This is a genomic window from Neobacillus sp. Soil_C_43 (assembly GCF_057656715.1).
This window is the reverse complement of record NZ_JBDGJV010000012.1, coordinates 65,485-123,155: the sequence shown is the minus strand read 5'-3', so window position 1 is coordinate 123,155 and position 57,671 is coordinate 65,485. Positions and strand designations below refer to the sequence as shown.

The following is a 57,671-nucleotide window of genomic DNA, read 5'->3' as shown; positions in this document are numbered from 1 at the left end:
TAATGGCTGTCGTATTAATGATTTGTATGCTTGTGTTTTTTGCTTTAAGTGTTCCGATAGCCGTGTCAATCGGACTTGCTTCAGCCATTGCTCTTTGGTGGGAGGGAGGTACTCCATTAATCGTACTTGTTCAACGGTCGTTTACGTCCATTGACTCTTTCCCGCTTATGGCGATCCCGTTCTTTATTCTTGCTGGGACTTTAATGGAATTTGGAGGAATCTCCAAACGATTAATCAATCTTGCTAATGCGTTTACGGGCCATCTTCCAGGGGGGCTAGCCATTGTTACGATTGTAACGGCAATGTTCTTCTCGGCCATTTCCGGCTCTAGTGCTGCCACAACTGCAGCTTTAGGAAGTATGCTAATTCCGGGGATGATTAAACGTGGGTATGATGCAAGATTTGCTGGGGCCACTCAGGCCGTTGCTGGTGAATTAGGTATTATTATTCCTCCAAGTATTCCAATGATTTTGTATGGTGTAACGGCGTCAGTATCGATCGGTGACCTGTTTATGGCAGGATTTGTACCAGGATTGTTTATCGGCCTTGCTCTTATTTTAACTGTTTTAATTATTTCTAAAAAGCATGGGTATACGCGTGAACCAAAGAGAAACTTTAAAGAAAGAATGCTTGCTGTAAAGGAAGCTTTTCTTGCATTATTAATGCCTGTTATCATTCTTGGGGGTATTTATGGTGGTATTTTTACACCAACTGAAGCTGCCGGGGTTGCTGTAGGTTATGCTTTCATAGTGGGTGTTTTCGTTTATAAGGAAATTAAACTAAAACAACTTGCTCAAATCTTTACTCAATCAACTGTCACTACTGCTACAATTATGTTCATCATTGCGAGCGCAGGTTTGTTTGGTTGGATTATTACTCGTGCCAATGTACCGCAAATGGTTGCAGAATTCTTCATGGGCATCTCAGACAATCCGGTCATCTTCTTATTATTAGTTAACTTATTCTTGCTTATCGTCGGAATGTTCATGGAAACAAATGCATCCATTATCATCTTGGCACCATTATTATTACCAGTAGCTACACAACTTGGAATTGATCCAGTTCATTTCGGTATTATTATGATCGTTAACTTGGCTTTAGGTATGTGTACACCGCCATTTGGTGTAAACCTGTTTATCTCTTCGCAGATCGCCAAGATCAGGCTCGATCAGATATCAAAGGGAATGTTACCGTATTATGCGGTACTCCTAGTAACTTTAATGTTGCTTACCTTCATTCCGCAGTTATCAATCGGACTTGGAAGTTTGTTTAAATAAAAAAATAACTTTGGAGTTCCACATTTATCAAGGTGTGGAACTTTTCTTAGTAGTTTAATAGTTTTCTAAAGGAGTGTGGAATTCAATATGCAAAAGGAAGAATTAATTAGACAAGAACTAAGGAAGACTGGAAAATATATGATGGATTATGGACTAGCCTGGGGAACAGCAGGTAATATTAGTGCCCGGATTAGTGCAGATGAATATATGATTACGGCCAGCGGGACCTATCTTGGAGAGTTGGATCATACGGATTTAGTGGTGTGCTCACTTTCTGGTGAAGCGGTAGCTTGGGATGTAAAAAAACAATTTGACACTAGTAAAAAGCCTTCTAAGGAAACGCCCATGCATCGTGCTATTTACGAAAATCGTCCGGATATTGGAGCTGTGCTCCATGCTTCTCCTTTTTATACAACTTTGGTGGCTTGCTCTTCGATTGAGATTCCATCGAATTGGTTTGTTGAAACCATGTATTACTTAGAACGTGTTGAACGAGTAGGGTATTATCATCCAGGGACACTGGAATTAGGAAATGCGGTTGCAGAAAAGTCAAAGTCTGCAAATATTCTATTACTCGAAAATCATGGTGTTTTGGTTTATGATGTTAATATTAAAGAAGCACGAATGGCGTTGCAAACGTTGGAAATGGCCTGCAAAATGTTAATTACTTCAAGGTCAGCGAATGTGGAAATGAACGGACTCTCCAATAAGGTAGAAAGAGATTTTCTTGAGAATGCGGGCTACAAGCCTCGAAGAGATTGGTAGGAACAGGATAAAAGGATGGGAAATTATACCCATCCTTTTTTATGCTATATTTTTCTACTAATCCGTGCCTTCAATTTTATTAGATAAAGGAATCGCAGCTAACGATTGGTTCTTGTTGAATAAAGTTGGCTCTGTTTTCATACAGTTTTGTAAACAGTCATTTTTGTAGGAAACATGGAGGAGATTTGTTTTAAAGGGGGGAGCAGCATGCAATATAAGAAATCTATTATAGGTGGAGTCATTGCGATTATTATTGTAGTCGTTTTTTTCTTTTCGACTACCACTGTTGCATCAGGTTATCGAGGAGTCCTTTTGCAATTAGGGGCCGTTAAGCCAACGATTTTAGCTGAGGGGTTTCATTTTAAGCTTCCGTTTATCCAAACCGTTCAACCGATTGAGGTACGGGTACAAAAAGAAGAAAGCTCCCAGACCGCAGCCTCAAAGGATCTGCAAATCGTTACTACAAATGTGGCCGTAAACTTTTCTGTTAATCCTGAAGCCGCGAATAAATTATATCAAGAAATCGGACTGGATTACCGTTCCAGAATTGTTGATCCAGCGATTGCCGAATCGTTAAAGGCAATTACCGCGCTTTATACAGCAGAAGAATTGATTTCCAAACGCCCAGAGGTATCGGCGAAAGTAAAAGAGATGCTTGCAGCGAAATTAACAAAATATCATATGATACTTGAAGATATTAATATCAAAGAGTTTGCTTTTAGTGAAGAATTCAATAAAGCAATAGAAGCCAAGCAAACGGCTGAACAAAACGCCTTAAGGGCACAAAGAGATTTAGAGAGAATCAAAATTGAAGCGGAGCAGAAGGTCGCTCAAGCAGGGGCAGAAGCAGAAGCCCTACGCTTGAAAAAGCAAGAAGTTACGCCGGAGTTAATCCAATTAAAACAAATTGAAGTTCAAGAGAAGGCTTTGGAGAAATGGGATGGCCGCCTGCCAAGTGTAACAGGTGGAGCCACGCCGTTTATTGATGTAAATGGGCTTGAGAAACAAAAATAGAAAGAGGGGACAGTCCCCCGGCGCTTTAGCGCGGTGGGGGACTGTCCCCGTTTTATTAACTCATTTTCGGTTTAGCCACCAAGCCTTGTTGCTCGGAGGATGTGTCCTTTTGAATCAGGAAGGAGGTGAGTAAGGCTAAGATACTTCCTACAAAACCGAATATAAAGAGATGGTGAATGCCTTGCATGAAGTTGGCTCCGCTTGTTAATAGTGCCCCCATGATGGTTACACCAATCGCGGTCCCCATATTCCGGCAGAACATGAAGAAGGAAGTAGAGATACCTCTTTCATGCGCTCCCACGAGCTGCTGCACGCCGATCATTCCAACCGTTGTGAGGAGACCGAACGCTAAGCCTTGAACAATCATGACTAAGAAAATAAACCAGAAACCATGGCTAGGATCAAGCATTGTTAACAGGGAACCAGACAGGAACAATAATACATTTCCGATGATTAACAAGATGCGGTAGCCATATTTCAGAATCCATTTACCTGCTGGCACGGCAGCCACCATCCAGCCGATGGCCGTTCCGAGTAAGGCCACACCGCTAAGGAACAGCGAAAGCCCAGCGATATTTTGCAAGAACAAGGGAACAAAACTGGAAGCCCCAAATAAAGCGGTCGTTCCAATAAAGGCATTGATGTTAATTCTTGATATCATCTTATTTTTAAACATAGAAAGCGGAACGATAGGTGACTCTTGTTTCTTTTCAAAAAAGTAAAAGACCACTAAGAATACGATCCCAATCAGCGCATAAAGGACGCGGTTCTCCTTCACGATTGTATCTAATAGAAGGAATGTGACACCGACAGCGAATAGAATAGCGCCGATGTAATCGACCTTCGCTTTTTTCGGCTGGTAATTTTCTTTGTATGGCAGCAGGGTGATAAACGAAATGATACACACCGGCAGATTGACGAAGAAAATCCAGCGCCACGTCATAAACTCTACAAAGAAAGACCCTAGCAATGGTGCAAGTACGGCGGACAAGCCCCACATCGCCGTAAATAACGCTTGAATTTTGCCTCGTTTTTCAACAGAAAACAAATCTCCGGCAATGATGGCAGGGAACGGCATCATGAATCCAGCGCCAATCCCTTGCACGGCTCGGAAAATGACCAATTGAACCATATTGGCGGACAGCCCGCAAAGCAGTGAGCCTACCAAAAATAGGAGGATTCCTGTACCAAATACTTTTTTCCGTCCGAATAAATCGGATAATCTACCAGCCACAGGTGAAAGAATGGTGCTGGTGATCATGTAGGACGCGAATGACCATGCATAGAGGTCAAATCGGCCTAACTCTTTTGCAATGATGGGCATCGTCGTATTCATAATAGTCGAATCAATGGACGCAACCAGCATCGCAAGAACAATACTAACCATCACAGTTGTTCTGCTTTTCATCTATATAACCCCTTTTATTGTTGTAAAATTGTTCGCACTGTAAAAATCTTGAACTTGAGATATATTAAAGCAATTTTAGGTGGCTGTCAAGAAGAATGCGATGATGTTCTTAGCCACTGTGATAGGCCTAATGAATAGATATGTAGATATCCTTATAAAATGTGTAGATATCATTGGGATTTGTGTTGATAAACAAGAAAAGTGTGTAGATATCTGGGGAATTTGTGTAGATAAATAGGTAAAGTGTGTAGTTATTTTCTAAAAACGTGTAGAAAATTAGTTAACAATACTAGTTTCCTGTAGAATAGGGGTATTCATTTTTATGAAAGAAGGAAGGTTTTGCACATGGGAAAAAGAAAATGGTGGATCATAGCGGCTATCATATGGATGATGGGGATCTTTTGTGCGACCCAGCTTCCTTACTTTACGGGGGAAAGTACGTCAAAGACCATTGAAAAGGTAGTTGATACGGAACATAAAAGCATCGATACACCAAGTGCGGACCATGGAGTGATAAAGGTGCTGAACTTCCTGATCCGAAAGGCGACACATTTTACGGCATTTGGTATCCTTTCCTTGTTACTGTTCAAATCACTGGAAACCACTCGTTTTCCATACATACTCGCATGGTGCCTAACGTCCCTATACGCGATGAGCGATGAATATCATCAATCCTTTATGCCTGGCAGGACGGCTACTTATAAGGATGTCTTAATTGATGCCTGTGGGGCATTGGTGGTTTTGACGTTGGCTTATCTTTTAGGAAAAAGGAAGAAGAAAGCCTATTAGAAAAAGAAGGAAAGAGCATCCAGCGATGCTCTTTCCTTCTTTTTTTAATATATTAAGAAAGTATAAATTTCGACTTCGAGAATTGTCTAGCTCCAGCGCCTAGCCCTTCTGGTCAAATAACCTTCGGCAATAAAAGTCAAAAGGCGGACTTTTCTTGCCAAAGAACATTTGCCTGTCGGGGCTGGCCAAGGCGCTTGCGCATTTTCTTAGTTATCCTGTACGATTGGCTGGTCCAGCACATCTGTATCAACTGTATTAGTTGAACTTGCTCCATTAATCGTTACGATATTTACACCAGTGTTGCTAATACCCGAACCACTGAAACTTTTCGAAGCACTCTTCGGCGATACAAATACAGCCCCGCCAAACTGTACAATACCGCCACTCACCGTATCAATCTTCACTTGCCTAGGTCCAAAAGACATACAACAACATCCTTTATGAGTTAATACTTGTAATCTAATCTATGCTAAAGACCAACCAGTTGTTCATTCGGGGACAGTCCCCCGCTGCGTTAAAGCGCCGGGGGACTGTCCCCAAAAAACTACTAGAACCATCTCAGGCTTCTCCCGAAGTAGGCCCAGAAGACAAAGGTGATGATGGAGAGTGAGATGATAGTGATGAGCCAGGCGCGATCGAACAAGTTCCAGCCCTGTCTATCTGCAAACCATTCCCCCAGCAAGATGCATAGATAAAAGATGATAAATTCTTTTACCTTCAAGAAGATAAAGCTTAAAAGTCCATGGATATCCACTCACCGTTCCCCCTCGCTTGTACATCTTATTCCTTCACGAAGAGTAATATGTGTATAGTCACGGCTCGACATGTTTTTTGCGGAAAAATGATAAGAAATTCAGTAACGGAGAAGGTTTGTAGGGTTTTTAATCAAACGTTTAGGTAATGTGGAAAAAGAGGAGCCTTTGTCGAAAGAGAGGTTTTCCGAGGAAATACTTCACTTTATAGGAAATGCTGTCGAATTCTTCACTATAAAACTGACAATTTTCTTCGTTCAATTAAGAACGAAACACTATAATAGAAAGGTTTCTGATCAATCTAATCAAGCGTTTAATTAGTATAGCACAAATCGAAATAAGGCGAATGAAAACTAATATGCATGAAAAATAAAATGGCCTGATCTTCGCCCTTACTTATACAAAAACCAGTATTGGCTGTCAATTTGTTTTATATCCAATCGTTTATCCATGATATTACTTTCGTTTACCTAAAAGGAAAAAGAGCAAGTTACAAAATGCACTCGCTCTCAACAATCTGAATTAGCTGCTTTAATTGCGCCACACTCTGCTCGAGTGAAAGGGAATAATAGCGCTGGGTTCCTTTTTGTTCACTGACGACGAGTTGGGTGTCGCGCATGATTTTTAAGTGATGGGAGATGGCTGGGCGCGACAGGTTCGACTGCTCGGCAATCTCATTGACACTTAACGGTTCTTTTTCCGCAAGCAACAGGATAATGTCCTGCCTTGCCGGGTCCGCGAGAGCGGTGAATAATGGAATACATGAACGAAATACATCGATAGCTTGTTGAGCCATTTTTAACAAAACCCCTTTGTTTTAAAAAAGTTACTTTTCTCCCGCTACATATTTGGAAATTTTCGCCGCTACGCTTCTTGGCATAAATTTTGCCCCAAGCACCCCTGCTTTATTTAAGCCTCCAGTCACAATTACGCGTTTCCCACGCATCAATGCCTCATACCCCTGTTTTGCCACCACATCCGAGGACATCGCTTGATTAAACATTTTAGAGTTCTCGACACTCGCCACCGCACCGAAGTTCGTTTTTGTAGCACCGGGGCAAAGGGTGGTAACAGTTACGCCGGTACCGGCAAGCTCCTCCACAAGTGCTTCCGAAAAAGAGAGGACATAGGCTTTGCTCGCAAAATAAACCGCCATCAATGGACCTGGCTGGAATGCGGCTGTACTTGCGACATTCAGAATTCTGCCGCTGCCCTGTTGCTTCATTTTTGGCAGGAAGTAGTAGGCGAGTTCCGTTAGGGCAGTTATGTTTAATTGAATCATATTGGTCTGCTTCTGGATGTCGAGCTCATCAAAGTGGCCCATTAATCCGAAACCAGCATTGTTTACGAGTACATCGATTGAGATTCCCTTTTGTTCGACTTCTTGAAAAATTTCTTTCGCTGCGCCAGGTGTACTTAAGTCCATAGGTATGACGGTTACTTCAATATTAGAGTAGGTTTGTTTCATTTCATTTAAAGTGTTTTCGCTTCTCGCTACTAAAACAAGATTATAGCCATCCTTCGCAAAAAGTTTAGCAAACTCATAGCCTAAGCCGCTGGTTGCACCGGTAATTAATGCCGTTTTTTTCATAAAATGTACCTCCATAAGTTGGATATATGTTTAAGTGTTTAAATGTTTAAACATATAATAATTGAACGACAAACAAAAGTCAACGGACGGCAAAATGGTAAAAATATGAAACCTAATAACCTACTAATCGTATGACTAAGTAATAATGTAAATTTAGGAGTGATTACATATGTACGAGCATGAATTTGTGAGAGTAGAATTAACAACGTTTGGAGGCAAACCAAAAGAAAGTTACCACGACATGATAAGGGACTATGAAAAAGAGGGATGGGAATTAGTGCAGATTTTTGCTCCAGGAACAGCAGCCTATGGGTCTGCAGCTTATTTTGAAATCATCTTAAAGAGACGAGTGGAGTAGAGAGAATCTACATCGATTTTAACGGGATTTATTTTAGAATAAAGTAGAAGTAGAGTCCGTCTACATCGACGTTAACGGACTTTTTATTGGGAAAAGTAGAAGTAGAGCCCGTCTACATCGAAGATAACGGACTTTTTATTGAAAAAAGTAGAAGTAAGCCCGTCTACATCGACGTTAACGGATTTTTTATTGAAAAAAGTAGAAGTAGAGCCCGGCTACATCGACGTTAAAGGACATTTTATTGAAAAAAGTAGAAGTAGAATCCGTCTACATCGACGTTAAAGGACTTTTTATTGAAAAAAGTAGAAGTAGAGTCCGTCTACATCGATGATAACGGATTTTTTATTGAAAAAAATAGAAGTAGAGCCCGTCTACATCGAAGATAACGGACTTTTTATTGGGAAAAGTAGAAGTAGAGCCCGTCTACATCGAAGATAACGGACTTTTTATTGAAAAAAGTAGAAGTAAGCCCGTCTACATCGACGTTAACGGATTTTTTATTGAAAAAAGTAAAAGTAGAGCCCGGCTACATCGACGTTAAAGGACATTTTATTGAAAAAAGTAGAAGTAGAGTCCGTCTACATCGACGTTAAAGGACATTTTATTGAAAAAAGTAGAAGTAGAATCCGTCTACATCGACGTTAACGGACTTTTTATTGAAAAAAGTAGAAGTAGAGTCCGTCTACATCGATGATAACGGATTTTTTATTGAAAAAAATAGAAGTAGAGCCCGTCTACATCGACGTTAAAGGACTTTTTATTGAAAAAAATAGAAGTAGAGCCCGTCTACATCGACGTTAAAGGACTTTTTATTGAAAAAAGTAGAAGTAGAGTTCGTCTACATCGAAGATAACGGATTTTTTATTGAAAAAAATAGAAGTAGAGCCCGTCTACATCGACGTTAACGGACTTTTTATTGAAAAAAGTAGAAGTAGAGTTCGTCTACATCGACGTTAAAGGACTTTTTATTGGGAAAAGTAGAAGTAGAGTGCGTCTACATTAGCCATTCCCATATTTATTTTAAAAAAACAAAAAAGAAGAGCCCACATCAGGACTCTTCTTCCAAAACAAACCCTACTCAATCTGCCCCAACAACTCATAAGCTTGCTCTTTCGTTTCAATCGCTAGCAACTTCTCTCTGTACTCGTCGTTCATCAGCTTACGAGAAAGCATTTGCAGAATCTTAAGATGTTCATTACCCGCTGCTTCTTCCGGCACCGCAATCATGAAAATTAACTTGGCAGGTGTGCCATCATACACTTTCCAGTCCACGCCATCGAGCTTCAGACCGAACACCACCGTTGGCTTTACAACCGCCTTCGATTATCCATGAGGAATCGGAATCGACATGCCGATTCCCGTAGTACTTTCTTTTTCACGATTTGAGATGGCCTTTTTAAATTTACGCTTGGATTTGATGCCCCCAAACTCATCAAATTTCTCAATCATTTCATCGATTACAGATTCTTTCGTGTTCCCTTTGACGTCTGTTTCAATAAGCTCTAAACTGATTAAATCTGTTAATTTCATCTATAATCACTCCACATTCTTTTTCAATGCATTTACCATAAGTGCTGTAACAACTACCCCAACAACAATCGCGACTAAGAACATGACGACATTATCCACTGCACCAAGTACGGCAACAATCAGTCCGCCGTGTGGAACGTGGTCGCTTACGTGGCTTAACATCGCAATAACTGCACCAGCCATAGAACCAACCATGATACTTGGAATAACGCGAAGTGGGTCTTTGGCTGCGAATGGAATCGCACCTTCCGTGATACCGAATAGACCCATGAAGAAGGCTGCTTTCCCTGCTTCTTTTTCTGCATCTTTATATTTTTTCTTGTTCATTAATGTAGCAAGACCCATACCAATTGGAGGGATACAGATCGCTGCTGCGATAGAACCCATAATCGCGTAGTTACCAGAAGCGATCATCGCTGAACCGAATAAGAAAGCTACTTTATTGACTGGACCACCCATGTCAAAGGAAATCATGGCCCCTAATAATAATGCTAATAAAATCGAACTTGTACCTTGCATTCCATTTAAGAAATCCGTTAATGCTGTAAACACGCCTGCAACTGGTTTACCAAGGATAAAGATAAAGACGGCTGATACAACAACACTTGCTAGAATTGGGATAATCAAGATTGGCATAATTGGCTGCACCATTTTTGGTACTATCCAGCTCTTGATCCATTTTGCTACATAACCTGCGATAAAACCGGCAATAATTCCTCCAAGGAATCCTGCGCCAGCTTCACTGCTATAAAATTCCCCGTGAGCTGCAATATATCCACCGACCATACCAGGGACTAATCCCGGACGGTCTGCAATACTCATCGCGATGAATCCGGCTAAAATGGGAACCATGAATCCGAATGATGCGGCACCAACGTTTAAGACAGAGTTCCAAATCGAATCTGGATCCACGACCATCCCTTTAGCAGTTGGATGACCGCCAAGACCTAACGCTAATGCGATTAAAATCCCGCCGACCACAACGAATGGAATCATGTACGATACACCGTTCATTAAGTGGCGGTAAAACGGGTTTTGTTTCTCTTTTCTTTCACTTTTGATTTGATCGACGGACTTCATGCTTTCTTGATGAACAGGAACGTCACCTGTTAACACCTGGTTGATCAATTCTTCGGGCTTGCGGATACCATCCTGTACACCCGTTACAAGCAGTTTTTTACCAACAAATCTTGCTGTATCAACGGTTTTATCTGCTGCGATGATAATGCCATCTGCTTCTTGAATTTCTTGTTCCGTTAGTTCATTTTCGACCCCGATGGACCCTTGAGTTTCGACCTTTATTTGATGTCCGAGCTTTTCGGCTGCCTTTTGTAAGTTTTCAGCTGCCATATACGTATGGGCAATGCCGTTTGGACATGAGGTAATCGCTACTAACTTCATGTATGCTTTCATCTCCTGTATGTAAGATTTTTTTAGAAAAATAATTTAAATAATGTCTATGTATTAGTTATACTACTGAAATCGTTCGCAAAAAGAATGAATGTTTACCGCAATATGCGGAAAAACCTGTTTTAATACGACAAAAACCGTCAAATTCTAAGGATTTGACGGTTTTTTTTATAGGTATTTGATAAACTCTTACAGAGTAAATAACGGACTGATTTTGTTTTGCTTCTATTTTAGAAATAGAGTATTCTTGTGAATGAGTTCAATTTTTTGTTTTTGCAAGAACTATTTATTTATCATAGGAGGATGGTTCGAATGCAATGGGGACAGACCCCTTTCGACAAAGCCTCCACATACGTGACTACATAGAGCAGGAGGAATTGATTACATGCAGCCGTTATTTTTGAAGCCTGTCTTTAAAGAGAGAATTTGGGGAGGAACAGCTCTAAAGCAAGAGTTTGGATATGAGATTCCATCCGAACATACAGGGGAGTGCTGGGCGATCTCCGCTCATCCGAATGGCCCTTCCGTTATTGAAAATGGAACATATGCAGGGATGACTCTTGATGAGCTATGGACGAAGCATCCGGAGCTTTTTGGAAATCCAAAGGAAGAAGTGTTTCCACTATTAACAAAGATTTTAGATGCAAATATGGATTTATCCGTACAGGTGCACCCAGATGATGCCTATGCCAAGATCAATGAAAATGGGGAGCTTGGAAAGACAGAATGCTGGTACATCATTGATTGTAAAGAAGATGCGGACATGATCTTCGGCCACAATGCGAAAACACGGGAAGAATTAGTAGAACAGATCAACGAAGGAAAATGGAATGATCTCCTTCGCCGTGTAAAAATCAAGCCAGGGGACTTTTTCTATGTACCGAGCGGCACGATTCACGCGTTGTGTGAAGGCACACTTGTGCTAGAAACACAGCAAAGTTCTGATACAACTTACCGAGTATACGATTATGACCGCCGTGATGCGGAAGGCAATTTACGTGAGCTTCATTTGGAAAAAGCGATTGAAGTAACGACTGTTCCGCACCAAGATGCAGAAACCGCACCTCGAGTGAAAGAGGAAGAGAACGCAACGGTAACTACTTTTGTCGAATCAGAGTTTTTCTCTGTTTACAAATTGGATGTCCACGGAAGAGCAAGCTTCTCCTTTGCAGATAAATACGTATTATTCAGCGTGATTAAAGGCGAAGGATCCCTTGTCCATCAAGGTGAGACGTATGCTTTGAAAAAAGGTACGCATTTTATCCACCCAGTAGGAGCAGGAGAAATCCAATTCGACGGCAACTGCCAACTCATCGTTTCACATACGTAAAAAAGAAAAGGGGACAGTCCCTCAGCGCTTTAAAGCGGCGGGGGACTGTCCCCTTTGTTATCTTAAAATAAAATTGACTTTTTAAAATATTCAGAATAAACTTTACCTATCGGATAGGTGGACAGTCGTATAGTAGAAAATGAGAGAGAAGGTGACCGTCTCATGAAAACTATCAAAAAAGTATCTATGCACGAAATGATAGCGGAAGAAATCAAGAAATACATAAATGATCATCAATTGAAAAAGGGGGATAAACTGCCGTCTGTAGCCGAGCTTACCAGCATTCTCGGTGTGAGCCGTTCGAGCATCCGAGAGGGCTTACGCTACCTTGAAGGGTTCGATTCCATTGAGGTACAAAACGGAAAAGGCATCTTCGTGAAAGAAGGAGACGCCTTAAAAATTGAAGCCATAATAGATGTTGAGCAGGAAAAGAACTATCTGCTCCACATAAGTGAGCTGCGGAGAGCACTAGAAGGAAAAGCCGTAGAGCTGGCGACACAAAGAGCAACCGATGAAGAAATCGAGGAAATGGACCAACTGATCACAGAAGTCATCCGCCTTCGAGATGAGGGAATCGATTCATCGGAGGTAGACTGGGAATTTCATAAGGCCATATATCGAGCCTCCCATAACCCCTTGCTAGAAAGTGTCGCCGAATCGGTGTCCGACACCTTTAATAAGCTTTGGAGCAGACCTTTTGGCATCGAGCATATTTTTAGTGATACCCTGCCATTCCACAGCACGATGCTCGACGGCATTAAACAGCGCGACCCTAATTATGCGCTGCAAGAGTTTAATAAAATCATAGATGCAGTCGAACACACCGTCCGCCGCATCTAGGCAGCCACCATACTAGGCCAACACGGTTCGGCACAAAACTAACGAAAGAAGGAATGAGAATGCCCAACAAATTTTTATCAGATGAACATATTGTCACGCATCTCGGTGACGAATATGACCGCTTCCACGGAGCCGTTGTTCCGCCCATCTATCAAAATTCTCTCTTTGTCTTTAAGGATTTTGACCAGCTCGCTGAAGCCATGAAGGACGAGCAAAATAGCTATCTCTACTGGCGGGGCACCAATCCAACCGTCCAAATCGTCGAGCAAAAAATCGCTGCTCTCGAAAAAGGCGAGAAGTGTAAGCTATTCTCCTCCGGGATGGCCGCCATTTCATCCGCCATCCTCACGTTTCTAAAAGCAGGCGATCACGTACTAAGCATCAGCAATATTTACGGTCCCACCACGAAGTTCTTCACCTATGCTGAAAAATTTGGTATCACTCACACTAACACACTTCAAACCGATCAAGACACCATCGAATCTCTCATCCAGCCCAACACCAAAGTCATCTACCTAGAAAGTCCAACCACTATGACCTTTAAGCTCGTTGACCTGAAGGCCATTGCCGACCTTGCCAAACAGCGCGGAATCAAAACGATTATTGATAATACTTGGGCCACTCCCATTTTTCAGAACCCTATTACTCTAGGAATCGATATCGTAGTCCATTCCGTTTCCAAATACTTAGGGGGTCATAGCGATCTCGTTGGCGGGGCGCTCATCACTAGCAAAGAAATCATGGACCATCTTTTCTATCACGAATATCAGCTGCTAGGTGGAGTCATGCCACCCTATGAAGCCTGGCTATTAATGCGCGGACTGCGCACCCTGCCACTACGAATGAAGTCCCATCAAGAAAGCGGGTTGAAAATTGCCACCTTTTTAGAAAATCATCCTTCTGTTAAAAAAGTAAACTATCCAGGCTTAAAGAGCTCTCCAGATTATGAACTCGGCACCAAGCAATTAAAAGGATATTCCGGTTTACTAAGCTTTGAACTCGCGAACAATTCCTTCGAGTCCGTTCGCAAGGTCATTAACAACCTGAAACAGTTTCAAATCGGAGTTTCCTGGGGTGGCTTTGAGAGTCTCGTTATCTCACCGAATTACGGCTATAACACGGAGCAACTGGTTGCCAGTGGCATGGATCCAGGCTTAATTCGACTATCTGTCGGGTTAGAAAACGTCAATGAACTGATGGAGGATCTCGACGTGGCATTTACTGCTACAATCACAAACGGTATAAAAGGCTGACCTTTTATATAAAAAAGAAAAACATTTCAGAGGGGGATAAAATTTGATGCTTCATCTCAAAAAAGGATTTTTGATGTTGGTGCTAGCCATGGTTTTCCTAGGTCTGCTTGCAGGCTGCAGCGGCTCCAAAGAAACAAGCTCTGAAGAAGGCGACGCAAAAGTCACACTACGAATGGTTGAGAGTATTACAAGCCCAGCAAGAACCAAGCTGTTGAAGAAGATGATCTCCAAGTTTGAAAAGGAAAATCCAGACATCAAAGTCGAGCTAATCTCCCCGCCATTAAAGAGCGCGGATGAAAAAATCACCCAAATGTTAATGGCAAAAGAGGATATCGATGTATTAGAGGTTCGCGAACAAACCGTTAAAAACTTCGCAAATAACAAGTTTATTGAAGACCTTTCCCGCTATACAAGCCAGTGGAAGGATTGGGACACGTTAACGGAAACCATCAAACATGGTGCAACAGCGGTTGACCACAATCCTTACTACATACCATATGGTGTGTATGAAAAAACGTTATTTTACAGAAAAGACTGGTTTGAAGAGGCTGGCATTAAAGTTCCAGAAACTTGGGATGAGCTAGTGGACGCAGCCATTAAATTGACGGACAAATCGAAGAATCGCTACGGCTACAGCTTTAGAGGCGGTGCCGGTGCAGCGGATTATATTGAATTTATGACATGGTCCTATCTTGGAAAAAATATCGTCCAGAATGATGCCTATTTTACACAAGAAGGAAAAACAATGTTTGAAACGCCTGAAGCGAAGCAAGTATTAGATACTTATTTAAAATTATACAAAGAAGCATCACCGCCGGATTCCGTAAGCTGGAGCTACCCGGAAATGGTTCAAGGCTTCACATCTGGCATGACAGCAATGTTAATTCAGGATCCCGAGGTTATTGTAACGGCTGAAGAGAATATGAAAAAAGGGACGTGGGCAACCGCTCCACTTCCAAAAGGTACGCCATCAGGTGTCGCTCAACAACCTGCCGGAACAGCTGGTTGGGGGATTGGAGCTTACTCGAAGCATAAGGATGAAGCTTGGAAGCTAGTTTCTTTCCTATCAAGCCCAGAGCAAAACCTATACTTTGCTAAAAATAATTCGTTAATTCCGATTCATTTAAGTGCAGGGGATGATCCATATTTCAAGGAAGGCTACTTCAGCTCGTATATCCAAATGAATGCAAAGCCAGAAGAGTTCTTGATTGCTGACCGCCCTGTTGAGTACAAGGGTTATGCAGAATACAGAGCGATGGCTGATAAAGATATTCAGGCTCTTCTTTTAGGAAAGCTATCGAAGGACGACGCATTAGCCAAGTGGTCTGATTTTTGGAAAAAGGAAAAAGCCAATAAAAAATAGCACCGGTTGGGGCAGTGGAGTTCTGCTGCCCCCTTATGTTTTAGAGAGGAGCGTATGACACTTGAAGACGCAAACTGAACCAGTTACCAATCGAAGCTTGCCAACGTTTTCGATCTCCAAGCATGGATTATTTATTTTCCTTAGCTTACTTCCTGCCTTATTGCTTGTCGCCGTTTTCATCTATTATCCATTATTCAAAGGGGTCATTATGGCCTTTCAAAATTACTCACTATTTGACTTAACGAACATCAAGTTCATCGGACTCGATAACTTTAAGACCGTCATGGCTGAGCCTGGATTTAAAGAGTCATTAGTGAATAGCTTCTATTGGGTGTTTTTTTCACTCATTCCCCAATTTGTGATTGGGTTTGTGGTTGCCTTGTTATTACGAAGAAAATTTCGAGGCAGAGGCGTGTACCAAGCGTTTATCTTCTTTCCATGGGCGATGTCCGGCTTCTTAATCGGGTTGATTTGGCGCTGGATGTTAAATGGGCAAAGCGGCGTGATTAATGATTTGTTGCTGAAGGCAGGTATCATTGATACCGCGATTCCTTTTTTAGCGGATCCCACCTGGGCGATGGTATCCGTCATTGTGGCCAACGTCTGGTACGGGATTACCTTCTTTGCCATCATGATTTTAGCGGCCTTGCAGTCGATTCCAGACGAGTTGTTTGAAGCGGCCAAGATTGACGGGGCTAACTATTTCCAGCAGCTGTTTAAGATTACTGTTCCGTATATTTTACCGACGCTAATTGTCACGACTTTATTGCGCGTGATTTGGATTTTAAACTTCCCTGATTTGATTTATTCGTTAACGAACGGCGGGCCTGCAGGATCCACTCATATTCTTTCGACTTTCATGCTGGAAAAATTAATCATGGGACAGAACTATGGACAGGCAGCTTCGATTGGTGTCATTATGATTTTCCTTTTATTGTGCTTTTCTATTTTTTATTTACTGGCAACGAAATTCAATAAAGCGGGTGATTTTTAATGACGAGGCTCATCAATTGGAAGCAGCTGTTTAAGGTGGTTTTTCTCTCCTTGTTCCTTGTCTTTACGGTGTTTCCGCTTTACTGGATTTTCATTACATCGCTAAAACCGGGAAAGGACATGTTTACCTTCCCGATTCATTATTGGCCGGAAACGATTACGTTTGAAAATTATATTGATATCTTTAAAATCTCTAATTTTGGTATTTATATCACAAATAGCTTGATTTTGTCCGTGGTTGCTGGGGTGTTCTCGCTTCTCATTGCGATGCTGAGCGGGTATGTGTTAGCCCGTTTTGAGTTTAAGGGGAAATCGCAAGTGATTTTTGCTTTTTTTATTACGCAAATGATCCCATTATTTATTGGGTTAGCGCCATTATATTTACTGATGTCCAAGCTTCAACTGCTCAATCGGTTACCAGCCCTTATGCTAATGTATACGGTCATGATGGTTCCTTTTTGTACGGTGATTATGAAGGGGTTTTTCGAGCGGATTCCATCCACTCTTGAGGAAGCGGCTATGATCGACGGGTGCTCGAGATTGACCGCGTTATTTAAAGTTATCATCCCCGTGATGCTGCCGGGGATTGCAGCGACTTTTATTTTCGCATTTGTGCAGTGCTGGAATGAGTTGTTCCTGGCGATTATGTTTATCGATAAGGAGGAAGCGAAGACGATTCCGGTTGCGATGAATTCTTTTATTACAAAGTATGATATCGACTGGGGATCCATGTCCGCCGCGACCGTCCTATCCGTCATCCCAACTCTCATCCTTTTCGCCTTTGCGCAAAAATACATCGTTGAAGGCATGACACAAGGTTCGGTCAAAGGGTGATGAATGCGGCCATCCGCTGATTGGAAGGTGTCATCCGCCAATTGGGAGAGGTTATGCGCTGATTGGAAGAGGTTATCCGCCAATTGGGCGGGTAGGCGCTGATTGGAAGGTGCCATCCGCCAATTGAGAGAGGTTATGCGCTAATTGGAAGTGGTTATCCGCTAATGGATGAGGTTATCCACTGATTGAGTGAGGCACTCTACATGCTTATCGCAAATAAAAGTGACTTATCCGCAAATAAAAACAGGTTATCCGCAAATAAATGTGGATTATTCGCAAATAAAAGCGAGTTATCCGCAAATAAAAGATGTTGCATCCACTTTTCAATGTGGATTATCCACAAATATCATGGGTTTCTCCACATAAAAAAGTGGATGACTCATAAGAAAACCGATTCATCCACAAGAAAGATCTACTATATCCCCAAAAAGGAGATAAAAATGGCTGAAAAAGGACGATATCCACTATTTATCACCAAGAAGGGAGACCACTTCATTAAGCGGCTGGGAACAGTCCCCCTGCGCTTTAACGCACTGGGGGACTGTCCCCACGCAATCTTTTAATGGCTTTTACCACCAAAACAGTATACCCAATGAGTAGTCCGTATCCAATCACAATAATCAGACCTGGTACATAGCCCGGTGTGGTCCCTGAATCGGTAGACATGCCTGCTAAAAAGAGTGGGGCGATTGGCAGCATGAGGACACCTGGTCCTGAACTCACCAATAGTAAAGCGCCTGGTGCAAGAGCAATCCAAGGCCAAATCGGCTTTTTCTTTTTCTCTGATCCAACGTCTAATTGCTCGGCTGTTTCCTCTCCATTTCCACCTATTAGTTCAGCTGATTTCTCCACGGCAGCTATTGGTTCAACGGTTCTCCCGCCCGAGCCAGCTACTGGCCCCGACGTTTTATTCCATACTTTATAGGTTTTTATGGCAACAAACGCTCTTTTCATTCCCCAACCAACCACAATGATGATACATAGCCCAATGACCATAAATAAAATCGAAAAGAAACTGATCTCATCCGGTTTCCATAATGGAATCGTCATCATTAAGAGCATCCCTGGTAAGGTAGTTAAAGCAAATATTCCTCCCCCAATTAAGACAAAATAAGCCCAAACTGGGTTTGTGATCTCTGTCTGTTTCATTACATATTCCCCTTAGAAATAATAGAAGGCCCATCTCGTATTATAAAATACTTAGATGGGAAAAAATAGTATATATATAAAATGATGGATGGAGGATCTCTACTATTATTATTAAAAGTGAATGATAAAGCATTCATAGTTCAAACTAACAAAAAGTACGTTGAACTGAGGAGAGATTTACATGCCTGAAGTACCAGCTTTAGCGTCATCCGAGATCGGAACATTATGGATGACCTATCAACAAAAGACGATGATTAAACATATGTTAGAGTACTTTATTGAAAAAGTAGATGACCATGAAGCTAAGAAAATCATGGCGGACTTATATGAGGAGATTAGTCCTTATATCGAACAGATCGTCCGTATTTTTCAAAGTGAAGGAATCCCTGTTCCAATCGGATTTACGGACAAAGATGTAAATAAAGAAGTCCCGAAGCTCTATGATAATGGTTTTGATATCATGTTTGTCCGAATGATTAAAGAAATCAGCATGGCGATGCACACCTTAAATATCACAATGTCCTATCGCGATGATATGATTCAACTCTATAAGAACCTCACAAGTATGACACAAAAATATTATCATCAATGTACTAAATACCTACTGGAAAAAGGGTTAATTCCCCGTTCGCCGTATGTTTCAACCACTAAGGAAGTGGAGTTTGTCAAAGATACCAACTATCTAGGTGGATTTAACCTATTTAGCGGGAAACGCTCTCTCAACACGGTGGAGCTGGCAAATATTTATCATGCCATCGAATCCAATGTGACGGGGATGCAATTGATTTACGGATTTGCCCAATGTGCGGAAAAAAAGGATGTGCGTAAATTTTTCACAAAGGGTGGAGAGATGGCAGCAGCCATCATAAAAGAGATGAGTGAGGTCCTATTAGAAAATAATATTCCTGTTCCGGCTACTGCTGGTGGGAATATCACTACTTCAACCCTTACGCCTTTCTCAGATAAAATCATGATGTACTGCGTCAGCCTGTTCTGTAGCTTTTCTTTAGGCGGTAACTCTGTCGGAACGGCATTTAGCTTACGAAATGACCTGCCGGCGAAGCTATCAATCTTCATGAAGGATATTTTCGAATATGCGCATGAAGGCGCGAAAATTATGATTAAGCACGGATGGATGGAGGAGCCGCCACAAACGGTGAAACCGAAATAAATGCAAGAGCCGGGAGAAGTGTGAATGCACTTCTCTTTTTTGTATAAAAAAATTAAATATTTTGTTAAAATTGCAACTTTTTGGTAATGTGAAACGTGGATTAGGTGAAAGGGGGATGGTTCGTGCAGCTTGAAGATGTATTTAAACAGAATCTAAATGATTTGTATCGATATTTATATTCCCTTTCGAAAGATCACTTTGTAGCGGAAGACCTCGTTCAGGAAGCTTTTTATAGAGCCTATGTGTCACTAGAAGATTATGAAATTAGGAATATTAGAGCTTGGCTATTTAAGGTTGCCTATCATGCATTCATCGATTTCCAAAGGAAAAATAAACGAGTCATTATTGAAGATGAAATGGATAAGCACGGTGGTGTCAGTCTGGCAACACCAGAGAAGACAATACTAGAAAAAGAATCGTTAAACCAATTGTTATGGGACATTAATAGCTTACAGGAAAATGAAAAGCACGCGGTACTCCTATGCGATCTGCATGATCTTCCGTATCAGGAAGCCGCAGATATTCTTGATTTAAAGTTAAATACATTAAAAAGCCACTTATTTAGAGGACGAAAAAAATTGGTAGACAAAGTGAAAAGAAGGGAATGTACAGATGAGCGATAACATGAATCCAAACGATGATGAACTCTATCAAAATTATATTAAAAATTCGAAACAGCAATATAAGACGAGTCAATTTCTTACTGAAGAAGATCAACGAACCATTTTTAACATGGGCAAAAATCACGCAAGACTAACGAATATTTTCATAAGTCTTGCCGTCCTGTTACTGATCATCCCAGTCATGACACTAATCACCTATTTTTATTACGCAATCGGAGGAAGGGCTGACAAGCTTATTGAGGTTGCTTCTAATACGATTTACTTAACGGAGCCTAATATCAATTTGGAAAAAATCAAAATTGAAGACGAGATTGGGTTATTTTCCATGCACATCCTGTTCGATGTTAATAAACGTATAGGAAAAGAGGATTATAAAGTAGGGGACTATGATATTTACTTCGCACTTGATCATCCAAATTTCCCTAAAAAGACGACCCTTTTAGACCGTCCGTTGCCTGAAATCCCGAGTGTAGAAACGGAAACATTGCTTCATCCAGAAGCGAAGATTCCTTATGATACGGGGGGAGAATGGGATATATTAAAAGGCCTTCCAGATGGAACGGTCGCAGAAGTGTATGTGTCGTTTTCCACATTGCATAAGCCGGAGGAGATCGAACAAATCATGCCAAAGGCAACAGAAGTACGCTGGTTAGCAGTGGATACGGGGCTAGAAGCTAAACAAGTTGACAAGGAGGGTGTACCAATCACTGCACTGGGCTATCCTGCCCAAGTTGATTCAACCATTTGGTCCCCTTTCAACGGTAGAGAACAAACCAATGAAGAAGTGTTCCTGGATATTCTTACACAACTTTCAAAGAATGAAGAAGTGGCAACAAAAGTAGCACGAGCCAAGTCGCTGGAATTAAAAGAACGGATTGCTTATTTAAAGAAACAGGGGATTCACGTATATGGCGCTGTAGTGACCGGACCAACGCCAGAACTTAGAAAATTAGAGCAGATGAAAGAGGTTAGGTCCGTTAAGGTAGGGGAGGTAAAGCTATGGAACTGGAAATAAAAAAGAAGTCCACACTCAGTAAATTGGTTGGGCTGGCTGGCATTCTTTCGTTCGTATGGGGGCTATTTTCACTTGCGATTCTTAATGCAGCCTTATTGTTAAAAACAGAAACCTTTCCTGATTTCTTTTTAGTGAAAAATCCAATGTTTGGCATCATTTTTGGTGTAATCGGACTATTTACGAGAAGGCGGCCAAGGCTGTATGCGTGGTGGGGATTGGGGATCAACGTATTTATTCTCCTATTTACATTTCTCATGTTTATGCTTGCCTGGACGATCAATGCGAAACCATAATTTACTGTAGGGTTAAAAGAAGAAGTAAGCTCCGCTATGGCTGCGAGCTTACTTCTTTTGCGATGTCATCACCAAAATTATTCAGGATAAAGGTTTCTTCCTCTGCTTTACTTAAGATTCCATAGGCCTGCCCGACGGTGCCGCCTTGGTATTGCCAGAAGTAGTTGTGAGCGTCATCGACTGCCGCAAAATTACCCGCCTTCCATTTTTCAAGAAGGGCCAGCAATTGGTCTTTTCGGTCAAAATCACGGTTGCTCACGATTTCATACACGCGATTAATGGTGTCAGGCACCATAGGAATGGCCCCCCATTTTTCTTCTGCCTTCACTTTTTGGTGCGTCATCTTATGCATCACTTCAATGACCTTATATTCGGAGCTGGTGTTGTCAATGCCGATATCGTATTGAACGCCGCCAATTTTATCTGTTTGTTCGCTGTCCTCATCCACAGTTTCATCCACAAGAGTTGGAGAATCATCCACAGCTTCCGCCTCTACTTTCTCTTGTTTACTTCCGGAAACGGCCTCGCTGTTGATTACTTTATTGGCTCCATAGATGCCGGCCAGTAATACCAGAAAAATAATGGACGGAATAATCCATACTTTCTTCACAACCATCCCCCTATGCCTGTTTTTCATATAATAAGAATGTAAAAAATGCGACTTCGAGAATTGTCCAGCTCCAGCGCCTAGCCCCTCGGGTCAAATAACCTTCAGCAATAAAAGTTAAAGAGCGACTTTTCTTGCTGAAGAACATTTGCCTGTCGGGGCTGACCAAGGAGCTTCCGCTTTTCTTACTTAATTTCCTTTTATTTTACATGTTTATAGTAAAAAAAGCTTGTAGGAAGTCTACAAGCTTTTTAAAAAACCGCTCTATTAAATAGTTTGTTGATTTCCGTTCCAGGCGCGAGCGGTCCGTGGGTGTTTCGGCGAGCCTCCTCGGCGCTTGCGCCTGCGGGGTCTCCCCTGAACCATACTCCCACAGGAGTCTTCGCGCCTTCCACTCCAATCAACAAGTGCTTTAAAATAGCTATTTGTTTAATACTTTCTGAATCACAAGGTTGGTTAGGTTTGGAACAACTTCTAGTGAGTAGGTCATTTCCATTCGTTCGAGCTTTTTGTGTGCATCTAAGCCGTATGGTCCGATGTTGATTACAGGTACATTGATGTCGCGGATGTCTTGGTAGTCAACAAAGAGCTTCGTGCCCCATCCAGGATTATTGCTGGTTTCGGCCTTAATGCCTGCTTCATCATCACTCAGCGCGACAAAACTCATATCCGAGATATACGGGAAGAAATTTCGCGTCACAATCGGATGTGGATAATGTGGCTGTATTTCCTCTACCGCTTCATCCAACGCATGGATCAAGTTCAATTCATCCTCTGTTTTTCCAGTCAATTCGATCCTAGGAGAATATAAGGATGAGTAAAATAGAATAATCGCAGGGCTCTTATCCTTCATCCAATTCCACGCTTCCTCCACCACTCTCGCAGCAAACATGCGCGTATCTAATTCCGTATTATTTAAAAGCTTCTCTTTAAACTTATCCATATGTGCCGTGAACGTTTCGCCGTTCTCAGAAACTAATAATTGCTCCATTTCCTCGTACGTCATGACCCTCGACTTCCAAGGGTGCTGGACATAAGGTTCACCGCTCAATGTACTGTACTGCTTATATCTATCTTCAAAAGAAGTCAGGGCATTGGTAAATGCAATATGGGCCTGTTCTCTTAATTTTTCAAGTACGTCCTTTGGAGACCAGGAATGGATAAAGAAATTGTAATACACATAAGCAGACAAAGCCGTTTGAACCGTATAGGATGGCTTTAAATCCATTTGCTTTAACGAAACAGGAGGCACGGTCGTCTCGCCAAACGCTTCGTTACAAAGCTCTGGATTGTAGTTGATTTGTCGAGTCAGTTCAGCCGTGATAAAGTTAGGATCGAGGCCTTCAAACGCTGAGCCTACATGCGTTTCTGCACCTGTAATAAAAAACGATGGCAACAGTTTTCCGACCGTTCCCTTATAGATATACCGATTGTCATCGCCTTCATAGCGCGGCGCCACGAAGTCAGCATTAATCGCAGCGGAATAGGAGAAACCATGTTCATTTTTCCAGCGTTTCAATGTTTTTAACGCAGAAAGAACACCGTGTGAGCTGTCTTCCTCATCACATTCTGCTAAAAGAACCAGGTTTCCGTCTAATTCCTCAGGGTGTTCCGAGTAATATTTTAAGAGATAAAGATGACTAGCAACTCCGCTTTTCATGTCAAGGACGCCACGACCAAACATCCAATCTCCCGACTGTAAATGTTTTTGTGCAGAAGCGGGCAGATCCTCTTTTTTCAAGGATTCCATTAGCTCCTCGGGATAGCAGGCCTGATCTTTTAAGTGAGTAAAATCATCAATTCCGACTGTGTCCGTATGACCCATTAGGATGACGGTTCGATTGCTCGTGCCCTTTGTTCCTTTGACAAACGCCAGCACATTATACCGCTCTTGATTGTCATTGTGGGTCTGTTCTAAAACCAGTTGGCCTGGATTTTCTGAAAAATAGGGCCATGAGGAAATCATTGCATATAAAGCCTGGGCAATGGCTTTTTCGCCATAAGTATTTACGACACTTTCAATGTTTACGAGCTGTTTCGTGAATGCCAATACATCTTCTCGACAGTGCAACATACGCCTAACCTTCTTTTCTAGTAATTTGGAAGTTTGGTATTTTAGAAAAATGTATCTCAAGAAAGAAAACCCGTCAAGGTTTTTCATTTGGATGTAAATTCCACTAAAAATATTATTGCATTTGTTAGAATACTTTTATATACTAAAAAAAGTTTCGTCAAACTAAATATAAAAATCCTCGTCTTTAAGCATTAGATGGGGTAGAGGTCGCGATTTTTATTAGTATCCTATGGGAGATTCAGTGAAATCTATGAAAATAGGAAAAAGGATTAATCGCCGAAGCTTCTGAAATCACTTTTTTCAGAAAGCTGGGTCTGCACTCGAATAGGGGCAGAACTGTCACAGTTCCTTGGAATTGTGGAGAACTATCTTCGCCAATGCTAATTGATGAGGGTGTATCGAACACCGTCATGCGCATATGTGACGGTGTTTTTTTATCAACTAGGGAGGTATATTTATGAAAAAGTTTGCAATTTTATTAGCTGCGGCGATGATGTTACTTTTATCAGCTTGTGGTACAGAGAAGGCTGACGGAGAAAAAGCAGCAAAAGCTAGCAGTGGCAAGAATGAATTAGTGAAAAAAGGTGCCTTAACGTTCTCTATGACTGGGCAATATCCGCCTTTAAACTTTAAGAAAGACGGTAAATTAACTGGATTTGACGTTGAAATCGGAACAGAAATTGCGAAGAGGATCGGCCTAGAAGCAAATCCTGTAACAAATCCATGGGAAACGATTATTCAAGGGTTAAAAGCGAAGAAATATGATGCAATCATCGGAAGTATGACGGCTACACCTGAGCGTGATAAGCAGGTTGACTTCACGAATCCATATTATCTATCTGGTGCACAGATTTTTGTTGCGGAAGGCAACACAGCTATTCAATCAAAGGATGACCTTAAGGGTAAGTCAATAGGCGTTATTCAAGCGAGCACATGGAAGGATATGGCCGAGGATCTATCTGATCAAGTGAAAGGCTATCCAACAGACGTCAACGCTCTTCAAGACTTGGCACTTGGGCGCTTGGATGCGGTGATCACTGACAAAATTGTTGGGGTAAGTGCGAAAAATGAAAAAGGTCTAAAAATCAAAGCAATCGGTGAATTGTTGAACGAAGACCGTGTAAGCGTAGCGGTTGCTGAAGGAAACAAAGAACTCGCTGACAAAATAAACGAGGCGATCCAGTCTATGATTGACGATGGTACGTATGAAAAAATCAGTATGAAATGGTTCAACACCAACGTAATGGAAAAGTAAGAAATTGTGTCGAAGGGGGACTGTCCCCCTTTGACAAATTAAGGAGGTAAGCCTCGTGGTTTTTTTAGATAATATTATTAGTATTTTTAGTGAGCATGGAATTGCTTTTTTGAAAGCTTCTTGGATGACGATCTCTATTACAGCAATCTCTTTATTATTTGCGATGGTGATTGGTATCATTTTTGCCGCCTTCAAAATCTCCACTAGTAAACTATTAAATCGCATTGCCGACATCTATATTGGGATTATTCGCGGAACCCCACTGATTGTTCAGATCATGTTCTTATATTATGGACTTGCCAACATCGTGAACTTGGATAGCTTCACGGCGGGGGCATTAGCACTGGGTGTTCATGCGGGCGCGTATATCGCAGAAATTTTTAGAGGAGCGGTTCAATCAATTGACCGCGGTCAGTTGGAAGCGGCCAGGTCGCTTGGAATGACCTATTCACTCGCGATGAGAAGGATTATTTTCCCACAGGCTTTCAAAAGATCAATTCCATCCCTTGCCAATCAGTTCATTATTGGCTTAAAGGATTCTTCGCTCGTTGCCTATATTGCGGTAACAGACCTTTACAACACGGCTCTTAGTGTACAAGGTGAAAACTATATGCCGTTTGAAACGTATTTTGTGGTTGGAATCTATTACCTAATTATCGTTCTTCTTTTCACATGGATTGCCAGCCGTTTGGAAAAGAAATTGGATGTTAGTAAGCCGAAGGAGGTACGTGTCGCATGATTGATGTTCGTAATCTATCAAAATCCTTTGGAAAGCTTGACGTGTTAAAAAATATTGATTTGCAAGTAAATGAACAAGAAGTGGTTGTACTGATTGGTGCCAGTGGTTCTGGAAAAAGTACATTGCTTCGCTGTTTAAACTTTTTAGAGGTGGCTGAGCAGGGAGAGGTTACGATTGATTCTGAAAAAATTGACCTCACCAAATCAAACTTGAATAAAGTGAGAGAAAAGGTAGGAATGGTGTTTCAGCATTTCAATCTTTTCCCGCATAAAACCGTGTTAGAAAACATAATTGAAGCCCCAATTTTTGTTAGAAAAGAAACGAAAGAAGCGGCTAGCGCAAAAGCGATGACCCTTTTGAAAAAGGTTGGCCTCGCCGAAAAGGCAAACTACTATCCGGAGCAGCTGTCTGGTGGACAAAAGCAGCGGGTGGCGATTGCAAGAGCGTTGGCAATGGAACCAAAAGTAATGCTGTTTGATGAGCCAACTTCGGCATTGGATCCTGAGCTAGTAGGGGAAGTGCTTCAGGTTATGAAGGACCTTGCTCGCGAAGGGATGACCATGGTTATCGTTACCCATGAAATGGGCTTTGCCCGAGAAGTGGCTGACCGTGTGATCATGCTGGCGGACGGCAATATAATAGAAGAAGGACATCCAAGCGAGATATTTGTGAACCCTCAGCATGAGCGGACACAGCGGTTCTTGAATCAAATCTTATAGGATCCCATTCAAAAATGACGTGTGAATTGCCACACGTCATTTTTCTGCTTATTAAAGTAAATGGTGCATTTCTTCAAGAAGGAGAAATGCACTTTAGTATTGAAGTAATGTTGTAGGTTGGTTCAACAAGATAAAAGAGGGAGTTGAAAAATGAAATTTAATAAAGAAGTAGTTAAAAACTTAGATCATGGATATGAAGATATAATAGAGTTATCCAGGAGTTGTAAATTTTCTGACTGTACTCATATAAACGAGATTGACTGTGAAGTTAAAAAGGCTATTTCTGAAGGTACTCTTCCAGAAGAAAGATTTAATAACTATTATAGTGATAAAAACGAAGCAGAATATGTTTCTAAACAAAAGAATAAAACTAAGGCTATCGATTACATGAAACAAAGGAAACTTTTTAAAAAGGTAAATAAATAGGAAGCTAGTCTTTTTAAGATTAGCTTCCTATTTTTCTTTAAAATTTATTTTTTTCAGCCGAATCCACCGTATGTTTCAAGAGCATGGAAATGGTAACAGGACCTACACCACCTGGGACAGGTGTGATGGCACTTGCAACCTCTAAACATGCCTCATAATCGATATCTCCAATATTCCCTTTGTTATATCCAGCATCTAGGACAACAGCACCTTCCTTCAGCCAGGACCCTTGAATAAACTTAGGCTTTCCTACCGCTGCCACAACAATATCCGCTTGTTTTATCAGATCAGGTAAGTTGGTCGTTTTGGAATGGCACGTTGTCACCGTCGCATTTTCATTAAGAAGTAAAGCCGAGACAGGCTTACCTAAGATCGGGCTTCTCCCTACAACAACTGCATGTTTCCCCTCGACTGGAATCTTATAATAGTTGATGATTTCCATAATCGCTGCTGGTGTACAGGAAGGGTACTTTCCAAACCCTAATGCAGTCTGGCCGTAACCTGCACTTGTCACCCCATCTACATCTTTTCGGATATCAATGGCTTCGAAAGCCAGGCGCTCATCGATGTGCGATGGAACCGGATGCTGCAGGAGAATCCCATGTACAGTTTCATCTTCGTTTAATTTTTGAATGGCTGCTAACAATTCTTCTGTCGTTGTTTCTTCAGGCAAATGAGCCCGAATCGAATGGATGCCTAATTTTTTACAAGCATTTCCTTTCATTCTTACGTATGTTTCTGAGGAAGGATCATTTCCTACTAAAATGGTGGCAAGGCACGGGATGATCCCAAATTCCTTAAGCGTTTCAATTCGTCCTTTTAATTTTTCTTTGATTTCTTTAGCTACAACAGTTCCATCTAAAATGATTTTTTCCATATTATCGCCTCCGAAAGAAAATAAAAAAGAGATAAGGAAATACATCCTTATCTCTGCCCAGACGACCCGACCATATAAGTACACAGCTTCCTTGTGGTTGTTTCCACAGATGTCGTCAGTTACTGTGACTGCTTTTGTTATATGAAAAAGATATCATATTAAGGATAAATGTCAACCGAAATAATAAACTAGAAAACATCATTCGATTTTGTATCAGAGTAGACGGAGATCAGTACTATCGCTTTTTCCTCACCCACATTTTTAACAAAGTGTGGGACGCTAGCGTTCCAACTAAAGGTATCCCCTTCCTCCAAGATGAACGAATCTTCCCCTTGTTCGGCAAGGACCTTCCCTTCTAACACTAAGTGGCTTTCCAAGCCTTCATGGGCATTAGCTTCACCCATGGATGCACCCGGAGGAAACTCGACCAACATCATGCGTAAGCCGCCTTGTGACGTTAAATGTTCAATTTTTAAGTTGTTATAGGTCGAATTTGTTCGTTCGGCCTTTTTGATGACGCGCATATGTTGCTTTTTTTCCAATAGTAAATAGGGTAACGGCACTCCAAGAAAAGTCGCTATTGTTTGCAGGGTGTTAATGGAAGGAGAGGTATTATTGTTTTCGACATTGCTGATAAAGCCCTTCGATAGTCCCGTTCCTTCACACATTTGCGCAATTGTTATTTTTTTTCTGTTTCGTATCGCGCGAATCTTTGATCCGATATCCACGTAAATCACCTCGAATGTTTCCTAATATAAAACTTAATTCTATCTTAGCAAAAAAACAGTTGACAATCCATAGTGTTTGGAGTTATCTTATAGATAATAATTATTCCTAATAGGAAACTAAATTTCGTCTAGTAGTTTTCTAATATGAATATATTATCTTTATAAAAAGTCACAAACCCCTTTATATAAAACTTTAAGGAGAGGATCGTATGCTTCCATCATTATTTATCGCTCACGGAGCACCGTTACTTGCAATTGAAAACAATGAGTACACTCAGTTTTTAAATCAGTTAGGCCGTACTCTGCCAAGACCAAAGGCAATTGTCTTATTTTCTGCCCACTGGGAGTCGAAAATGCAACAGGTGAGCAGTGTTGAAGATTACCGAACGATTTATGACTTTGGCGGATTTCCTGAAGCCTTGTACAAAATAGAATATCCAGCAAAGGGAAATCATGACATCACTAAAGAAATAACCGAACTATTCACTAGTCAAGGCGTTTCATATGAAGTTGATGCTTCGCGCGGGTTGGATCACGGTGCATGGGTTGTATTGAGAATGTTGTATCCAAATGCGGATATACCAGTGATTTCAATGTCGGTCAATCCAAATCTTTCACCTGCAGAACAGTATCAGATTGGAAAGTCCTTAGCAGATTTAAGAAAAAAAGATGTTTTAATCATTGCCAGTGGAGGAACGGTGCATAATCTCCGAGCGTTAAATTGGGATAAGGATCGCACCGGCGGAATTGATGACTGGGCACTCGCGTTTGATGAGTGGTTAGCCCGTCATCTGAAGAATTGGGATATAGAATCACTTTTCAACTATCAGTCGTTGGCTCCCACAGCAAACCTAGCAGTGCCACCATATGGAACAGAGCACTTCATTCCAATTTTTTATGCGCTTGGTGCAGCGGACAATGGAAAAAAAGCAGAATTACTGCACCGCAGCTACCGATATGGAAGCTTAAGCCATAGTGTATGGCAGTTTAATTAATTTTACAAAATACAGGAGGGATTTTTTATGAATAATAAATTTGAAGTCAGTACATTCATTTTACGAGTGGTTTTAGGGATTAGTTTTTTGATCCACGGGCTTACTAAGTTCCAAGGCGGAATAGAAAATATTGTTGGCTGGTTTGACAGTATCGGTTTACCAGGTGGACTGGCATATGTAGTGGCAGTGATTGAGTTGGTTGGTGGATTAGCATTAGTGCTTGGGTTAGGTTCAAGAGTCGTGTCTATTCTTTTATCCCTCGTCATGATTGGTGCCATAATTAAAGTAAAATTAGCTGTCGGATTTTTAGGAAATGGCCAAATGGCAGGTTATGAACTAGATTTAGCTTTCCTAGTGATGGCTGTAGTGATTGCAATTAATGACAGCCAATTGTTTGCCCTTGACCAAGTAATTTTTAATAAGCAATCAAATAAAAGTGGAAATCATAAAGCGGCATAAATAAAAAACCTGCTAGAAAAGTACTTATTCTAGCAGGTTTTTTTGATTAACTTAATTTGTAAAGCATTATTTTAATACTTTAACTTGATTATTGACCTCGCTAATAGCGCCTGCTACATCTTTCAATTCTTTAGTTTGCATTTCAATACTCGAATCTAACTCTTCCGTTTGTCTCAGTACATTTTCAACCTCTAATGCAATTTCTTGACCGTATTTTGCTTGTTCATTTATGGCTGTAGTCATTTGTTTAACGGTTTCTTTAATAGTTATGATATTCTGAACAATTTCATCTGAAGTTAGAGCTTGTTCACTCGTCGCATTCGTCACCGAGCTTGATTGTTTTGCGACATTTTCCACTGCCTCTACGATTGCTCGACCACCTTTTGCTTGTTCTGCTGTAGCAATAGATATTTGTATCACCTGATCCTTTGTATTTATGATTCCCTTTACAATTTCTTCAGCTGTGGTCACTTGTTCTTTTGTTGAATTAGTCATTTGAATGGTTTGCATTGTAACATTCTCAACAGCTTGGGTAATTAATTCACTATCTTTCTTTTGTTCTTCCGTTGCTTTAGCAATTTGGTTCATTTCCTCAGTTACTTGTGCTATACCCTCTGTGATTTTCTTGATTGCTCGATTTGTTTTATCCGCTAGCTCATTTCCGAGAGTTACTTTGTGAGCCCCTTCCTTTATTGAGGTCAGAGCAGAAGCAGTCTCCGACTGAATTCCATTTATTAAAAGTGCAATCTCTTTTGTTGCTTGAGCAGATCGTTCTGCTAATTTTTGCACTTCTAAAGCAACCACAGAAAATCCTTTACCATGTTCACCAGCTCGTGCAGCCTCAATTTCGGCATTCAGTGCTAATAGATTAGTTTGGTCAGCAATCTCATCAATAACTTCAATAATACTTCCTATTTCCTCTGAACTTTTTCCGAGCTTTTGCATTACATCACTTGCTTGGTTGATCACTCGCGAAATTTCTTTCAATCCATTCAATGTTTCGTTCAAGGATTTTGTCCCTTCAATTGCATCAGACTTAACTGAATGGCTCAACTTGTTTACTGTTTGGGCACTGGCAGCAACTTGTTTAATTGAATCAATCATTTCCTCAACCGTTTCAGAAGTTTGCTCCGCGGTATTTGTCAATCCAACTGCATTTTCGCTAACTCCTCTAATGGATCTGCTCATTTCTTCGATAGCTTCAGAAATATGTTCTACGTTCGCATTTACATTCTCGGCATTTCCAGCTACTTGCTCAATAGAAACCATCATTTCTTGTATGGCAGAAGAAGTTTCTTCGGCCGAAGATGAAAGTGTGTTTGCGCTTCCAGCTACCAAATTTATTGAAGCACTCATTTGTTCTATTGCTGCTGAGATTTCATCTACACCAGAGGCGGTTGTAGTGGTGTTTCCAGCAACCTGTTTAATAGAATCGACCAGTTCGCTTACAGAGTTATTTGCTTTGTTCATTGAGGCGTCTAATTCTTGAGCACTAATGGCTGTCTTATCAATTGACTTTTTAATTTCAGTAACGGAGGTAGTTGTAACCTCCACATTTTTCACGAGCCCTTTAACGGTTCGCGAAATGAGTTTTGTCGTAAGCAGGGCGATTAATGAGCTAAAAAGTGAAGCAATAACTGAAAGAACAAGGATCTCATAATTGAATCTATTAGAATCTTTATAGGCGTTATCAATAGTAACATTGGCATCCTCTTGAGCTGACTGATAGAGCTTTTCAAGTAGAGTATTATTCTTTTCGCTTATAAGACTCAATTTATTTACGTGTTTATGTACACTCTCATAATTATTTTGCCTTGATTCTTTATAGAATATAGGCAAGTTTCCGATATACTGTTCAAAATTTTTATTGAAATCGGCAATTAATTTTTCAGTTTGACTATTATAATTAAATTTCTTCATTTTTTCTAAATTCATTTTAGTATTTGCTATATCTTCATTAATAAGTTTTTCTATCTTTTCTTTTTCTTGGGCTTCATGGACAAATGCGTGCTTATTGGTATTTTGTACAATGCGGTTAAATTCTTCCTTTACGTTTGCTACTAAAATAATCTTAGGTACATCTGTTTTTCCAATTGTAATGGTTTGATCTCTAAGATGGTTTACATTGTTATAGGAAACATCTGTTATAACAATAAAAAATAAGATAATAATGATATAACTTCCCATTTGTTTTACATTCATTGACACTTTTCGAAACATACATTACTCTCCCTTTTAGTTGTTAATTTTTAGATTAATATATCTGTTCTAATATAGAAATTTCCAAATAAAGAAAATAGTTACTATATCAATATATTAGCTAAGAGGAGCAGGTTGTTATGATAAATGTCACACTTTATCTAAGGCTATAGTCACTTTTCTTTAAAGGAACATAGAAAATAAACAAAAAAAATAACCTACTAGACATGAAGAGTTTAGCGGGTTATTTTTCCTTTCTGACATATTAAGAATGTATAAAGTTCGACTTAGAGAATTGTCCAGCTCCAGCGCCTAGCCCCTCGGGTCAAATAACCTTCGGCAAGTAAAGTCAAAGAGCGACTTTTCTTGCCGAAGAACATTTGCCTGTCGGGGCTGATCAAGGCGCTTGCGCTTTTCTTAGTTCCTATTGAAATGTCTCTTTTTCAACCACTTGTGGAAGTGGTTTTTGCTTCTGAGTCATAAAGAAAAAGACGCCCACCAGCACGAGTACCCCTCCAGCAATTTGCCAAGGAACTAGCCTTTCATGTAATAAAATATAGGCTAAAATAGTTGACCCGACTGGCTCTCCTAAAATACTCATAGAAATCGTGGTGGCATTGACGTATTTTAACAGCCAGTTATTTATGACGTGACTTACGGTAGGTACGGTCGCAAGTAAAAGGAAGATTCCCCATTCCTTAGCTGGATAACCGCCGAAGTCCACACCTGTTGAAAAGTTATAAATCATTAAAACTACAGCCGCAGAGAAAAACACACAAAAGCTATAAAGCCAGTGGGATATTTTTTTCACGATAGTTTGGCCGATTAAGAGGTAGCCTACAACGGAGATGACACTTAAAAAGGAAAGAACATCCCCCATAATGGCATCCTCGCTCAACCCGAAATCTCCCCAGCCAATCATAATGGCGCCAATAATCGCAATTCCCATTGTCATTAAGGCGGATAAGGTCGTTCGCTCTCTAAAAAGTAAAAAGCCCCCGACTAACGATACAATTGGCTGCAAGGCAAGAATAATCGTTGAACTGGCAACAGTTGTTAACTTAAGAGATCCAAACCAAAGGACAAAATGTAAGGCTAAAAATGAGCCTGAAAAAAATAAAAAGAACCAATCTTTCTTTTCTATTTTATTAAATTCATGCCGGTGTTTCCAAACGATTGGGAGCATTAAAATACTCGCAAATAACATCCGATACATACTCAAAACTGAGGCTGGTGCGTCTGACCATTTGACAAAGATAGCTGAAAACGAGATGGCTATAATGGAAATGGTAAGCGGCAAGGCAATGGACCTTGAAGCTTCTTCCTGTTTCATGTTCTCCCCCTAATACGATGCCTGCTATCAGGTCATTTACTCTTTATTTATGCTTTAGCAAACTAAACTATTTTATATTATACTAGCGTTTCACCATGGGCTCAACTAGGGGATATTCCCAACGGCATATCCTCTCTTTTTCCCAAAATAAAAAAAGGATTCTAGCTTGGGCTAGAATCCTTAATCTTATATTTGGTTTGCAAGAATAGTTACTAATGCACTGAGTAGGATTGTACCGAGCATGAAGGATACATATATAAGGCCCTTTTTCCTCTTCTTTCTTACAATCACTTCTTCGGGTGTAAGCCAATTAGTCTTAGACATCAACTTTTTCTCCTTTTACAGTTTGATGGTAGCTGGCTGACCTAGTCTAAAAGTCTGAGGTCCCTATAGCTTTGCGTCATCACTTTTCAGTAATTTTGCCCTAAATTTTTTCACTGTTTCTATTATAATCATAAATAAGTTAATTACCATAAAAATTCTATTTTTTTTTTGACTGATTAGATATTAAGTAAACTATAAAATTTTCCCAATTATCAATAATTATTTATATTTCGACAAAATATATGTTTATTAAAGAAAAGTCAGTATAATTGAACTAGTTGATAGGTGGGTGAGAAATTTGTTGAACGTTTCTTCTAAATTAGTAAGGAGTATAGATCGAAAAATATGGATTATATTGTTGGTTAATTATAACTTTCCTCCTTTTCTCTATCTAGTTTTTATATCATTGAAGCCTGGTGAAATGGGAGAGTATGATGTTATTTCACTAGTGGCACTTATGTTAATAAATCTGTTGATTTCCGTACTTATTGGGATTCTTATTAAGAAGAATAAAAAGAAGCAACTGGAACCAATAAAAACAAAAGATCTCTTGGAAAGTATTTTTAATAATCTTGATATTGCTATTTGGTCAATTAATAAGGAGAAAAATATGCTTCTCTCTAAAGGGGTAGAAAATATTTACGGTCAGACCCGCGAAGAAGGATTAAATAATACTGATTTTTGGAGAAATTCTATTCATCCCGAGGATTTTTCTGTTGTCAAAAAAATTGATGAAAAATGGAATGATGTTGAGAAGTATGAATTTGAGTATCGTATTACTCAGCCAAACGGTGAGGTTCGCTGGATACGTGATCGAGGGTTACCTGTTATCAATGAGGATGGAAGTCTAGAAAGATATGATGGTTCCAACATTGATATTACTAGACAAAAAGAATTAGAATTCCATCTGAAGGAGTCTGAAGAGAGATATAAAATCTTGGTTGAAAATGCACTTGTGGGAGTTTTTTTAATTCAGAATTTCAAAATGGTCTTTGTAAACCAATGGTTTACAAACATTCTTGGAATAAGTAAAGAGGAATTACTTGGTACCAATTTTATTAACTATATTAGGGATGACAATAAACGTTTATTTAAGCAATTTCGAAAGCTAAAAGACGGAAAAGTGTCCTTTGTTATAGATAAGATCCAGATTAAGGCACATGACGGAACAACAAGATATCTTGAAATCCAAGCCAACTTAACCACTATTAACGGGGAATCAGCAATTATCGGTATTGTTTTAAATGTCACTGATAGAAAGAAAGCGCAAGCAGAATTACATTATAGGGAAAATCATGATATTTTAACTGGTCTCCCTAATATGAATTATTTAAATACCTTTATTAAAGAGGAGTTTCAAAGGTTTAAAAAAGAAGGAATACCCATTAGCATGATGTTTTTTAATCTTGATCGCTTTAAATTAATTAATGACACCTTTGGACATCGTGTTGGTGATCAATTGCTTAAAATAATTTCAAATAGATTAGTAGATTCTATTCAAGATGTTGGTGCTGTTACTCGTGCCGGAGGGGATGAATTCATTCTTTATTTGCCCTATACAATTAAGAGTCAGGCAACAGATTTAGCAAATTATTTATTGAAGTACTTTTCTGAACCATTAATATTGGAGGACCAGGAAATTCGGATAACTGCAAGCATTGGGCTTGCCTTTTTAGAAAAAGAGGACTCCTTGGAGGACGTGATTCAGAAGGCTAGTTCCGCCTTGCATGTTGCAAAAGAATATGGAAGAAACCAATATCAAATTTATACTTCTGAGTTTAGCAAAAAGTCAAGTAGAAGGTTACAGCTAGAACAGAGATTACGTAAAGCGATAGAGAAAAATGAATTAGAGGTCTTTTACCAGCCTAAAATTAATCTATACACCAACAAAGTCACTGGTTTAGAAGCCCTTGCAAGGTGGAACGATCCTCTCCTAGGTGCTGTATCTCCTACTGAATTTATTCCTCTAGCTGAGGAAACGGGGATAATTATTTCTATAGGGAAATGGGTTTTAGAAACAGTTTGTAAACAGAACAGTGAATGGCAAAAGAAAGGGTTACCTCCAGTTCATGTGTGTGTGAATATTTCTAGTAGGCAATTTTTACAAGATGATTTTGTGAAAATGGTCGAGCAAGTATTAAATGAGAGTGATCTTTCTCCAGCCTATCTAAATATAGAAATTACTGAAGGGGTCGCATTATACAATGTGGAGGATGCGATTGAAAAACTAATGCAACTAAAGCAGCTAGGGGTTAGTATTTCCTTGGATGACTTTGGGACTGGGTATTCATCTTTAAGCTACCTTAAATCACTACCTATAGATTACCTGAAGATTGATCGTTCATTTATTAATGGTATCTTCAATAATAAACAAGATGCAGCAATTATTCATTCAATTATTTCCTTATCTCATACACTTGGATTAAGGGTTGTTGCGGAAGGTGTAGAGGAAAAAAATCAAATAGAAATATTGGAACAACTTAACTGTGATGAAATCCAGGGATACTACTATGCAAAACCGATGTCCAAGATCAATATAGAAGAGTTTATGAGTGCCTAGTTGAGCGGTGTAATAAAGTAATTAATATGTTGTTAGCTTGAGGGGGGATGAATCTTCATCCTCCTTTTGTGTGCTGTTCTGTTATATTTTAAGTTGTTGACGTACACTAATGGGAGTTATCAGGTTTTCGGTTTGAAAAAAAATACTGTTTGAAATGTAAGAGTAAGGAGTGGGATCGAATGACTGGAAAAATGGAATTAGCCACGTTTGCAGGTGGTTGCTTTTGGTGCATGGTAGCACCGTTCGATGAGCAGCCGGGAATTAAGGAAGTGTTATCAGGCTACACTGGCGGTTATAAGGAAAATCCTACCTATGAAGAAGTGTGCTCCAATACCACCGGTCATTTGGAGGCCGTTCAAATTACCTTTGACCCACAGGTGTTTCCATATGAAAAATTACTTCAGTTGTTTTGGCAGCAAATTAATCCAACCGATGCAGGCGGGCAGTTTAACGACCGCGGGCATTCCTATAAGACGGCAATTTTTTATCATAATGAAGAGCAAAAAAAACAGGCGGAAGCATCTAAAGCAGTGCTTGCGAATAGTGGCCGCTTTCAACAGCCGATTGTGACGGAAATCTTTCAGGCAGGTCCTTTTTACAGAGCTGAAGAAAAGCATCAGGATTATTATAAAAAATTCCCTTTCCACTATAACCATTATCGAGAGGGCTCCGGACGCGCACGGTTCATTCGTGAAAATTGGAAGAAACGAAAAAGCGATGAAGAGTTAAGGCAGGAGTTAACGCCAATCCAGTATGAAGTGACTAGGAAGAATGCAACAGAGCCATCCTTCCGTAATGAATTTTGGAATCATACGGAGGAGGGAATATACGTGGATATTATTTCTGGGGAACCGCTGTTTAGTTCTCAGGATAAATATGATGCAGGCTGCGGTTGGCCAAGTTTTACCAAACCGCTCCGCCGGAATGAGTTGGAGGAAAGGTTTGATACGTCACATGGAATGAGGCGAATTGAAGTTCGGAGTAAAACGGCGGATTCTCATCTCGGCCATGTGTTTGATGACGGACCTGGACCTGACCGTGCTCGTTATTGCATTAATTCGGCTGCTCTCAGGTTCGTTCCGAAGAGTAAGCTCATAGAAGAAGGGTATGGACAGTTTTTACGGTTGTTTGAATAGTTTGGATTAGAAAGCCCTGCCTGGGTGGCAGGGCTTGAATTTTTTATATAGATTTAACTTTCCATTTTTATCTTCTTTCATAATAGAAAAGTGGACGTAGAACCCATCTACTTCGACTTTTGTCTTCTTTCTTAACAGAAAAGTAGACGTAGAACCTTTCTCCTTCGACTTTCTCCTTCATTCTGAACAGAGAAGTGGACGTAGAACCTATATACTTCGACTTTTATCTTCTTTCTTAACAGAAAAGTGGACGTAGAACCCATCTACTTCGACTTTTTCCTTCATTCTGAACAGAGAAGTGGACGTAGAACCTTTATACTTCGACTTTTATCTTCATTCTGAACAGAAAAGTGGACGTAGAACCCGTCTACTTCGACTTTCTCCTTCATTCTGAACAGAAAATTGGACGTAGACCCCATCTACTTCGACTTTTATCTTCTTTCTTAACAGAAAATTGGACGTAGACCCCATCTACTTCGGCTTTTTCCTTCATTCTTAACAGAAAAGTAGACGTAGAACTTTTCTACTTCCATTCCTTTTCAATGACTTCAACTGGTTGTTCTTGCGGCTTGGAAAAAAAGTAGCCTTGGAATAGGTCGTAGCCCATGTCTTTTAAGAAGTGTAAATCTTCTTCGCATTCAACACCTTCGGCAAGAGCTAATGCATTCATCTTGTGGGCTATGGTCAAAACGGATTGCGCTACTTCTTGCTTCGCTGGATCCCCGCTAACGCCGTTTGTAAATTCAAAGGCTAGCTTCACAATATCCGGTTCCATTTGTGCAAGCTTCTCCAAGTTATTGAAGCCGACACCCACATCATCCAGGGCGTACTTAAAGCCATGTGCCCGGTAATAATTTAAGATTGATTTTAAGTGCTCCAGATCCTCTACTTCGTCTGTTTCGACCACTTCGAACACCACTTGTTCTGGTTTAATATTCAATTGCTGGATTAAGGCAAAGGTGGTCGAGAGACAGTGCTCTGGGACATAGATAGCCGTTGGGATAAAATTGATAAATATTAATTTATCCTGGACGACGGAGGCATTTCGAATCGATTGCATTCTACAGACGCGGTCTAATGCAAATGTACGATTTCTGATTCTCGCTGCTTCAAACATTTTAAAAGGCGGAATGATTTCTCCATTATCATCGAGTCCACGAGACAAAAGTTCGTGACCGATAACATGAATAGTATCATTATCAACCCTTACTATTGGTTGATAATGGGTTATGATGGAGCTGTTTTCTATTAATCTATCAATCCAGCTGGCATTGCGTTCTTCTTTATAGGAAAGAATGGGTCGCAACTCATGTAGACTTTTTAATGGATCCACTGAGCTAGATAATACGGCGAAAATATGATGATGGTCCATATGGACTTCGAGATAATCAAGTACAGCAAAAAATACCGGCTCTTGTAGCCAAAACATCCGCTCGTTAATATATTTCCAAGACTGTTCAGAGAACTTTTGGAAATAAGTTGTTAATTTTGAAATCCTTTCATTCTCTGCAAAATAGACAGTATAGCCCCTTGCAGTTGGCAGACAAACTTCACATCCCATTCACTTTCTCCCCTTAACAAATCGTATTCATCCATTATACGACAAAAAAGGACTATTTTCTTACTTTTCTGGAAGTGGGAGTGTCTTTTTGTAGTGCCTTACACCCGCAGGTTTTTTGTGGGCATATTTGGGAAAAATGTTGTTGTGCCTATAAGAAATTTATGGTAACATAAACACGAACACAAGTTCTATTTCGGTATAGTGAAACTATGTAGAAGAGGTGTCTTACATGATTTTAGGAGTTTTCCCTTATTTAGTTTTAAACGGTAATGGACAAGAAGCAGTGAAATTTTATGAGCATGCGTTAGATGCAAAGGTCATTTCAGTTCAGACGTTCGGTGATATGCCTGGGAAATCCGACATGCCTGAGGAAGCAAAAAATCGTGTATTAAATGCCCAATTAAAAGTTGGAGATGTACACCTTATGCTGTCTGATAACTTTCCAGGGAATCCCTATCAACTAGGAGATCAAGTAACGATTGCCATTTCTATTAGTGATGTTGAAAAGGCAAAAGAAGTATTCGGAAAATTAGAAGATGGCGGTAAAGTAATTATGCCAGTGCAAGAAACATTTTGGAGTCCAGCCTATGGACAAGTTACCGATAAGTTTGGAATTACCTGGCAGGTTTCGACGGAACCCAAATAATTGAATGAAAAAGGAAAGCCGCATTCTTGCTGCTTTCCTAGTTACTTTTGGTGAATTGACTTTGTTTTATGAGCAAGTGGGATTTTAAGAGAAAATAAACACTGTAAATCCCCATTGTATCAATCACTAAATCATACATCCGGCCGTCTCGCCCGAAATATAGCTGGAGAATCTCCGTCATTAACGCAAAAGAAATTGAGAGTATCATTGAATGCTTATGATTTTTCAGCCATTTAAAAAGCAGGTAATCAAATATGGCAAAACCGACAAAATGCCCTGTTTTTACGATTATAAAATAATGATGTATTGTACCGATGTCCTGTAGATAAAAGAACGATAAAAAATTTGGAGACGCAACCCACGTAAAACTCACTTCTTGATCCCGTAAGAGCGCTCCTAAATTACTGGTCCACGTATGCAGCAATAATATGAAACCCCAGATGATCACCGGAACTAATTTGAATTGCCGCTCTTTAACCCCTTTTGCAAACATGTTGTCCAACTTCCTTATTTTTGTTATGTCACTACTTTTTCTATTCATTTCCATAAGTGATAGAAAAACATACGTAAATGAATACAAAAAAATATCCCAAGCTAGCGGGGCCGCCGGGATATAAGAAGAGACATTTTAAGGTGGGAAAGTAGTGGGATTACTCCTTCCGACCCTTCAATTTGTTGGATAAAACATGTAATTGCTGCATGAGTTGTTTGTATTCATCGAGTTCAATTTTACAGGATTGAATTTCCTTCCCGACCATTGTGGTAATAGGTTGTTTTTCTCCATAGGCTTTCTGCTCTAAATGAATATAAACTTTACGCTCATCTGTTTTGGATCTCTGTTTACGAAGCCAGCCATTGGCTTCCATCCGAGAAATCATCGGTGTCAGTGTTCCAGTACCTAGATTTAACCGCTCTCCTAATTCTTTCACGAGAAGTCCGTCTTGTTCCCATAAAACCAAAAGAACCAAGTATTGAGGATAGGTCAATCCAAATGGCTGCAGTACACTTGTATAAAGTTTGTTAAATTCACTGGCCGTTTCATACACGGCAAAACATAGTTGTTTTTCCAGTGTTAAAAAGTCTTTCATGATGATCTCACCTTAGTTATCAATTGAACTCAGTCATTTTTAAAGTGATGCGGAAGTGGACAATAATTTAACTACATCCGCTTCGATTTTGTCTGGTGTCGTGGTTGGAGCATACCGTTCAATTACCTGACCATTGCTGTCGACAAGGAATTTAGTAAAGTTCCATTTAATCATGCCACCTAATAAACCTTTTTTCTGATCTTTTAAATACTTGAACAGTGGATCAGCATAGACCCCATTTACATCAATTTTGGCAAAGATGGGGAAGGTGACTCCATAATTTAATTGACAAAACTGAGTGGTCTCATCGATGTTATCAAATTCCTGATTGTTGAATTGATCGCATGGAAAGCCCAGTATTTCCAATCCATTGTCCTTGTATTTATCATATAGTTCCTGAAGGCCGGTAAATTGTGGTGTTAACCCGCACTTACTCGCTGTATTGACAATTAGTAAGGGCTTGCCCTCATAATCTTGTAATGATTTTTTCTCACCATTTGTCTTGTTAACTGTGAAATCATAGACTGTCTTCATTGTTCATTCCTCCAATCACATTCATTTGGGTGTAGTTTTAATTGTAATAATAATAAATCGTTTACGATTTAATCTTACACGATTTAAATAATCGTTTCAAGAATAACGATTAAAATAGAAAAGCCCAGATTCTGTGTAGTTAGAATTGGGCTGTTTCTTCAAGCTTGGGTTTGACATTCTTCAGATTCTATTTTTGGACTCACGCCCCGGGATTCAATAAATCGTTTGATTCGTTTAAGGGCTTCTTGTAGTTGCGACATGGAGCTAGCGTAGCTGCAACGGATATACCCTTCGCCGCTGTCACCAAATACATTCCCGGGAACAACAGCGACTTTTTCCTGCATCAACAATTCTTCGGCAAATTGCTCGGAGGTTAAGCCGGTTGCACGGATCGATGGAAATACATAGAAGGCGCCACCGGGGGTATGGCAATCGAGGCCCATTTGATTCAAAGCTTGGACCACGTAGTTGCGTCTTCTTCTATAGCTATTGCGCATCGATTCCACTTCATGATAGGTATTCCTTAATGCTTCAATGGCACCGTGCTGAAGCATATTTGGGGCGCACATGGTTGTATATTGAAAAATCTTTAGCATGACCTCGACAAATTCCTTTGGGGCTGCTAAGAAGCCTAATCTCCACCCTGTCATCGCGAATCCTTTTGAAAAACCGTTGATTAAAATGGTTCGTTCATACATGCCTTCGATAGAGGAAAAGCTCGTAAAGCTTTCATCATAGGTTAATTCAGCGTAAATTTCATCTGAAACGACAAGGAGGTCATGTTTTTGAATAATCTTTGCGATTTCTATGAGCTCATCCTTGCTTAGCGTGCTGCCTGTCGGATTGTTCGGTGAACATAGTAGGATCGCTTTTGTTTTATTTGTAATTGCTGCTTCGATTTGATCAGCTGTAACATTAAATCCATTCTCAGGTGATGTAGCGACGGCAACCGGATTTCCTCCTGCGATGGAAACCAATGGGGCATAGGAGACGAAGGCAGGTTCGACAATCAGTACTTCATCGCCTTGATTTAAAATTGCCCGAAAGGCAAGATCAATCGCCTGGCTAGCTCCAATCGTTACAATGATTTGGTTCGTTGGGTCATAATCGACTCCAAATCGTGAGCCAAGATAGGAAGTAATCTCCTGCCTTAATTCTAGCAATCCAGGGTTTGCCGTGTAGGAGGTAAAGCCCTGTTCGATGGAAAGAATTGCTGCTTCACGAATGCTCCAAGGCGTGACGAAGTCAGGTTCCCCCACTCCTAAGGAAATGACACCTTCCATACTTGCAGCTAGGTCAAAAAATTTGCGTATCCCAGAGGGCTGCAGCTCTTTAGCCGTATGTGAAAGGTAGCGATTATACTCGAGACTCATGGTGTAACCACCATTCTTCTATCTTTGTCCTCATTTTCGCTACTAAACAACACGCCATCATGCTTGTATTTTTTTAACATGAAATGGGTCGTGGTCGAAACGACATTTTCAATCGTCGATAATTTTTCTGAGACAAAGGTGGCGATTTGGTTCATGGTCTTACCTTCAACTGTAATGGAGAGGTCGTAGGCACCTGACATGAGATATAAAGAGGATACTTCCGGAAAACGGGAAATCCTGCCGGCCACCTCATCAAAACCAACACCTCGCTTAGGTGTAACCTTCACATCAATCATGGCGACAACATTTTCCTGGCCTTCGACTTTGCTCCAGTCAATTAAGGTTGGGTAGCTCATAATGATTTTCGCTTGTTCCAGCTTTTCAATGGTTTTTTTAACGGTTTCTTCGCTGCATAATGCCATCGACGCAATGGTTTCTACAGAGATTTTGTGGTTTTCTTCTATGATTTTTAAGATTTCAATTTCCTCACTGCTAAGTCGCATGTGTGGTCCACCTCAACTTTCGGTTTTTCGCTTATTGATGATTTTAATCTCTTTTCTGGTGGATGTCACGCTCATTTCGAAGAAAGACGTAGCAAAATTTGAAAGATTATTATTATTGAAAAATCTGGTAAAATTTTTTTGAAGAATGAAGGGGGAGTTAGAAATGATGGACAACCTACCACATGTAACTCTAAGAGAACTCAGACTGTCTGAAGTGGAGGACCGGTATCAATGGTGCCTGGATGAATGGATAATGAAAAAGCAATAAGGTCGTATATACGAATTGGGTACGTGGAGGAAGGGATTCTTCGACAGGACCGCTTGCGCAAAGGTGTATTTGTAGACCGACTACGGATGAGTATATTAAAAGAGGAGTTTAGTAACATGAAAAAAGGTATGGAGAAATAGTTGCCATACCTTTTGCTTTGTCTATGAAGTGTAACTTTTCCAAAATGGTAATGGGGGAACTAGTCCCCGTTAAGCTGAAACTGTCCCAGGAACGGTAACTGGTCGTCGGCACTAGTGCCCGAAGAGCTCGATTTTAATAGAGAACGGTAACTAGTCGTCGGGACAAGTGCCCGAAGAGCTCAAATTTTACCGAAAACGGTAACTAGTCCCCAAAACAATGCTTGTCTAACCCAAAATATCCAACGAAATGTCAGTAGTCACAAAAATGAACGACCATCCCCATTCATTCTCCTAGTAAACTATTTCACCCAAGCCCCGCTCGCACCAAGTTTATACCCTTGAATCGTTGTATTGAAGGCCATGCGGCCGTCAGAATAGAAGTAGTACCAGCTTGACCCGACTTTTACCCAGCCCATCATCATTGCGCCACTGCCGTTTAAGAAATACCAGGACGAACCGGACTTAAGCCAGCCTGTCTTCATGACACCGCTGCTCTCAAGGAAATACCAGGATGAACCAGACTTAAGCCAGCCTGTCTTCATAACACCGCTGCTCTCTAAGAAATACCAGGAAGAACCGGACTTAAGCCAGCCCGTCTTCATCGCCCCACTGCTCTGGAGATAATACCAAGTGGATCCTAATTGCATCCACCCCGTTATCATCACATTGTTACGGTCAAAGTAATACCACTTGCCACCAATGTTTTGCCAGCCTGTAACTAAATATCCTTTATCATCAAAGTAGTACCAATGCTGATTGGTAAAAATCCAACCTTTTTCTGGCACTGTGGTCACAACCGGCTTTTCAGTAGCAGTCCCTTTGACCACTACGATCGCTGCCTCGCTCAACAGTCCTGCTTTGTCTGTAGCGGTAATCACCAATTCTACTCCTGCTTTCTGTGCAGGAATCGCGATAGCAAATCGGCTATCCGTATCGGAAACACCACTTCCAACAACAGCTCCGTTCGCTTTTACTTCCACCGTTGAACCGGCTTCCGCCTGCCCTGTCACCATGGTATCCTTATCCCATACCTCACTTACCACGGGCTTAGAGTTATAGGTTAAAGCTTTCCAAGCATTCACCACTTTGCCGGTTTGAATTTTCCCAGACAAGGAGCCAAGACTGTCACCGGATGATAGAATAATCGCTCGTAATTTTTCTGGTCCTACATCAGGATATTTCCCTGCCACTAGTGCAGCTACTCCCGTAACATGCGGGGCAGCCATTGAAGTACCATCAGCAAACGCGTAGGCACTTGCATAGGAGGTTTCCCCTGGAAAAACCAAATTTACCTTTGTCACCGAAGAATTGTTGCTGGCAATATAGTCTGCGTAAGGAGCATAACCCACTGTGTACGAGGCTCCGTCATAAGCGGTCCCCGTTACACCTGTAACCCGGGCTCTTGTTTCACCCTCCGCCTTAATCGTAAGCGCAAGCGTATCCGTAACGAAGGAAGCATCCTCGTTTTGATATAAAATATCTTGGCCACTTAATATCAGCGTTTTATTGCCACTTTTTAAAAAACGTTCTAATGAATTAAGGTCAGTTGATGTTAGATTTGGCAGAACATCGCCAATGGCGTTTCCGGTAAACCAAATAACCGAATCGTAGCCGGAAAGCGTCGTAAAATCAGGACCATTCACTCCGGTCGCCACTGTTTTAAGGCTATAAGTCAATCCCGCATTTTTTAATAGAGTCATATAGACATCCGCAAAACTATCTCCTCCACTCGTGGATTCATCATCTTGTACCAATAATATTTTAGAAGAAGAAGTTAAACCAAGATAACTGACTGCCTTATGAAAGGCCGCTTGTCTATCGGTACTAGAGACATTTTCAAAGCCAAATCCGTTAAAAATGGCTTTGTATGGATAGGAACTATTGTAAATTTGCGCCGCTGCCCCTTCTTCTATCTTTCTTGGTATTGTACTTAAGATGCCCGTCCCAGGTGCGGCAATATCTACACTGTTTACACCGTAGTTTGAAAAGTCTGCTAGATTGCCAGAAGAATCAATTGCTGCAACAGAAATCACTTTGGGACTGTCGTAGTTAGCAGGATAGCTAGGCACTTGGTCATTGTTTACCCCTTCGTTCCCAGCCGCCGCGACAAAAAGCATAGAAGATTTGTCGATGGCATCCTTTAGAGCCTGGTCATATTCAGGACCCGCCCAGCTGTTATTGGTCACTCGGACGCCCATCTTATTGGCATACTCAATCGCTAGGATGGCACCCGCTGTGGTACCGGAGCCATCTGGTCCAATAAACTTCATCGGCATAATTTTTACATTAGGGGCAATCCCCGTGATACCAATGCCATTATTCGCTTTCGCCGCAATCGTTCCGGCCACATGTGTGCCGTGGTCATCCCCGTCCTCCGGATCATAGGTGCTAGCATCATTATGGTAGAAATCCCAACCATGAACATCATCGATATAGCCATTTTGGTCATCGTCAATGCCATTACCAGCGATTTCAGCAGGATTCGTCCAAATGCTGTCCTTCAAATCTGGATGGTTTAAGTCGATACCTGTGTCAATCACGCCAACAATCACCTGCTGTTGATTGACGCTTTTCGCGAACTCCTCCATTGCTTCAGGATAGTCGATATCAATATCGTTTACCTCGGAAGTGTCGTTAATGCTCTGTCCAGTATTATTTAATCCCCATAGTTTACTAAATCCAGGGTCATTGGGGAGAGATGCAATTGTATATTTATAGTTTGGTTGAACGTAGGCAACGGAGGGATCTGTCTTTAATGTTTTTACTAGACTATCAACATTTGCTCCATCGTCCACTTTCACAATATCCGCACCAATGGAATGGAGTTTCTTTTTAATTTTGAAGGGATGTTTCTTTTTAAAAGCAGCAGCAGCGGATGTATTTTTATATTTAATAATGAGTTCATCTGTTTGATAGCTTACATGTTTCTTTTGGGGAAGAGGTTCTTTTTCATCAGCTGAAGCAATAGTCGAAAAAGTGGAGGAGAATAGTAATAAGGAAAGAGACGTAACCAGCCATTTGCTCGGTTTCATTTGCGAACCCCTTTTCTAGTAAGTTAGTCATGTTGATTTATTAAATTTATAACAAATATCAGCAATTTAAAATGGTAAAATTTTAACAGAGTGGGGGACTGTCCCCGTTAGACACAATTAGGGTCAGACTCCATGTCTGACCCTAAAATGTTTATAGTGCTTCTTTAATAACTTTCTTATAGTAGTTAACAGAGAGTACGCCGAAAATGGAGTACAGAACGGTGTACAAAACCATGACGATAATCATTGGTGTCCATAACTCTGTTCCGAATAAGAACCAGCCGGACTGAACGGCAAAGTAGCTATGAACCAGCCCTATCACTAACGGAATGCCGAAACTGAACAATTGCTTCATTGTAATCCCTTTTGCTAGATCACCCTGTGTAAATCCAAGCTTTCTTAAGATCGTATAATTTGGCTGTTCTTCTTCACTTTCACCCATTTGTTTAAAATACAGGATACAACCGGAAGTAACCAAGAATGTTAATCCTAAGAAACCGACGATAAACATGATAAGTCCCATCGTTTGTTTCTGAGTATTGCTCATTTCAAGACGAGAGTCAAAGCCCGGATTCTCGGTAAACTTCATGTCTTTAAAGATCATGTTCGCCGCTTCTAATTGGTTTTCGTCTTTTAAAGTAAATCCAATAAACACAGATGATTCTTTTTGTAGTGAAAGATCGGCATCTTTCTGTAACCTCTCGAAAATAGTTTCATCCACAATGGCCACAGGTTGCCCGCCATTCGTGTAATACCATGAGATAAGATGAAGATCCTTTAATCCTAAATAGTCTTGTGGAATGACTTCTGTTTTCCCTTTTAGCTCAATTTTGCCGGAGTCCTTTAATGTCATAAATTTTTGCAGTAAATCGTTATAGCCAGTAAAGACGGTATCCTCTGGCCCTACATCCAGACCCGCTACCTCTTGATCGCTAATGACTGAAATCGGCATACTCTTCGGATCCAGTTTCATACCTTCAAGATTGGAATCCATGATTGATTTTAAGTTGGCGTTGATTTGGACAACATCAATCTCATTCTCACTAACCTTGATATTTTTTGTTTCAAGTGCGTCCTTAAATTGTGCCGCCGCATCTGGAACGGTAAAAGAAAAGTCTGCTGCCACTTGATCTTTTGCTGTTTTTTCCGCTGAATAATAGGAGATGTAACTTAGACACAATAAAGCAATGGCAAGGGCAGAAACGGTCGTAATGATGGTTAACAAAAGAGCGTTCGATTTCATCCGGAACATGATAGACGAAAGGGAAAGCACCTCGTGAATCTTAAGGTAGCCGTCTTTCTTTTTCCGAATGAGATGAAAAAGGAAACTAACAGTTCCTTTGTAAAACAGGTATGTTCCGATAATAACCGATGCCAAAATGCCTGTCATCGCCAAGAATAGCTCCATCATGGCAGTAAAGTCGCCGGAAAACAACTTTGACGATAGATAGTAACCGTACCCAATCAAGAGGATGCCAACCGTCCCCATAATCATTTCCAACACTGATAGCTTTTTCGCTTTCCCTTCTGTCGATGAAAGGACCCTAAATAAGGCTAAAATCGTTTGTCTTTTAATGAAGACAAAATTCATCAACAAGATGAACAGATAAATCACACCAAACACAAAAAGGGATTGCATCAATGCCTGGCTGGAAAAATGAAGGGTCGCAATCGCATCAACCTTCGTAATTTTAAATAAAATCATAATGATTAATTTAGAAATCGAAAAACCAATAAAAATCCCGATGATGAGGGAACCAAAGTAAAGAATAAAATTCTCAGCACTGAGAATGCGGAAAATCCTGTTCTTGGTCATTCCGATTAATTGAAACAATCCAATTTCTTTACTGCGCCGTTTAAGAAAAATATTGTTGGCGTATAAAACAAAGATGCTCACAATCCCGACAAGCAGGATGGAGCCCGCTCGAATCGCTGCCGCCCCTTTAATCGTCCCTTTGGTATGATCTAATGCGGGGTCATACTGCAGTGTGACGAACGAGAAATAAAGAGCAACGCTAAAGATTAACGCAAACACATAGAGAAAATAATTGGTAAGGTTCTTCTTCAGGTTACGAAGGATGAGTTGATTAATGCTCATATTGCACCCCGCCCAAGACCCCTTGGGTTTTCATAATATCCTTGAAGAACGCCTGCCGTGACTGCTCTCCTTTATTCAACTGTGTAAACATCTGCCCGTCTTTAATAAAAATCACCCGGGAGCAATAACTGGCTGCCACAGGATCATGGGTGACCATCACAATGGTGGCTTGGCGTTTTTGGTTTAATTGGTTTAGCTTGTTTAACAGATCGGACGCAGATTTGGAATCGAGAGCTCCTGTGGGTTCATCCGCGAATATAATGCTTGGTTCGTGGATGAACGCTCGGGCGGCAGAGGTCCGTTGTTTCTGCCCGCCGGAAATTTCATTGGGGTATTTATCCTTAAGATCATAAATGCCGAGTTCGTTGGCGACTTCTGAAAATTTTAGCTCTGCTTCTTGTTTGGATACTTTCGCAATCGATAGGGGTAACAGGATGTTTTCTTTTACTGTCAAGGTATCAAGTAGGTTATATTCCTGAAAAATAAATCCTAAATGATGTTTCCGGAATTCGGCCAGTTGCTTTTCCTTTAAGGTTGTCATTTCTTTGCCTTCGATTTGGATGGATCCTTGACTGACTTGATCAATGGAGGAAAGAACGTTGAGCAGGGTGGTTTTTCCTGAACCAGACGCACCCATAATACTCACGAATTCGCCTTTCTCAATAGTTAAATCGATGCCTTTAAGCACTTCTTGTTTATTGAATTTATTACCGTAGTTTTTATAAATTTTGCTTGCGTGTAGAATTGTCATTCCGATACACACTCCTTTATTCGATACCCTTATTATAAAAGGAGAGGCGGTTCTCTTCCTTCGATTGGTCTAACAAAATAAGAGAAGCATGTGACAATGTTGTCACATGCCGATGATGTTGTTGAAGTCGTTTCTTTTTGGAAAACGTAAGGTAAAGGTTGACCCTTTTCCTAGTGTGGACTGAACCGCCATCGTGATCAGCAGGGGTTTTGCCGCTTTTTTAGCGAGATAGAGTCCCATGCCTGTCGCTTTGTTATCATGATGATTGATTGTAGAGGTAAAGCCTTTTTCAAATATGCGCGGTAGATCTTTTGGGTCAATCCCGCGGCCAAAGTCCTGAATTTCGAGAATGGTTTGTCCCATCTTTTCGAAACTCGTGATGACAATATCGGAAGCCTCGCTGTATTTCACCGCATTAGTTAACAGCTGTCTTATGATAAAAGCGAGCCATTTACTGTCACTTAGAACAGAAGGGACCTGTAAATCAACGTCAAAGCCAATCCTTTTTTGCATACACCAGGATTGCAGTCCACGAATCTCTGTAAAAATAATCAATTTTAATTCGGTCTGCTCGATATATAAATCGTTTTCCATAAAGGGAATGCGTCTTTGGTGCAGCTGTTGGTCTAGAAGGTGATGAATTCGTATCCACTCATAGGTTAATTTTGTTTTTAATGGTTCATCGTTCATGTGTTCAAGCATTAAATGCATCGCTGTTAATGGAGTTTTCACTTCATGTATCCAGGCAAGAAGGTCATCCTTCTCCTCTTCTAACGTCATCTGGTTTTGCGAGGCTTCCTGCTTTAACCGCTTGGTCTGGTTCGTCAGCGTTTCTTCGATCATTTTTTCAAAAGGGCTGTTAGCTGAAGTCAATAAATCTAAGTCATTCTCCCATTCCTCCAGACCTTTGAAAAACTTCGTTTCTCTTTGGTAACGAAGGAACAAAAACAGAATAAAAATAATACTTGATAAAAACACCATATAGAGGATGGGTGTGAACGGAATGGCAGAATCAATCGAGGCAACAAATAGGAAAAGCCCTTGGAATACAATAAAAAGGGAAATCCAGCTGCGCCTTTCAATTAAGAACTGTTTTATCATAAAAAGGATTCCTCTTCGACAGCTTTGTATCCCTGGCCGACCTTTGTTTCAATATACTGTCCGAGGCCAAGCTCCTCTAACTTTTTTCGTAAGCGATTCACGTTAACGGTTAAGGTATTGTCGCTAACAAAGCGCTCATCATCCCATAGGCTTTTGATTAAATCATCCCGGCTGACGATTTTATTTTTTTGCTCAATGAGCAATTTTAAAATAAAAATTTCATTCTTTGTCAGTTCAACCGTTCCCGTTTCATTACTGACAGTATTGCGCGGATAATCGATCGTGGCCCCGCACCAGGTTTTGAGCTCCGTTTGGTCCGTATTGTAATTGTACACACGGCGAAGAATCGCTTGTATTTTGGCAATGAGCACCTCAAAATGGAACGGCTTTTGAATGAAATCATCTGCACCAAGCTGCATGGACATCACCATATCGGTGGGATGGTCACGTGAGGATAGAAATAGAATCGGCACATTAGAATGGGCTCTAATCATTCGGCACCAATGAAACCCATCAAATTTAGGCAATTGGATATCAATAATGACTAAGTCTGGATTGTGCTGGATAAATTCCTGAAGCACCTTACTAAAGTCAGAAATCCCCACCACGTCGTAGGACCAGCCGATTAACCGCTCCTTTATTTCTTGGAATAGCGTTGTATCGTCTTCTATTAATAAGAGTTTAAACATATTACTCACCAACTTTTTTCAAACATAGGTAAATTGTATAGCAAATATTTCCTGTAGGCTAGAGGTTTCCGTTGGCCATCCATTTGGAAAAATTAGTGTATAATAGGTTGAATATCGCAAATGGGAGACGAGAATATTGGAAAAACAGAATAGTAAATATAGATGGGTAGTTTTTGCCACGGTGTTATTTGCTTACTTTATCATTGTGAGCCAACGAACTGCCCCGGGATTGATTTCCGATCAATTAATGAAGGATTTCAACCTGACCGCATCCACCATCGGATTATTAGCAAGTATTCAATTTTTGGCTTACACAGGGCTGCAGATTCCGATTGGAATCCTGTCCGACCGTTTTGGGCCTAACTTTTTTCTAGTATTTGGAGCGCTGCTTAATGGTATTGGAACGCTGATTTATAGTTTAGCGCCGAATGAATTTGTCCTTCTATTTGCTCGCTTTTTAGCGGGGATTGGGGATGCGACCATATGGGTCAATTTGGTGTTGATTTTGAGCCAGTGGTTTAAGGTAAATGAGTTTGTCAAGTTGCTCGGCTTTGCGGGGATGGCGGGGAGCTTTGGGTTCCTGTTAGCGACCGTTCCGTATTCGGCCTGGATTGCTGAAGCCGGCTGGCGCCCCCCGTTTTTCACAACAGGTATTGTGTTATGTCTTGTCGGGATTCTTTTATATTATGTGTTGGAGAGAAAACCAAAGCAATTGTTCAAGAATGACCGTCAGTCTGCTGGAAAAGTAAAGAAAGAACGCGAAAAAACGCTCGTTCTGTTACGACGTATTTTTTCAGAACGGCAGGCATGGGCCACTTTTCTCTGTCACTTTGGAGTGGTTGGTACGTATGTCGGTTTCATCGGCTCGTGGGCAGTGCCTTACGGGATGCATGTCTATGGAATGACGCGTTCCGGTGCCAGTCAGCTCATAATGATTGGGCTGTTTGGTGCTTTATTGGGTGCTCCGCTGACAAGCTGGATTTCAAGCCGCGTCGGATCGATCAAACGCCCATATATTGTGGTTCATTTGATTGTCCTGTTATGTTGGGCTTCGTTTCTTGTGTTAGACGGGAAGCCAACCTACTCTATGCTCGTTTTGATCTTTTTTTTGATTGGCTATGGGAATGGTGCGAGTGCGTTGACGTTTGCTGTCGTTCGAAAGTCGTTTGATATTAAGGTAGTCGGTGTGGTTTCTGGGGTAGCAAATACTGGTGGTTTTCTAAGTGCCGTCCTGTTGCCGGGTATTTTTGGGAAGGTATTAGATCATTTCCATTCTTCGCCGCCTAATGTCGGCTATCATTACGGATTTATCATTCCGGTGATTTTTTCAGTCATTGGTTTGATTGGGGGAGTCATGATCAAGGAACAACGCCGTGAAGCGAAACAGCGGAGGGAAGCCGTGGTTTAAGACGCGGAGCGGAATTCGAAGCAGTGTGATTCTCATTAGGAATTACACTGCTTTTTTGTATTCAAGTAAAAGAATAGGAGAATATAGAAAAAATTTAGGGAACAATATTTTTAAAAAATACTGTTTGTTATGCGTTTACTATTATAAATACCGGAGGAATACTGCTTGAGTGTTGGGCCTTGGTCTTATATTTCTTTATTTATCCTATCAATAGTGGCATTAAGTTTATCTTACTGGAAATATCGAAATAGATTATTGTTTGTTCAATATTTTGCCGTTTCAGGATGGATTTTATTTTTCGATTATTTGATTTATGCTTGGGGAAAAGCCTATAAATACTATCCAAAAATTATAAAAGGAGAATTCGATACCCATATGGGAGCTTTGGCGAATGCACAAATACTTCCCGCTTTCGCCATCTTGTACATTGCTTTCCAATGTAAATGGTATTGGGGTTTCATTTTTGCCGGCTTCTTCACAGGAATTGAATACTTATTTAGACATTTGGGAGTATTTAAAGCGAATTGGTGGGAAGATTGGTATACCTTTGTACTGCTTGTTCCTTTTTTTCCGTTTTGTAAGTTTTGGTGGAAAGGATTAGCTTGGAATTCTAAGAAGTGGATATCCTTTTTTAGCTTACTATCTGTCTTTTATGTCATATATACTCAACTAAATGTTCTTTTATATGGTGTATTAAGATTAAGAACTATACATGTAGAGTGGATTGAACGGTTAAATCGGCATAGTACAAACATTAACAGTCCAACTGGAATCCTATTCGGAACGATTGTTACTTTTTTACTCATTTCCAGGGCACGAAGCTTTTGGTATTTACTATTAATTCTTGTATTTCTTGCTTTTGATGTAAGTTTAAAACTCACTGGTATTGTTCGAACGGATGATATCGTATTAGATTCGATCCTGAGCTTTTGTACTTTTCTAATACCATTGTTAACTGTGAAGTATATTAGTAATAAAATAAAACTTTAATGGGTTGGCAGGGTGGCCCAAGAAAAAAAGTAATGGGAAAAAAACTGAAGGAATGTGGATAAAAGTAGAAATGGCGTTTTTTATATCTATTTTTTTCAGAAAGAAGAAGTAAAAAGTAGAAGTAGCCAGGCTCTAGATCTACTTTTCTCAGGAAGAAGATTCAAAAAGTAGAAGTAGCCAGGCTCTAGATCTACATTTTTCAGAAAAAAGAAGCAAAAAGTAGAATTAGCCAGGCTCTAGATCTACTTTTCTCAGGAAGAAGATTCAAAAAGTAGAAGTAGCCAGGCTCTAGATCTACTTTTTTCAGAAAGAAGAAGTAAAAAGTAGAAGTAGCCAGGGTCTAGATCTACTTTTTTCAGAAAGAAGAAGTAAAAAGTAGAAGTAGCCAGGATCTACATCTACTTTTTTCAGAAAGAAGAAGTAAAAAGTAGAAGTAGCCAGGCTCTAGATCTACTTTTTTCAGAAAGAAGAAGTAAAAAGTAGAAGTAGCCAGGCTCTAGATCTACTTTTTTGAGAAAGAGGAAGCAAAAAGTAGAAGTAGAAGGTGTCTACATCTACTTTTTCCTAAAAAGAAACTGGAAAAGTAGAAGTAGGAAGGATCTACATCTACTTTTTTCAGAAAGAAGAAGTAAAAAGTAGAAGTAGCCAGGCTCTACATCTACATTTTTCAGAAAAAAGAAGCAAAAAGTAGAAGTAGCCAGGCTCTACAGCTACTTTTCAAAGAAAAAAACAGCTAAAAGTATAAGTATCTAGTTGTATACGTACATAGGTAAATATAAAAGAGGCCGGATCCCAAACACATGGGTCCGGCCTCATCTTTATTAAGGTTTAAGTATAGAAAAAATCAATGACTATTTTTATCCATCCGAGAAAAGCAATCCACAGTGGGACACTTAAAGTTGTCCCCCACATTAACCCCACGAAAAAATTCCCCTTTTCTTCCATGAAATCCACTCCTACCTGAAAGTTGATAGTGCCATCATTGCTTTCATCAGTATGGTCATAATGTTGGGTTTTTAACTATTCAGATCTGGTTTTACGGTAGGACTAGCCAACATAGCTCTATTATGTAAATCATCGTTAATAGATATATACCCTTTTAACATATCAAATAAACTCTAAAAGATAATGAAAATCATGCAAGAAAAAAATAAAAGTTTCGACAAAAGAACGTTAGAAAAAATCTCATCTAATCCCAATAATAGTCTCCAGGTATTAAAAAATACCAAAATTAAGGGTAATTTGATTCATGCATCTTTAGGTGAAAAGAAGCGTTTCTTGCGTAAAGTGACGAAAACGGTCAGAAACTTTTTTCCGACCCCGAATGTTGTCCATGAAGGTTACAATTATTAGAGAGGAGGTGAAATCTTGCACTTCCGACATTTTCTTATCACGGGATTAATGGTCGGAGCAGCTATGTTTTTACCAAATCAAGCTTTTGCAGAAAAAAATGAATCTAGTGGACTTCAAACGACTCCGAAAGAGTTTGTCCATGGCCAAAGTTCTGCAAAAACTGATCAAGCTTCACAAAAAACAATTCCGGTAAAAGCAGAGAGCGCAAAATCCCAGGAAAAATCTATCGTCGTCCCAAGCAGCGCTCAATTGAATCAGGGCGGGGCTAAACAGCAGAACTCCAGTAGTACGCCTCAACAAGCTGTTGCTCACAAACCAACCGCATTGCCAGTACAGGCAAAAGTGAACGTGAATCCGCAGGCAAAAAAGCCGGCGATAAGCGTGAATTCTCGCGGTAATGGAAAGGGTGCATCTATACAGGAAGCTAAACGTGAGGTAGTACAGGAAACGAAGGCTTCCGTAAAAGGTACCGTCAATTCTGACAAACCTTCCTTACATAATGATGCCGTGGCTATAAATAAAACCCAAATCAAAAGAGACGACAATTGGTTGCCATCTCAACAAAAGGGTTCATATGTACCACTATCTAAAAAGGAAAGTAGTTTTGAACCTCCTGTAAAGGAACCGCTAGAACAGGGACCAATCCCAGAGAGTAAGGAAGAAATTCCAAAGGTTAGCCAGATGTGGAATTCTAGCCAACGGACGAATAGTTCCGGTGGGCAGTCCAATGATCGTGGTAATCAGGGATTAAATACGATAAGTATGTTGGATAAATGGTTTGAATGGAATAATCTTTATGACATCAAGCTTGTTCAACCATTCCATTCTCGGATTGCATGGATGATTCATCAATGGGAAAATGCTCCACCTTCACCACCACCGCAGACAGCTCCTTTATTATAAACGGTTACCCGCAGCTAAAAGCCAACGGAACAACACATAATAAAAGGAGCGAATAATAGAATGAAACATTATCTAAATTACAATAAAGTATTTAAATCTCTTGTATTGGCTGGAGCAGTATCTTTTGGAGTATTTGCAGGAGGCCATTTCACTGAAGCGGCAGGCCACGGAAATGCGAAGGTTGAGCACAGTGTTCATGTAAACAATGTAAATAGCACAAAAGCTATCGGAAAAGTTAAGGTACAGCCAAAAGTTGAAGTGAAAGCTACTGTGAAGCCTGTGACAGGCAATGCGAGCAAATCACAAGCGAGTGTACATGCAAGTGAGACTGCGAAAATGCATGCGGCCCCTAATTCAGCGGTTCATGGTAAGGTAGAACAGCCAAAAGCAGAAGAAACTAAAGTGACAGAAGAGTCTGAAGTAACAGAAGAGACTCCCGTTCAAGAGCCTGTTACACCAGAAGTTTCTGAAAATCAAACAGAGGTAACATCTGAACCTGCTGTGACTACTGATTCTGAAATCACTGAAACTGCAGATGTTGAAAAGGAAGACACTGCTGTTAAGGATGAGGAAAAAGAAGTAACAGTTAAAGAGGATGAAAAAGACGCCGATCTAGATGCGGATACAGCAGTAAAGACGGAAGAAAAAGAAGATGAAGATGAGCAGTCTAAGTCTGAGAAAATGTTAAAAGATACTCATGTCATTGTTAAGTCAAATGACGAAGATGAAGCAGCTGCTGTTTTAGAAGATGAAGAAGGTGCTGAGAAAGTAAATCCTTCTGCAGCTAACAAAGCAAAGTCTCAAGCAAGTGCTCATGCAAGTGAAACAGCAAAATTACATGCAGCACCAAACTCAGCAGTATTAGCTGGTGAAAAAGAAGAAGCATCTGATGTTGTAACTGAGCAACCGGCAGAAGAGTCAACTGATGTTGTAACTGAGCAACCGGCAGAAGAGTCAACTGATGCTGTAACTGAGCAACCGGCAGAAGAGTCAACTGATGTTGTAACTGAGCAACCGGCAGAAGAGTCAACTGATGCTGTAACT

At 40.5% G+C, this 57,671-nt stretch carries 54 protein-coding genes, 1 pseudogene and 3 riboswitches (1 of these 58 running past the window's edge); of the genes and pseudogenes, 30 read left to right on the top strand and 25 right to left on the bottom strand.

Features of this window, described 5'->3' with window-relative positions; genetic code table 11:
- From AC3A54_RS16440 to AC3A54_RS16425, 4 genes are all read left to right on the top strand, one after another.
- On the top strand, positions 1–3 hold the end of the coding sequence (locus AC3A54_RS16440; protein ID WP_487655271.1) for a TRAP transporter small permease. Its footprint begins 483 nt before the window's first position; the window shows 3 of its 486 coding nt (coding positions 484–486); the start codon falls outside the window, past its left edge; its stop codon occupies positions 1–3.
- Entirely contained in the window at positions 3–1,277 is a 1,275-nt protein-coding gene (locus AC3A54_RS16435) for a TRAP transporter large permease (protein ID WP_487655270.1), read from the top strand. Before AC3A54_RS16440 ends, AC3A54_RS16435 begins: the two co-directional genes overlap by 1 nt.
- Positions 1,278–1,364: 87 nt before the next feature.
- Positions 1,365–2,042, top strand: a complete 678-nt coding sequence (locus AC3A54_RS16430; RefSeq protein WP_487655269.1) for a class II aldolase/adducin family protein — start codon at positions 1,365–1,367, stop codon at positions 2,040–2,042.
- Between the two features lie 207 nt (positions 2,043–2,249).
- On the top strand, positions 2,250–3,056 hold the full coding sequence (locus AC3A54_RS16425) for a prohibitin family protein (RefSeq protein ID WP_335545605.1): 807 nt from the start codon (positions 2,250–2,252) through the stop codon (positions 3,054–3,056).
- A 55-nt stretch (positions 3,057–3,111) separates the two neighbouring features.
- Here the strand turns inward: AC3A54_RS16425 and AC3A54_RS16420 are convergent, their stop codons facing one another.
- Positions 3,112–4,464 (bottom strand): MDR family MFS transporter, encoded by a 1,353-nt coding sequence (locus tag AC3A54_RS16420; RefSeq protein WP_335545603.1) that lies wholly within the window; start codon positions 4,462–4,464, stop codon positions 3,112–3,114.
- Positions 4,465–4,809: 345 nt separating this feature from the next.
- On the opposite strand from AC3A54_RS16420, the gene AC3A54_RS16415 reads away from it, so the two are divergent.
- Entirely contained in the window at positions 4,810–5,253 is a 444-nt protein-coding gene (locus tag AC3A54_RS16415; RefSeq protein ID WP_487655268.1) for a VanZ family protein, read from the top strand.
- Positions 5,254–5,459: 206 nt separating this feature from the next.
- On the opposite strand, the gene AC3A54_RS16410 is transcribed toward AC3A54_RS16415, so the two are convergent.
- From AC3A54_RS16410 to AC3A54_RS16395, 4 genes are all read right to left on the bottom strand, one after another.
- Positions 5,460–5,678 carry a spore germination protein gene (locus AC3A54_RS16410; protein WP_335545600.1) on the bottom strand — a complete coding sequence of 73 codons (219 nt, stop codon included), beginning with the start codon at positions 5,676–5,678 and terminating at the stop codon, positions 5,460–5,462.
- Between the two features lie 122 nt (positions 5,679–5,800).
- A complete protein-coding gene (locus AC3A54_RS16405; RefSeq protein ID WP_487655267.1) occupies positions 5,801–6,007 on the bottom strand; it encodes a hypothetical protein in 207 nt (68 codons plus the stop codon).
- A gap of 488 nt (positions 6,008–6,495) precedes the next feature.
- Positions 6,496–6,801, bottom strand: coding sequence for an ArsR/SmtB family transcription factor (locus AC3A54_RS16400; protein WP_335545597.1), 306 nt, complete (start codon positions 6,799–6,801; stop codon positions 6,496–6,498).
- Positions 6,802–6,831: 30 nt separating this feature from the next.
- The gene (locus AC3A54_RS16395) at positions 6,832–7,596 is read right to left on the bottom strand and encodes an SDR family NAD(P)-dependent oxidoreductase (RefSeq protein WP_487655266.1); all 765 of its coding nucleotides are present in this window, start codon (positions 7,594–7,596) and stop codon (positions 6,832–6,834) included.
- A gap of 169 nt (positions 7,597–7,765) precedes the next feature.
- Between AC3A54_RS16395 and AC3A54_RS16390 the strand changes: the two genes are divergently transcribed.
- Complete coding sequence (locus tag AC3A54_RS16390; RefSeq protein ID WP_487655265.1) at positions 7,766–7,954, top strand: DUF4177 domain-containing protein; 189 nt, start codon at positions 7,766–7,768, stop codon at positions 7,952–7,954.
- 1,074 nt (positions 7,955–9,028) lie between these two features.
- Here the strand turns inward: AC3A54_RS16390 and AC3A54_RS16385 are convergent.
- A pseudogene (locus AC3A54_RS16385) lies at positions 9,029–10,885 on the bottom strand (fructose-specific PTS transporter subunit EIIC).
- Between the two features lie 394 nt (positions 10,886–11,279).
- Here AC3A54_RS16385 and manA point away from each other — a divergent pair.
- The 6 genes from manA (at position 11,280) to AC3A54_RS16355 (ending at position 17,507) form a co-directional block, all read left to right on the top strand.
- On the top strand, positions 11,280–12,224 hold the full coding sequence (gene manA, locus AC3A54_RS16380) for a mannose-6-phosphate isomerase, class I (protein ID WP_487655264.1): 945 nt from the start codon (positions 11,280–11,282) through the stop codon (positions 12,222–12,224).
- Positions 12,225–12,386: 162 nt separating this feature from the next.
- Entirely contained in the window at positions 12,387–13,064 is a 678-nt protein-coding gene (locus AC3A54_RS16375) for a FadR/GntR family transcriptional regulator (protein ID WP_487655263.1), read from the top strand.
- A gap of 59 nt (positions 13,065–13,123) precedes the next feature.
- Positions 13,124–14,317 carry a trans-sulfuration enzyme family protein gene (locus AC3A54_RS16370; RefSeq protein ID WP_487655262.1) on the top strand — a complete coding sequence of 398 codons (1,194 nt, stop codon included), beginning with the start codon at positions 13,124–13,126 and terminating at the stop codon, positions 14,315–14,317.
- Positions 14,318–14,363: 46 nt separating this feature from the next.
- A complete protein-coding gene (locus AC3A54_RS16365) occupies positions 14,364–15,680 on the top strand; it encodes an ABC transporter substrate-binding protein (RefSeq protein WP_487655261.1) in 1,317 nt (438 codons plus the stop codon).
- Between the two features lie 61 nt (positions 15,681–15,741).
- A complete protein-coding gene (locus AC3A54_RS16360) occupies positions 15,742–16,674 on the top strand; it encodes a carbohydrate ABC transporter permease (RefSeq protein WP_487655260.1) in 933 nt (310 codons plus the stop codon).
- A complete protein-coding gene (locus AC3A54_RS16355; RefSeq protein ID WP_487655259.1) occupies positions 16,674–17,507 on the top strand; it encodes a carbohydrate ABC transporter permease in 834 nt (277 codons plus the stop codon). Before AC3A54_RS16360 ends, AC3A54_RS16355 begins: the two co-directional genes overlap by 1 nt.
- 525 nt (positions 17,508–18,032) lie before the next feature.
- Here AC3A54_RS16355 and AC3A54_RS16350 read toward each other — a convergent pair.
- On the bottom strand, positions 18,033–18,656 hold the full coding sequence (locus AC3A54_RS16350) for a hypothetical protein (RefSeq protein WP_487655258.1): 624 nt from the start codon (positions 18,654–18,656) through the stop codon (positions 18,033–18,035).
- 181 nt (positions 18,657–18,837) lie between these two features.
- Here AC3A54_RS16350 and AC3A54_RS16345 point away from each other — a divergent pair, with 181 nt between their 5' ends.
- From AC3A54_RS16345 to AC3A54_RS16330, 4 genes are all read left to right on the top strand, one after another.
- Positions 18,838–19,827: a DUF3231 family protein gene (locus AC3A54_RS16345; protein ID WP_487655257.1), complete on the top strand. Its 990-nt coding sequence runs from the start codon at positions 18,838–18,840 to the stop codon at positions 19,825–19,827.
- Positions 19,828–19,949: 122 nt separating this feature from the next.
- Positions 19,950–20,450 (top strand): sigma-70 family RNA polymerase sigma factor, encoded by a 501-nt coding sequence (locus tag AC3A54_RS16340; protein WP_487655256.1) that lies wholly within the window; start codon positions 19,950–19,952, stop codon positions 20,448–20,450.
- Entirely contained in the window at positions 20,440–21,465 is a 1,026-nt protein-coding gene (locus AC3A54_RS16335) for an anti-sigma factor (protein WP_487655255.1), read from the top strand. The genes AC3A54_RS16340 and AC3A54_RS16335 overlap by 11 nt, the downstream gene beginning before the upstream one ends.
- Positions 21,450–21,758 (top strand): hypothetical protein, encoded by a 309-nt coding sequence (locus AC3A54_RS16330; RefSeq protein WP_487655254.1) that lies wholly within the window; start codon positions 21,450–21,452, stop codon positions 21,756–21,758. The genes AC3A54_RS16335 and AC3A54_RS16330 overlap by 16 nt, the downstream gene beginning before the upstream one ends.
- A 34-nt stretch (positions 21,759–21,792) precedes the next feature.
- Here AC3A54_RS16330 and AC3A54_RS16325 read toward each other — a convergent pair whose 3' ends face one another.
- Together AC3A54_RS16325 and AC3A54_RS16320 are read right to left on the bottom strand one after the other, a co-directional pair.
- On the bottom strand, positions 21,793–22,368 hold the full coding sequence (locus AC3A54_RS16325; protein ID WP_487655253.1) for a DUF6241 domain-containing protein: 576 nt from the start codon (positions 22,366–22,368) through the stop codon (positions 21,793–21,795).
- Positions 22,369–22,786: 418 nt separating this feature from the next.
- The gene (locus AC3A54_RS16320; protein ID WP_487655252.1) at positions 22,787–24,439 is read right to left on the bottom strand and encodes a M20/M25/M40 family metallo-hydrolase; all 1,653 of its coding nucleotides are present in this window, start codon (positions 24,437–24,439) and stop codon (positions 22,787–22,789) included.
- 193 nt (positions 24,440–24,632) lie between these two features.
- Positions 24,633–24,815, top strand: a riboswitch (Lysine riboswitch).
- Between the two features lie 81 nt (positions 24,816–24,896).
- Here AC3A54_RS16320 and AC3A54_RS16315 point away from each other — a divergent pair.
- The 4 genes from AC3A54_RS16315 to AC3A54_RS16300 all read left to right on the top strand — a co-directional run bounded on the left by AC3A54_RS16315 (position 24,897) and on the right by AC3A54_RS16300 (position 27,578).
- Entirely contained in the window at positions 24,897–25,694 is a 798-nt protein-coding gene (locus tag AC3A54_RS16315) for an ABC transporter substrate-binding protein (protein WP_487655251.1), read from the top strand.
- A 55-nt stretch (positions 25,695–25,749) separates the two neighbouring features.
- Positions 25,750–26,433, top strand: a complete 684-nt coding sequence (locus AC3A54_RS16310; protein ID WP_487655250.1) for an amino acid ABC transporter permease — start codon at positions 25,750–25,752, stop codon at positions 26,431–26,433.
- Positions 26,430–27,152 carry an amino acid ABC transporter ATP-binding protein gene (locus AC3A54_RS16305; protein ID WP_487655249.1) on the top strand — a complete coding sequence of 241 codons (723 nt, stop codon included), beginning with the start codon at positions 26,430–26,432 and terminating at the stop codon, positions 27,150–27,152. Before AC3A54_RS16310 ends, AC3A54_RS16305 begins: the two co-directional genes overlap by 4 nt.
- 150 nt (positions 27,153–27,302) lie before the next feature.
- On the top strand, positions 27,303–27,578 hold the full coding sequence (locus AC3A54_RS16300) for a hypothetical protein (protein WP_487655248.1): 276 nt from the start codon (positions 27,303–27,305) through the stop codon (positions 27,576–27,578).
- A gap of 37 nt (positions 27,579–27,615) precedes the next feature.
- Here the strand turns inward: AC3A54_RS16300 and AC3A54_RS16295 are convergent, their stop codons facing one another.
- Both AC3A54_RS16295 and AC3A54_RS16290 read right to left on the bottom strand, forming a co-directional pair.
- A complete protein-coding gene (locus tag AC3A54_RS16295; RefSeq protein WP_487655247.1) occupies positions 27,616–28,455 on the bottom strand; it encodes a bifunctional 5,10-methylenetetrahydrofolate dehydrogenase/5,10-methenyltetrahydrofolate cyclohydrolase in 840 nt (279 codons plus the stop codon).
- Between the two features lie 48 nt (positions 28,456–28,503).
- A riboswitch (ZMP/ZTP riboswitch) is annotated at positions 28,504–28,588 on the bottom strand.
- 55 nt (positions 28,589–28,643) lie between these two features.
- A complete protein-coding gene (locus AC3A54_RS16290; RefSeq protein ID WP_335545553.1) occupies positions 28,644–29,183 on the bottom strand; it encodes a helix-turn-helix domain-containing protein in 540 nt (179 codons plus the stop codon).
- Positions 29,184–29,392: 209 nt separating this feature from the next.
- Here AC3A54_RS16290 and AC3A54_RS16285 point away from each other — a divergent pair, with 209 nt between their 5' ends.
- Both AC3A54_RS16285 and AC3A54_RS16280 read left to right on the top strand, forming a co-directional pair.
- Entirely contained in the window at positions 29,393–30,178 is a 786-nt protein-coding gene (locus tag AC3A54_RS16285; RefSeq protein ID WP_487655246.1) for a dioxygenase family protein, read from the top strand.
- Positions 30,179–30,205: 27 nt separating this feature from the next.
- Positions 30,206–30,637, top strand: coding sequence for a DoxX family protein (locus AC3A54_RS16280; protein WP_487655245.1), 432 nt, complete (start codon positions 30,206–30,208; stop codon positions 30,635–30,637).
- 66 nt (positions 30,638–30,703) lie between these two features.
- Here the strand turns inward: AC3A54_RS16280 and AC3A54_RS16275 are convergent, their stop codons facing one another.
- From AC3A54_RS16275 to AC3A54_RS16265, 3 genes are all read right to left on the bottom strand, one after another.
- Positions 30,704–32,857, bottom strand: coding sequence for a methyl-accepting chemotaxis protein (locus tag AC3A54_RS16275; RefSeq protein ID WP_487655244.1), 2,154 nt, complete (start codon positions 32,855–32,857; stop codon positions 30,704–30,706).
- Positions 32,858–33,260: 403 nt separating this feature from the next.
- Positions 33,261–34,169, bottom strand: coding sequence for a DMT family transporter (locus AC3A54_RS16270; protein ID WP_487655243.1), 909 nt, complete (start codon positions 34,167–34,169; stop codon positions 33,261–33,263).
- Positions 34,170–34,355: 186 nt separating this feature from the next.
- The gene (locus tag AC3A54_RS16265) at positions 34,356–34,493 is read right to left on the bottom strand and encodes a hypothetical protein (protein WP_335548738.1); all 138 of its coding nucleotides are present in this window, start codon (positions 34,491–34,493) and stop codon (positions 34,356–34,358) included.
- Between the two features lie 24 nt (positions 34,494–34,517).
- Positions 34,518–34,603, bottom strand: a riboswitch (cyclic di-GMP riboswitch).
- A 188-nt stretch (positions 34,604–34,791) separates the two neighbouring features.
- On the opposite strand from AC3A54_RS16265, the gene AC3A54_RS16260 reads away from it, so the two are divergent.
- Positions 34,792–37,053, top strand: coding sequence for a sensor domain-containing protein (locus tag AC3A54_RS16260; protein WP_487655242.1), 2,262 nt, complete (start codon positions 34,792–34,794; stop codon positions 37,051–37,053).
- A gap of 179 nt (positions 37,054–37,232) precedes the next feature.
- Positions 37,233–38,189, top strand: coding sequence for a peptide-methionine (S)-S-oxide reductase MsrA (gene msrA, locus AC3A54_RS16255; protein WP_487655241.1), 957 nt, complete (start codon positions 37,233–37,235; stop codon positions 38,187–38,189).
- Between the two features lie 523 nt (positions 38,190–38,712).
- On the opposite strand, the gene AC3A54_RS16250 is transcribed toward msrA, so the two are convergent.
- Complete coding sequence (locus AC3A54_RS16250; RefSeq protein ID WP_487655240.1) at positions 38,713–39,750, bottom strand: EAL domain-containing protein; 1,038 nt, start codon at positions 39,748–39,750, stop codon at positions 38,713–38,715.
- Between the two features lie 229 nt (positions 39,751–39,979).
- Here AC3A54_RS16250 and AC3A54_RS16245 point away from each other — a divergent pair, with 229 nt between their 5' ends.
- Positions 39,980–40,396, top strand: coding sequence for a VOC family protein (locus AC3A54_RS16245; protein WP_487655239.1), 417 nt, complete (start codon positions 39,980–39,982; stop codon positions 40,394–40,396).
- A 37-nt stretch (positions 40,397–40,433) separates the two neighbouring features.
- On the opposite strand, the gene AC3A54_RS16240 is transcribed toward AC3A54_RS16245, so the two are convergent.
- The 5 genes from AC3A54_RS16240 to AC3A54_RS16220 form a co-directional block, all read right to left on the bottom strand.
- Positions 40,434–40,889 carry a VanZ family protein gene (locus tag AC3A54_RS16240; RefSeq protein ID WP_487655238.1) on the bottom strand — a complete coding sequence of 152 codons (456 nt, stop codon included), beginning with the start codon at positions 40,887–40,889 and terminating at the stop codon, positions 40,434–40,436.
- 157 nt (positions 40,890–41,046) lie between these two features.
- Positions 41,047–41,484 (bottom strand): MarR family winged helix-turn-helix transcriptional regulator, encoded by a 438-nt coding sequence (locus tag AC3A54_RS16235; protein ID WP_487655237.1) that lies wholly within the window; start codon positions 41,482–41,484, stop codon positions 41,047–41,049.
- A gap of 39 nt (positions 41,485–41,523) precedes the next feature.
- Positions 41,524–42,018 (bottom strand): glutathione peroxidase, encoded by a 495-nt coding sequence (locus tag AC3A54_RS16230; protein ID WP_487655236.1) that lies wholly within the window; start codon positions 42,016–42,018, stop codon positions 41,524–41,526.
- Between the two features lie 158 nt (positions 42,019–42,176).
- Entirely contained in the window at positions 42,177–43,391 is a 1,215-nt protein-coding gene (locus AC3A54_RS16225) for an aminotransferase (protein ID WP_487655235.1), read from the bottom strand.
- Entirely contained in the window at positions 43,388–43,894 is a 507-nt protein-coding gene (locus tag AC3A54_RS16220) for an Lrp/AsnC family transcriptional regulator (protein WP_335548337.1), read from the bottom strand. Before AC3A54_RS16220 ends, AC3A54_RS16225 begins: the two co-directional genes overlap by 4 nt.
- Before the next feature lie 246 nt (positions 43,895–44,140).
- Between AC3A54_RS16220 and AC3A54_RS16215 the strand changes: the two genes are divergently transcribed.
- The gene (locus AC3A54_RS16215; protein ID WP_487655234.1) at positions 44,141–44,302 is read left to right on the top strand and encodes a GNAT family N-acetyltransferase; all 162 of its coding nucleotides are present in this window, start codon (positions 44,141–44,143) and stop codon (positions 44,300–44,302) included.
- A 299-nt stretch (positions 44,303–44,601) separates the two neighbouring features.
- Here the strand turns inward: AC3A54_RS16215 and AC3A54_RS16210 are convergent, their stop codons facing one another.
- The 5 genes from AC3A54_RS16210 to AC3A54_RS16190 all read right to left on the bottom strand — a co-directional run bounded on the left by AC3A54_RS16210 (position 44,602) and on the right by AC3A54_RS16190 (position 51,973).
- A complete protein-coding gene (locus AC3A54_RS16210) occupies positions 44,602–47,334 on the bottom strand; it encodes a S8 family serine peptidase (RefSeq protein ID WP_487655233.1) in 2,733 nt (910 codons plus the stop codon).
- Positions 47,335–47,485: 151 nt separating this feature from the next.
- Positions 47,486–49,432 (bottom strand): FtsX-like permease family protein, encoded by a 1,947-nt coding sequence (locus AC3A54_RS16205; RefSeq protein ID WP_487655232.1) that lies wholly within the window; start codon positions 49,430–49,432, stop codon positions 47,486–47,488.
- Positions 49,422–50,183 carry an ABC transporter ATP-binding protein gene (locus AC3A54_RS16200; RefSeq protein ID WP_487655231.1) on the bottom strand — a complete coding sequence of 254 codons (762 nt, stop codon included), beginning with the start codon at positions 50,181–50,183 and terminating at the stop codon, positions 49,422–49,424. Before AC3A54_RS16200 ends, AC3A54_RS16205 begins: the two co-directional genes overlap by 11 nt.
- 102 nt (positions 50,184–50,285) lie before the next feature.
- Positions 50,286–51,284, bottom strand: a complete 999-nt coding sequence (locus tag AC3A54_RS16195) for a sensor histidine kinase (RefSeq protein WP_487655230.1) — start codon at positions 51,282–51,284, stop codon at positions 50,286–50,288.
- Positions 51,281–51,973, bottom strand: coding sequence for a response regulator (locus AC3A54_RS16190; protein WP_487655229.1), 693 nt, complete (start codon positions 51,971–51,973; stop codon positions 51,281–51,283). The genes AC3A54_RS16195 and AC3A54_RS16190 overlap by 4 nt, the downstream gene beginning before the upstream one ends.
- A gap of 136 nt (positions 51,974–52,109) precedes the next feature.
- Here AC3A54_RS16190 and AC3A54_RS16185 point away from each other — a divergent pair, with 136 nt between their 5' ends.
- The 4 genes from AC3A54_RS16185 to AC3A54_RS16170 form a co-directional block, all read left to right on the top strand.
- Positions 52,110–53,381: an MFS transporter gene (locus tag AC3A54_RS16185; RefSeq protein ID WP_487655228.1), complete on the top strand. Its 1,272-nt coding sequence runs from the start codon at positions 52,110–52,112 to the stop codon at positions 53,379–53,381.
- A gap of 165 nt (positions 53,382–53,546) precedes the next feature.
- Positions 53,547–54,371 carry a hypothetical protein gene (locus tag AC3A54_RS16180; RefSeq protein ID WP_487655227.1) on the top strand — a complete coding sequence of 275 codons (825 nt, stop codon included), beginning with the start codon at positions 53,547–53,549 and terminating at the stop codon, positions 54,369–54,371.
- A 1,368-nt stretch (positions 54,372–55,739) separates the two neighbouring features.
- Entirely contained in the window at positions 55,740–56,627 is an 888-nt protein-coding gene (locus tag AC3A54_RS16175; RefSeq protein ID WP_487655226.1) for a hypothetical protein, read from the top strand.
- 60 nt (positions 56,628–56,687) lie between these two features.
- Positions 56,688–57,671: hypothetical protein (locus AC3A54_RS16170; RefSeq protein ID WP_487655225.1), on the top strand; the 984-nt coding region annotated here is incomplete at its 3' end.

Excerpts from the sequence above, each read along its gene's own strand:
- AC3A54_RS16285 (WP_487655246.1), top strand. The coding sequence starts at position 29,393 with ATGCTTCCATCATTATTTATCGCTCACGGAGCACCGTTACTTGCAATT.
- AC3A54_RS16430 (WP_487655269.1), top strand. The coding sequence starts at position 1,365 with ATGCAAAAGGAAGAATTAATTAGACAAGAACTAAGGAAGACTGGAAAA.
- AC3A54_RS16330 (WP_487655254.1), top strand. The coding sequence starts at position 21,450 with ATGGAACTGGAAATAAAAAAGAAGTCCACACTCAGTAAATTGGTTGGG.
- AC3A54_RS16210 (WP_487655233.1), bottom strand. The coding sequence starts at position 47,334 with ATGAAACCGAGCAAATGGCTGGTTACGTCTCTTTCCTTATTACTATTC.
- AC3A54_RS16370 (WP_487655262.1), top strand. The coding sequence starts at position 13,124 with ATGCCCAACAAATTTTTATCAGATGAACATATTGTCACGCATCTCGGT.
- AC3A54_RS16350 (WP_487655258.1), bottom strand. The coding sequence starts at position 18,656 with ATGAAACAGACAGAGATCACAAACCCAGTTTGGGCTTATTTTGTCTTA.
- AC3A54_RS16410 (WP_335545600.1), bottom strand. The coding sequence starts at position 5,678 with ATGTCTTTTGGACCTAGGCAAGTGAAGATTGATACGGTGAGTGGCGGT.
- AC3A54_RS16300 (WP_487655248.1), top strand. The coding sequence starts at position 27,303 with ATGAAATTTAATAAAGAAGTAGTTAAAAACTTAGATCATGGATATGAA.
- AC3A54_RS16420 (WP_335545603.1), bottom strand. The coding sequence starts at position 4,464 with ATGAAAAGCAGAACAACTGTGATGGTTAGTATTGTTCTTGCGATGCTG.
- AC3A54_RS16275 (WP_487655244.1), bottom strand. The coding sequence starts at position 32,857 with ATGTTTCGAAAAGTGTCAATGAATGTAAAACAAATGGGAAGTTATATC.
- manA (WP_487655264.1), top strand. The coding sequence starts at position 11,280 with ATGCAGCCGTTATTTTTGAAGCCTGTCTTTAAAGAGAGAATTTGGGGA.
- AC3A54_RS16215 (WP_487655234.1), top strand. The coding sequence starts at position 44,141 with ATGGATAATGAAAAAGCAATAAGGTCGTATATACGAATTGGGTACGTG.
- AC3A54_RS16190 (WP_487655229.1), bottom strand. The coding sequence starts at position 51,973 with ATGTTTAAACTCTTATTAATAGAAGACGATACAACGCTATTCCAAGAA.
- AC3A54_RS16320 (WP_487655252.1), bottom strand. The coding sequence starts at position 24,439 with ATGTTGCACTGTCGAGAAGATGTATTGGCATTCACGAAACAGCTCGTA.
- msrA (WP_487655241.1), top strand. The coding sequence starts at position 37,233 with ATGACTGGAAAAATGGAATTAGCCACGTTTGCAGGTGGTTGCTTTTGG.
- AC3A54_RS16315 (WP_487655251.1), top strand. The coding sequence starts at position 24,897 with ATGAAAAAGTTTGCAATTTTATTAGCTGCGGCGATGATGTTACTTTTA.
- AC3A54_RS16305 (WP_487655249.1), top strand. The coding sequence starts at position 26,430 with ATGATTGATGTTCGTAATCTATCAAAATCCTTTGGAAAGCTTGACGTG.
- AC3A54_RS16390 (WP_487655265.1), top strand. The coding sequence starts at position 7,766 with ATGTACGAGCATGAATTTGTGAGAGTAGAATTAACAACGTTTGGAGGC.
- AC3A54_RS16265 (WP_335548738.1), bottom strand. The coding sequence starts at position 34,493 with ATGTCTAAGACTAATTGGCTTACACCCGAAGAAGTGATTGTAAGAAAG.
- AC3A54_RS16240 (WP_487655238.1), bottom strand. The coding sequence starts at position 40,889 with ATGTTTGCAAAAGGGGTTAAAGAGCGGCAATTCAAATTAGTTCCGGTG.
- AC3A54_RS16230 (WP_487655236.1), bottom strand. The coding sequence starts at position 42,018 with ATGAAGACAGTCTATGATTTCACAGTTAACAAGACAAATGGTGAGAAA.
- AC3A54_RS16220 (WP_335548337.1), bottom strand. The coding sequence starts at position 43,894 with ATGCGACTTAGCAGTGAGGAAATTGAAATCTTAAAAATCATAGAAGAA.
- AC3A54_RS16195 (WP_487655230.1), bottom strand. The coding sequence starts at position 51,284 with ATGATAAAACAGTTCTTAATTGAAAGGCGCAGCTGGATTTCCCTTTTT.
- AC3A54_RS16200 (WP_487655231.1), bottom strand. The coding sequence starts at position 50,183 with ATGACAATTCTACACGCAAGCAAAATTTATAAAAACTACGGTAATAAA.
- AC3A54_RS16425 (WP_335545605.1), top strand. The coding sequence starts at position 2,250 with ATGCAATATAAGAAATCTATTATAGGTGGAGTCATTGCGATTATTATT.
- AC3A54_RS16355 (WP_487655259.1), top strand. The coding sequence starts at position 16,674 with ATGACGAGGCTCATCAATTGGAAGCAGCTGTTTAAGGTGGTTTTTCTC.
- AC3A54_RS16375 (WP_487655263.1), top strand. The coding sequence starts at position 12,387 with ATGAAAACTATCAAAAAAGTATCTATGCACGAAATGATAGCGGAAGAA.
- AC3A54_RS16235 (WP_487655237.1), bottom strand. The coding sequence starts at position 41,484 with ATGAAAGACTTTTTAACACTGGAAAAACAACTATGTTTTGCCGTGTAT.
- AC3A54_RS16435 (WP_487655270.1), top strand. The coding sequence starts at position 3 with ATGGCTGTCGTATTAATGATTTGTATGCTTGTGTTTTTTGCTTTAAGT.
- AC3A54_RS16250 (WP_487655240.1), bottom strand. The coding sequence starts at position 39,750 with ATGGGATGTGAAGTTTGTCTGCCAACTGCAAGGGGCTATACTGTCTAT.
- AC3A54_RS16345 (WP_487655257.1), top strand. The coding sequence starts at position 18,838 with ATGCCTGAAGTACCAGCTTTAGCGTCATCCGAGATCGGAACATTATGG.
- AC3A54_RS16270 (WP_487655243.1), bottom strand. The coding sequence starts at position 34,169 with ATGAAACAGGAAGAAGCTTCAAGGTCCATTGCCTTGCCGCTTACCATT.
- AC3A54_RS16245 (WP_487655239.1), top strand. The coding sequence starts at position 39,980 with ATGATTTTAGGAGTTTTCCCTTATTTAGTTTTAAACGGTAATGGACAA.
- AC3A54_RS16395 (WP_487655266.1), bottom strand. The coding sequence starts at position 7,596 with ATGAAAAAAACGGCATTAATTACCGGTGCAACCAGCGGCTTAGGCTAT.
- AC3A54_RS16205 (WP_487655232.1), bottom strand. The coding sequence starts at position 49,432 with ATGAGCATTAATCAACTCATCCTTCGTAACCTGAAGAAGAACCTTACC.
- AC3A54_RS16280 (WP_487655245.1), top strand. The coding sequence starts at position 30,206 with ATGAATAATAAATTTGAAGTCAGTACATTCATTTTACGAGTGGTTTTA.
- AC3A54_RS16400 (WP_335545597.1), bottom strand. The coding sequence starts at position 6,801 with ATGGCTCAACAAGCTATCGATGTATTTCGTTCATGTATTCCATTATTC.
- AC3A54_RS16295 (WP_487655247.1), bottom strand. The coding sequence starts at position 28,455 with ATGGAAAAAATCATTTTAGATGGAACTGTTGTAGCTAAAGAAATCAAA.
- AC3A54_RS16415 (WP_487655268.1), top strand. The coding sequence starts at position 4,810 with ATGGGAAAAAGAAAATGGTGGATCATAGCGGCTATCATATGGATGATG.
- AC3A54_RS16335 (WP_487655255.1), top strand. The coding sequence starts at position 20,440 with ATGAGCGATAACATGAATCCAAACGATGATGAACTCTATCAAAATTAT.
- AC3A54_RS16225 (WP_487655235.1), bottom strand. The coding sequence starts at position 43,391 with ATGAGTCTCGAGTATAATCGCTACCTTTCACATACGGCTAAAGAGCTG.
- AC3A54_RS16365 (WP_487655261.1), top strand. The coding sequence starts at position 14,364 with ATGCTTCATCTCAAAAAAGGATTTTTGATGTTGGTGCTAGCCATGGTT.